Origin of the sequence: Kitasatospora sp. NPDC088548, assembly GCF_044753005.1 — a bacterium.
Classification (GTDB): Bacteria; Actinomycetota; Actinomycetes; order Streptomycetales; family Streptomycetaceae; genus Kitasatospora.
In genome coordinates this window covers 113112-170145 of record NZ_JBIVMI010000014.1, presented here as the reverse complement: position 1 = coordinate 170145, position 57034 = coordinate 113112, and the positions used below count along the sequence as shown (strand labels likewise).

Here is a 57034-nt window from a genome sequence, read left to right as displayed (position 1 = left end):
GGCGCTCAGCTGGCTGGGTGCGATCAGCTACTCGGTCTACCTGCTGCACAACCCGCTGGTCCACGGCATGAACTGGATGCTGGAGGGCCATGCGCCGATCGTCGGCTGGAAGGGCCGCACGGTGCAGTTCGTCGCCTTCATGGCCGTGCTGCTGATCCTCAGCTACCTCAGCTACCGCCTGATCGAGATCCCGTTCCAGAACCTCGGCCGCCGGGTGATGAAGGCCGTGAACCGCCGGTTCCCGCCGCCCGCGGCGCCGTCCCGGCCGGAGGCGGGGGCGGGCGGTCCGGCCGTGCCGACCGGGCGGGATCCGGAGCCCGCGCTGTCCGGCAGCGGCTGACCGCGACCGGCTGCCGCCGACCACCGAACGCGAAGGCCGTCCGCCCGGAGCTCCCAGGCTCCGGGCGGACGGCCTTCGCCGTCGGCGTCAGGTGTTCAGGACACCGCTGTTCAGGGCGCAGCTGTTCAGGACGCCGCGCCGGCGGGGGCGTTCTCCGGGAAGTGGCAGGCCACCTGGTGGCCGGTCTTCAGCGCGGCGAGCGGCGGTTCCTGGGCGGCGCAGATCTCCTGGGCCTTCCAGCAGCGGGTGCGGAAGCGGCAGCCGCTGGGCGGGTTGATCGGTGACGGCACGTCGCCCTGGAGCAGGATGCGCTCGCGCCCGCCCTGCTGCCTGCGGCGCGGGTCGGGCACCGGCACGGCGGACATCAGGGCGTTGGTGTACGGGTGCAGCGGGCTCGCGTAGAGCGAGTCCCGGTCGGCGATCTCGACGATCTTGCCGAGGTACATCACCGCGACCCGGTCGGAGACGTGCCGGACCACCGAGAGGTCGTGCGCGATGATCAGGTACGTCAGGCCCAGCTCGCGCTGGAGGTCGTCCAGCAGGTTGACCACCTGCGCCTGGATCGAGACGTCGAGGGCGGAGACCGGCTCGTCGGCGACGACCATCTTGGGCCGCAGGGCGAGCGCCCGGGCGATGCCGATGCGCTGGCGCTGGCCGCCGGAGAACTCGTGCGGGTAGCGGTTGTAGTGCTCGGGGCTGAGCCCGCACAGCTCCAGCAGGTCCTGGACGGCCCGCTTCACCCCGTGTTCGGTCTGCACCTTCTGCAGCCGGAACGGCGCGCCGACGATGGTGCCGACGGTGTGCCGGGGGTTCAGCGAGGAGTACGGGTCCTGGAAGATCATCTGGATGTCGCGGCGCAGCGGACGCATCGCACCGGCGCCCAGGTGGGTGATGTCGGTGCCCTCGAACTCGATCGTTCCGCCGGTCGGTTCGTCGAGCCGGGTGACCAGCCGGCCCATGGTCGACTTGCCGCAGCCGGACTCGCCGACGACGCCCAGGGTCTCGCCCGCGTTGACCGTGAAGTCGATGCCGTCGACGGCCCGCACCGCATCGGTCCGGCGCCGCAACAGCCCGCCGTGGATGGGGAAATGCCGGGTCAGACCGGCCACCCGGAGCAGCGGCTCGCGGTCGGGGGCGGGTGTCGGCGCAGGGATCCCCGCCGTCTGAGTGTCCGTCATCAGTGGTCTCCAGAAAGGTGGTACGAGGCCGGGCTCACAGCCGGGGTGCGATCTCTTCGGCGAAGATGCGGTGCCGGTCGGCGGCCCCGAGGTGGCAGGCCGCGTAGTGCCCGGGGGTGGCCTCGGCCAGCACCGGGATCTCCTCGGCCGAGCGCCCGCCGGTCAGTTCGGCGTACGGGCAGCGCGGGTGGAAGGCGCAGCCGGACGGCACGTTGATCAGGCTGGGCGGGGTGCCCTTGACCGGGACGAGCCGGTCCTGGAGCTCGCGGTCGAGTCGCGGCATCGAGCCCAGCAGGCCCCAGGTGTAGGGGTGTTCGGGCGCGTCGAAGAGGGTGTCGGCGGGTCCGCGCTCGACGCACTTGCCGCCGTACATGACCAGGATGTCGTCGGCGAGTTCGGCGACCACCCCGAGGTCGTGGGTGATGATGATGACGGCCGAGCCGAACTCCTGCTGGAGGTCGCGGATGAGGTCCAGGATCTGCGCCTGGACGGTGACGTCCAGGGCGGTGGTGGGCTCGTCGGCGATCAGCAGCGAGGGGTCGTTGACCAGCGCCATGGCGATCATGGCGCGCTGGCGCATGCCGCCGGAGAACTGGTGCGGGTAGTCGTCGACCCGGCGGTCGGGCTGCGGGATGCCGACCCGGTCGAGCATCTCGACGGCGCGGGCGCGGGCCTGCTTCTTGGTCGCCTGCGGGTGGTGCACCCGGTAGGCCTCGACGATCTGCGCCCCGACGGTGTAGTAGGGGTGCATCGCGGTGAGCGGGTCCTGGAAGATCATCGCCATCTGGCGGCCGCGCAGCTGGCGGACCCGGTCCGGTCCGGCCGCGATCAGCTCCTCGCCGTCCAGCCAGATCTCGCCGCCGATCCTGGCCCGCTTGGTGCGGTGCAGGCCCATGATGCCGAGCGAGGTGACGGACTTGCCGGAGCCGGACTCGCCGACGATGCCGAGGGTGCGGCCCTTCTGGAGGTCGAAGCTGACCCCGTCGACCGAGCGGACCAGGCCGTCGTCGGTGTCGAAGTGGATCCGCAGGTCGCGCACGGAGAGGAAGGCGTCCCGCGCCGCGCCCTCCCCCGCCGGGGCAGCGGTCTTCTGGAGGTCGGTCACGACAGCCTCACCCGGGGGTCGACAGCGGCGTACAGGAGGTCAACCACGAGGTTGCAGAGCACGATGAAGAAGGCGGCGAGCAGCGTGACGCCGAGGATCTTCGGCAGGTCGTTGTCGGTGATCGCGGAGACCGCGAACTGGCCGACGCCCTGGAGCGAGAAGACCTGTTCGGTGATCAGCGCACCGCCGAGCAGCAGGCCGAGGTCCATGCCGAAGATGGTGACGACGGGGGTGAGCGCGGAGCGCAGCCCGTGCCGGACGACCACCTTGCGCTCGGCCAGGCCCTTGGCCCGGGCGGTGCGGATGTAGTCCTCGCTCATCGTCTCCAGCATTCCGGCGCGGGTGAGCCGGGCGTAGAGCGCGGAGTAGAGGAAGGCCAGCGAGATCCACGGGAGGATCAGGTTGCGGGCCCACATCAGCGGGTCGTCGGTGAAGTTGACGTAGTGCGGGTTGTCCAGGATCGGCCACTCGTAGCTGAAGAGCGTGAGCAGCAGCGCGCCGGTGAAGAAGACCGGCAGCGAGACGCCGGCCAGCGCGACGCCCATGGAGAGCCGGTCGAAGATCGACTTCGGCTTGAGGGCGGAGACCACGCCGGTGGCGACACCGGAGACCAGCCAGACCACCGCGGCACCGCTGGCCAGCGAGAGGGTGATCGGGATGCGCTTGGTCAGCTCGGGCCAGACCTCCAGGTGGTTCTTGAACGAGTAGCCGAAGCACGGCACGTGGCAGGTGACCGGGTCCGGGCCGAACTTGTACTCGGCGCCGCTGACCAGTGCCTTCAGGAAGTGCCAGTACTGGGTGTAGAGCGGCTGGTCGAACCCGAGGTTCTTCTTGATCGCCGCGATCGCCTCGGGTGACGGGTTCTTCCCGATGTACTGCGCGGCCAGCTGGTCGGTCGTCTCGCCGGCCAGGCGCGGGAGCAGGAAGAAGATCGCGAAGGTGACCGCGCTGACCACCAGCAGCAGCACCAGGGCCGCGAACGTCCTGCGGATGATGTAGGCAAACACAGTTGGGCGGCTCCGGCGGCCCGCCGCCGTCCGGGATCCTCCGGACGGCGGCGGGCGCCGCTGCCTTCACCTGCCTTCAGGGATGTGGAGCCAGGCTCTTACTTGTTGGTGCCGATGTTCAGGTAGTCGTACTCACCCGAGAAGGCCGAGGTGGACACCACGTTGGTGGCGCTGTCCGGGCGGTACAGGAAGACCTTGAAGTAGGTCAGCGGCACGTAGACCGCGTCCTCCATGACCTTCTTGTCGATCGCCCCGTAGATCTTCTCGCGGGCCGCCTTGTCGGTGTTGACGGCGGCCTCGTCCAGCAGCTTGTTGACGTCGGCGTTGTTCTCCTGGGCCAGGTTGCTGTTGCCGGAGGCCTTGATCGAGCGGCCGTCGACGATCTGCTGCAGGAAGCCGTAGCCGGTCGGCCAGTCGGCACCCCACTGCATCATCATCAGGCCGATGTTCTTGTCCTGGGTGAACTGCGGGACACCGGCGTGGTCGGTGAAGTACTTGCCCTGCGGGTACTGCTGGATCTCGGCGTTGATGCCGACCTTCTTCAGCGCGGCCTGGATCGAGGTGGCCGCGGCGACCTCGGGGGCGCGCTCGGTGCGGGCGGTGAGCACGGTGCTGAAGCCGTCCGGCTTGCCGCAGGCCTTGAGGGCCGCCTTGGCCTTGCCCTCGTCGCCCTTGTTGTCCTTGGTCTCCCAGACGTTGAAGTCCTGGTGGCCCGGGATGTCCGGCGGGAGCACGGTGCTGGCGATCGAGCCGCGGATCGGGCCGCCCATGGCGGTCTGCACCGAGACCTTGTCGATCGCGTACTGGACGGCCTTGCGGCACTCGATGTTGTCGAACGGCGCGACCTTGGTGTTGATCGCGGTGTAGACCAGGCGGCCGCCGAAGGCGTTGTCGGTGCTGGCCTTGAGCTTCTGGTCGCGCAGGATCTGCGCCTGGGTCTGCGGGTCGACACCGGCGCCGACGAGGTCCACCTGGGCGTTGCCGGCCAGCAGGTCCTTGTCGATGGTGGACTGCTCGATGTTCATCCTGACCACGATCTTGTCCGCGAGCTGCTTGCGGATCGGGTCGGTGCTCGGGTCCCAGTTGGTGTTGGGCACCAGGGTGAGCTGCTTGCCGTCCTCGTAGGACTCGAACTTGTAGGTGCCCGAGGCCACCACGTGCTTCACGTAGTCCGCGCCGGTGTCCTTGGCCTGCGGGACCGGCACCGTCTGCGGGGCGCTGACCAGGTAGTCGAAGTCGGCGAAGGCGTGCTTCAGGTGGAAGACGATGGTGGTGTCGTCCGGCGTCTCGATCGAGTTCAGCCCGCCGGTCTTGTCCTTGTACGGGCCCTCGTACGGCGTCGGGTTGTCGACCAGCAGCTCCTTGAAGTACGTCGGGCCGTTGGAGTTCACCTCCGCCGCGAAGTTGGAGCGCTCCACCGCGTACTTGACGTCCTTGGAGCTGATCGGGGTGCCGTCCTCGTACTTCAGGCCGGCCCGCAGCTTGTACGTCCAGGTCAGGCCGTCCGCGCTGGGCGTGCCCATGGACTCGGCCAGGTCCGGGACCAGCTTGTTGCCCTCGTCGCCGGGGCCCGGCGCGAAGGTGGTCAGCGGACGCCCGTACAGGCGCGAGAAGTTGTAGATGTACGCGTAGTACGTGTTGCCCGGGTCGAAGGAGTCCGGCGTACCGCGCATCTCGTAGGTGACGGTGCCGCCCTTCTTGTCCGAGGCGTTGACGATGCCCTTGGTGGCCGCGCCGGAGGCACCGCCGTCGCCGACACCGGCGGAGGAGGGGGCGGAGGAGGAACTGTCGCTCTTGGACGAGCCGGACGAGCAGCCGGTGACGATCAGGACCGTGGCAGCGGCCGCGGCGGTGAGCGCGACGGTACGGGACCTACGCATGGGTGGGATCAACCCCTTGAGGAAGTGGTGGCGGATCGAAGGGTCCTGACGAGAAGTCAGTTGCTCTTGGGATCGAGGGCGTCACGCAGCCCGTCGCCGAGCAGGTTGAAGGCGAGCACGGTGAGGAAGATCGCCATACCGGGGACCACCATGTACTGCGGGTCCACCTGGTAGTACTTGATCGCGTCGTTGAGCATGCCGCCCCAGGAGGCCTGCGGGGCCTGGATGCCGACGCCGAGGAAGCTGAGGCCCGCCTCGAAGAGGATGTTGGTCGGGATCAGCAGCGTCGAGTAGACCAGGATCGGACCGACCAGGTTGGGCAGCAGCTCCCTGAACAGGATGAACGGGCCCCGGGCGCCCAGACTGCGGGCGGCGAACACGAACTCCCGTTCGCGCAGCGAGAGGGTCTGGCCGCGCACGATCCGGCCCATGTAGGGCCAGTTGAAGAAGCCGATCACGAAGATCAGCACGGCGATGTGCAGCGGGAGCCCGTGCAGGCCGAAGGCGCCGCCCTGGAGCGAGGCGGAGATCGCGATGGCGAAGAGCAGCAGCGGGAAGGCGAGGAAGACGTCCATCACCCGGCTGATCAGGGTGTCCACCCAGCCGCCGTAGTAGCCGGCCATCACGCCGAGCACCACGCCGATGGTGTTGGACAGCAGGGTCGCCCCGAAGGCGACGAGCAGGGAGACCCAGGAGCCCTCGATGACCCGGGTGAGCAGGTCACGGCCCTGCAGCGGGTCGACCCCGAGCGGGTGGTCCCAGCTCATCCCGCCCCAGTCGCCCAGCGGCAGGCCGCCGAGGTTGGCGTCCAGCAGGTCCTGGTTGAGGGCGTCGGGGTCCAGTCCGAAGACGGACTCGATCGGCTTGGCCAGCAGGGCGAGCAGGATCAGCAGGATCACCACGACACCGCCGGCGACGGCGGCCTTGTCCCGCTTGAAGCGGGTCCAGGCGATCCGGCCGAGCGAGCGGCCTTCGATCTTCTTGGCCGGGCTCGCGGCGGCGGCTGCCCCCGGTTCGCTCCCGGCGGTCTTGATGGGTGCGGTCATGGTCAGTTGGTCCCCTCGCCGACGGTGGCCGGCCCACGGGTGCCGGTCGCCGGTTCGGCGCTACGGCTGGTGCGGACGTGCGGAGGTGCAGGGTTCGGGTGGTGCACGGCGGTACGAGGTACTCGGTGCTGCTGCCACGCGGGATGGGCATCGCGCGGTTCGAGCGGTTCGCGGCGCGCGTTCACCTTTGTGGGGCTCCAAGTACACGCGGTGCGTTGCGCAGAACTCTCTGCCATCTGAACTGGCTTGCGCCAGCCCTGACCACCGACAGATGCCCAACTGTGATCTGTGCGCATGCACCTCCGGATTCTCGGCATATCCCTCTTCACACAGCTGTTACAGGCATGTCAAGATGTGTGACGGCACCGGCCGGAAAATCGTCCGGAAAAACCAGGAAGCCGACCTGACGTCACGTCAAGTCGGCTTCTCGTACTGGTTTTCGACGGTGCGGGGCTCCGGCGCGCCCGGTCAGCGCCCCGGATAGCCGGGCCACGGCTGCTGCTGCGGCGGCTGCCCCGGCCAGCCAGGGCCGGGCGGCTGGGTGCCGTAACCGCCGTACGCCGGCCCCGTCTGCGAGGTGTACGGCGGTGGCGGCACCGGCGGGTAGGGCGCGGTCGCCGGCCGCCCGCGGCCGGCCGCCTCACGGTCGAAGAACGGCCGCGCGTTGGCCCGCATCCAGAGCGCCACCGGGTCGTACTCGTCCCCCATCGCCACCGTGGAGACGGCCAGGCCCTCCGGGGCCACCGCGATCGCCCGCTGCATCAGGGCCCGGACGGCCTCCACGGTCGGTGGCGAACTCTCGTAAAGATCAAGGCCGATGGCCAGGTACGGCTCACCGACGGCGGGCTGCACCCAGGCCCGGCACAGCGCCCTGACCGCCCGCACCTCGCCCGCCTGCCGCTCCAGCAGCGCGAAGAACTGCTGGGCCGGCACCTGCGGTTCGCTCAGCTTCAGCGGCCCGGCCGGCAGCCGGTCCAGCCCCGCCGCGATCCGCCGGAGGTCCGCCCAGGGCACCCCGACACCGCCGCCGGGGGCGTGCGGATTCAGCCAGAGGCCCCAGCGGGTGCGGTACAGCGAGGCGGCGATCTCCCGGCCGGAGATCACCTCGTGCGCCCGGGCCCAGCCGGACGCCGCCAGCTGCTCGGGCGAGGTGACGGCCGGCGCGTAGCCGTGGCCGCTGATCTCCATGTTCCCGTACTGGGCGTCCGGGCTGCCGGGGGTGCCGTGCCAGAGCAGCATCCAGACCTGGCCCGCGGCAAGGGCGTGCAGCAGCGCCTCGTACGCCTCGTAGCGCTCCGGCGCGACCTCGCGCAGGGCTCGCTCCAGCGCACCCGGATCCGCGCCGGGGCGCCCGGCGGGCGCCTGGCCCCAGGGCCCCGGTGCACCGCCCGCTACCGCTCCCGCACTCATGCGCCCACCTCGCTGCGCCTCTTCTTCTCTCACCCGCCGACCCGGCGGCTGCCTGCACGCACCCTATGGCGCGCCACCGACCGCCGCCACGCCGACGTGTCTGCCTCGTCCCCTCCTCCGGCCCGACGCCGGGCGGGGAGGGAACGCGTCACATCCGTGTGTAGAACGGCCGGACCTGGTTGAGCAACCACTCGACCACGGGATCCTCCACGAGATCGAGTAGTACGAGGTGGACGCCGCCGGGCAGCGGCGCGGTTCCCAGTGCCCGGCCCAGTGCTTCGTTCACGGTGGCCGGCTCGGCCGGGGCCGCCGGGTCGAGCTGGACCCCGATGAACATCACGGTCGGCTCGCCCTCGACGCTGGCCAGCGCCCGCCGGGCGGTCAGCACCCCGGGCAGGCCGGCGAGTTCGGCCCGGGCGGCGGCCAGGAAGGCCTCCGGGTCCTCGCCCGGCACCGGCTCGCGCAGCGCCACCCGGCCGCCGGTCGGGCTGTCCGGGGCCTCCCAGCGGTCCTCGCGCGGCCCGCGCCGCAGCTCGGCCACGCCCTCCGGCGGCACCGGGATGCCGACCGCCGCCTCCGGGTTCACCGCTATGCCGATGCCCAGCGGCAGCCCGCGGGCGAACTCCCAGACCGGCGCGACCGCGAAGGCCATCCCCGGCGCCTGCCGCAGGAACACCTCCTGCGAGGAGAAGACCGGCACATAGGGGTCGCCGGCCAGCTCGACGGTCGGCAGGTTCAGCGACTGGCCCTGCGGATCGGCCCCGGCCGGCAGCGGGATCCACACCTGGCTGCGGGCCAGTACCTCGATCACCCGGGCGGTCGCGCCCGGGTCGCCGAGCGCGGCGGTGAGCACCTGCTCCAGCTCGTTGGCCGGCCATCCGCCGCCCTGCGGCGCCGTCTCCGGGCCGCCCCACCCCTGCTGCTGCTCCGCCGGGTACCCCATGCGCCCCTGTACCGCCCTGTGTCCGTGTGCCGTGCTCGTGCGCCGCGCCGTGCCCGCCGGCGTGCCCGCCGGCGCGCCCGCCGACGCCGAGCAGCCTAGCGGGCCGCCCGGGGCCCCTCTCCCGCCCGGGGCGCAGACGTGCCATGATGTGCGCGTCTCCGCGCTTTCCCGACGGAGGCCCCTAACTCCATACAGGCCGCTCGAACCCGCGCGGGAGAGCCCGGAGTGCCCCGTCAGGCGGCACAGCCGGCGCCGAAGGAGCAAGTCCTCCCCGGAAACTCTCAGGCACCCCTACCGCACGGGTTAGGCACATCTGGAAAGCGGCGCACGGCTCTGCCACGCGCCCACCCACGGTGCAAGCCGCCATGTTGTCCTGTTAGCTGTAAAGAGCTGCGGGCCTGCGTGCGGTGAAGCTCTCAGGTACGACGACAGATGGGGAGACCCAGCCGCCGCATGCCCGCGCGCAGGGTCGGCCCCGAGCGGGACCGGTCCGGCGTGCGCACACCTGAGTGCCCAGACCGAGGAGTCCCAGGCCATGTCGTCCCTCCGCCTCACCGCGCTCGACGCGCTGCACCGCGCCCTCGGCGCGACCATGACCGACTTCGCCGGCTGGGACATGCCGCTGCGCTACGGCAGCGAGCGCGAGGAGCACCTCGCCGTCCGCACCAGGGCCGGCCTCTTCGACCTCTCCCACATGGGCGAGATCACCGTCACCGGTCCGCAGGCCGGCGAGATGCTGGACCACGCGCTGGTCGGCTTCGTCTCCGCGCTGGGCGTGCTGCGCGCCCGCTACACCATGATCTGCGCCGAGGACGGCGGCATCCTGGACGACCTGATCGTCTACCGCCTGCGCGAGGACGCCTTCCTGGTCGTCGCCAACGCCTCCAACGCCCAGCTGGTGCTGGACGAGCTGATCGCCCGCGCCAAGGGCTTCGACGCCGTCGTCACCGACGACCGCGACACCTACTCCCTGATCGCCGTCCAGGGCCCGGAGTCCACCGCGATCCTCGCCGACACCACCGACGCCGACCTGCCCGGCCTGAAGTACTACGCGATCCTCCCGGCCCGGGTGGCCGGCCGCGAGGTGCTGCTCGCCCGCACCGGCTACACCGGCGAGGACGGCTTCGAGATCTTCTGCGCCCCGGCCGACGCCGAGCCCGTCTGGACGGCGCTGACCGAGGCCGGCGCCGACCGCGGCCTGGTGCCCTGCGGCCTGTCCTGCCGCGACACGCTGCGCCTGGAGGCGGGCATGCCGCTGTACGGGCACGAGCTGTCCACCGACCTGACCCCGTTCGACGCCGGCCTGGGCCGGGTTGTCCGGTTCGACAAGACCACCAACGAGGGCGCGTTCATCGGCCGCAAGGCGCTGGAGAAGGCCGCCGCCGAGGCCGAGGCCCACCCGCCGCGGGTGCTGGTCGGCCTGGTCTCCGAGGGCAAGCGCGTCCCGCGCGCCGACTACACCGTGGTCTCCGCCGACGGCACGCCGATCGGCCGGATCACCTCCGGCGCCCCCTCCCCCACGCTGGGCAAGCCGATCGCGATCGCCTACGTGGACGCGGCGCACGCCGCGCCCGGCACCACCGTCGCGGTGGACGTCCGCGGCCGGCCCGAGCCGGTGCAGGTCGTGGCGCTGCCGTTCTACAAGCGCGCCCGCTGAGGGCCCGCTCCGTCCCGCGCCGGGCAGCTCCCCGGCGCGGGGCGGAGCCCGCCTCCGGCCCGTCCGCCGAGGCCCGCTTTCCCCCCGTAGATCCACGTCGATGCCGTCCGCCCGCCGGACCGCTTCGTCGTACCCGCTTCCCATCCTGGAGAATGACGCCATGAGCAACCCCCAGCACCTGCAGTACACCAAGGAGCACGAGTGGCTGACGGCCGCCGCTGACGGTGTCTCCACGGTCGGTATCACCGCCCACGCGGCCGACGCCCTGGGCGACATCGTCTATGTGCAGCTGCCCGAGGTCGGCGAGACCGTGACCGCGGGTGAGACCTGTGGCGAGCTCGAGTCCACCAAGTCGGTCAGCGACCTGTACTCGCCGGTCACCGGCGAGATCGTCGAGGTCAACCAGGCCGTCCTGGACGACAACGCCCTCGTCAACAGCGAGCCCTTCGAAGGCGGCTGGCTGTTCAAGGTCCGCGTCGAGGCCACCGACGAGCTGCTGAGCGCCGACGAGTACGACGCGCTCACCAACCCCGAGGCCTGATCGTCCGCCGGGGCGGCCGCAGCGCGGCGGCCGCCCCGCGGCCGGCCGTCCCCGCCCTCCCGTCGCCCGCCGCCTCCCTCCCAAGGGCGCGCCAAGCGCGGCACGTCCTTCTCTCCTCCCCGGGAAGACCACACCATGACGGTTCTCAACCAGTCCCTGCACGCTCTCGACCCGGAGATCGCCGCCGCGGTCGACGCCGAGCTGCACCGCCAGCAGACCACCCTGGAAATGATCGCCTCCGAGAACTTCGCCCCGGTGGCGGTCATGGAGGCCCAGGGCTCGGTGCTCACCAACAAGTACGCCGAGGGCTACCCCGGCCGCCGCTACTACGGCGGCTGTGAGCACGTGGACGTCGTCGAGCAGATCGCGATCGACCGGATCAAGGCCCTGTTCGGCGCCGAGCACGCCAACGTCCAGCCGCACTCCGGCGCGCAGGCCAACGCCGCCGCGATGTTCGCGCTGATCCAGCCGGGCGACACCATCCTGGGCCTGAGCCTGGCCCACGGCGGTCACCTGACCCACGGCATGAAGATCAACTTCTCCGGCAAGCTCTACAACGTGGCCGCGTACCACGTCGACGAGAAGACCGGCCAGGTCGACATGGCCGAGGTCGAGCGCCTCGCCAAGGAGCACCAGCCCAAGCTGATCATCGCCGGCTGGTCCGCCTACCCGCGCCAGCTGGACTTCGCCGCCTTCCGCCGGATCGCCGACGAGGTCGGCGCGCTGCTGATGGTCGACATGGCGCACTTCGCCGGTCTGGTCGCCGCCGGCCTGCACCCCAACCCGGTGCCGTACGCGGACGTGGTCACCACCACCACCCACAAGACCCTGGGCGGCCCGCGCGGCGGCGTCATCCTCTCCAAGGCCGAGTTCGCCAAGAAGATCAACTCCGCGGTCTTCCCCGGCCAGCAGGGCGGTCCGCTGGAGCACGTGATCGCCGGCAAGGCCGTCGCGTTCAAGGTCGCCGCCTCGGAGGAGTTCAAGGAGCGCCAGCAGCGCACCCTGGACGGCGCCCGGATCCTGGCCGAGCGCCTGCTCCAGGCCGATGTCGCCGAGGCCGGCGCGTCCGTCCTGTCCGGCGGCACCGACGTGCACCTGGTCCTGGTCGACCTGCGCAACAGCGCGCTCGACGGCCAGCAGGCCGAGGACCGCCTCCACGAGGTCGGCATCACGGTCAACCGCAACGCCGTCCCGAACGACCCCCGCCCGCCGATGGTCACCTCCGGCCTGCGGATCGGCACCCCGGCGCTCGCCACCCGCGGCTTCCAGGCCGAGGACTTCCGCGAGGTCGCCGACATCATCGCCGAGGCGCTGAAGCCGGCCTTCGACGAGGCCGTCGCCACCGCTCTGAAGGCCCGCGTCTCCGCGCTGGCCGCGAAGTACCCGCTCTACCCGAACCTGTAGTCCGGCGCGGGTGACCGGCCTCACCCCGTCGGGCCACCTGCGATCAAGGGGCACCGCGCACACTGGACAGTGCGCGCGGTGCCCCGTTCCGTGCCGGCACCTGCCCGCCTGTCCTTCCACGAGACCAGACAAGGACGTCCCCCGTGGCCATCAGCGTCTTCGACCTCTTCTCCATCGGCATCGGCCCTTCGAGTTCCCACACCGTCGGCCCCATGCGCGCCGCCCGGATGTTCGCCCGCCGACTGAAGTCCGAGGGCCTGCTGGCCGGCACCACCGCCGTCCGCGCCGAGCTGTACGGCTCGCTCGGCGCCACCGGGCACGGCCACGGCACCCCGAAGGCCGTCCTGCTGGGCCTGGAGAACAACTCCCCGCGCACCGTGGACGTCGACCAGGCCGACCTGGACGTCGAGCGGATAAGGGCCGAGAAGCGCCTCAACCTGCTCGGCAGCCAGCCGATCGACTTCGACCCGGACACCCAGCTCGTCCTGCACCGCCGCCGCTCGCTGCCGTACCACGCCAACGGCATGACCCTCTGGGCGTACGCGGCCGACGGCTCCACGCTGCTGGAGAAGACGTACTACTCGGTCGGCGGCGGCTTCGTGGTCGACGAGGACGCGCTCGGCGCGGACCGGGTCAAGCCCGACGACACCGCCCTGCGCTACCCCTTCCGCACCGGCGAGGAACTGCTCCGGCTCACCCGCGAGACCGGCCTGTCCATCTCCGGCCTGATGCTGGAGAACGAGAAGGCCTGGCGGACGGAGGAGGAGATCCGGGCCGGGCTGCTGGAGATCTGGCGCGTCATGCAGGAGTGCGTCCGGGCCGGCATGTCCCGCGAGGGCATCCTCCCCGGCGGCCTCAAGGTCCGCCGCCGCGCCGCCTCCGGCGCCCGCGCGCTGCGCGCCGAGGGCATCGGCCCGGCCAACGCCATGGAGTGGGTGACCCTCTACGCGATGGCCGTCAACGAGGAGAACGCCTCCGGCCGGCGCGTCGTCACCGCCCCCACCAACGGCGCGGCCGGCATCATCCCCGCCGTCCTGCACTACTACCTGAACTTCATCCCCGGCGCCGACGACGAGGGCATCGTCCGCTTCCTCCTCGCCGCCGGCGCGATCGGCATGCTCTTCAAGGAGAACGCCTCCATCTCCGGCGCCGAGGTCGGCTGCCAGGGCGAGGTCGGCTCCGCCTGCTCGATGGCCGCCGGCGGCCTCGCCGAGGTCCTCGGCGGCTCCCCCGAACAGGTCGAGAACGCCGCCGAGATCGGCATCGAGCACAACCTCGGCCTCACCTGCGACCCGGTCGGCGGCCTGGTCCAGATCCCCTGCATCGAGCGCAACGGCATGGCGTCCGTCAAGGCCGTCACCGCCGCCCGGATGGCCCTGCGCGGCGACGGCCGCCACCACGTCTCCCTCGACAAGGCGATCAAGACCATGAAGGAGACCGGCGCCGACATGAAGATCAAGTACAAGGAGACCAGCCGCGGCGGCCTCGCCGTCAACGTCATCGAGTGCTGACCCCCGCACTCCCCCGCCGAGCCGGCCGGACGGCCCCGTCCGGCCGGCTCAGCGGCGCGACACCCGGCCCCGGCCACGGACGCGCCGTTCACCTCCAGGCTCGGCCGGGCGCCGGGCCCGTCCCCCGTGTCCTTCGGCACGTGAGGGGACGGGCCCGGCGCGGGCTCAGCGGTCTGCGGGCCGGCCGGTCGGGGCCGTGCGGGCTTCGAGCAGTACGGCCCGGCGGAACGCCGCGCTGCGTCCCGCGCAGTCGGCGCAGATCGCGGCGCCGTCCTCGGTGCTGGGGTCGCGGTCCATCTCCACGGCGATATAGGAGTGGTCGCAGGTGTGGCAGCGGACGCGGGTCTCCCAGATGTCCTCGACCTCGTCGCGCGGGTCGCCCGGCCGGTCGAGGGCGACGGGTCGGCCGAGCCGGTGGGCCACGGTGTACAGGACGATGCTGAGCACCAGGACCAGGGGGGTGGACCACGTGGTCCCGAAGGTGCCGGTGCCTTCGTACACCGCGATGCCGAGCACCGAGACGATCAGCCAGACGATCGCGCCGGGGCCGAACGAGGCCACCCGGCCGGGGCGGAACTCCGGCAGCCCGTCGCGGTCGCCGTGGCGGCTGAGCCACATGTGGGTCAGGGCGATGCCCACCCAGGCGACGACGAACGCGCCCTGCCAGGCCAGCGCGGTGAGCAGGTAGCTGAGGACATCGGTGAGCATGAACAGGTAGGTCAGCACGCCGGCGAGCATCAGGGCGGCGACCCGGGGGACGCGGATCCGCAGCAGCCGCGTGAACAGGGCCTCCAGATTGGTGGAGGCGACGTAGTAGTTCGCCGTGTTGATCCTGGACTGGGTCACCCAGACGACGACCAGGCCCGAGATCCCCATCAGGTTGATGACGGTGTCGCCGATCGCTGTCTCCGACAAGGCGCCGGAGGTGCCGGCCGCCATCACCAGGAAGATCCCGATGAGACCGTTGGCGAGGTACACGAAGAGGTAGAAGACCGGGCCGAAGGTGACGACGCTGTGGTAGCGGCTGTCCTCGGGCTTGCCGAAGCGGGCGAAGTCCACCGTGTACATCATGAAGACGAACACGCCGAGGTAGACGAACAGGGCGTAGAGCCAGCCCGGCGCGCTGAGGTCCGGGGCACTGTCCGGGACGTGGGTCAGCCAGCCCTTGGAGGGGTACTTCACCGCGGCCAGGACGACGGCGACGAGCAGGCCGCCCCAGTACAGCGGCAGCAGGAAGCCGTTGAACTTGTCCATCCAGCGGCGCACTCCGCCGATGACCATCGGCAAGTTGGTGACGACGGCGACGGCGTACCAGATCCGGATATCCAGCACCCCGGTGTAGGCGTGCAGGGCGTGGGCGATGACGGAGCTCTCGAACACGGCGTAGTACAGCGCTGTGGCCGCGAGGATGAGCGGGGCCAGCACGGAGCCGGCGAGGCCGAAGAGCCGTTGCGAGAGCAGGGCGACGGTGAGCCCGGTGTGCGCGGCGTAGCGCGACAGGGCGCCGCCGACGACGCCGAACACGATGACGGCCAGGACGATGCCGATGAGGGTGTTGACGGTGCCGACCGTGACAGCCAGCGTCGCCGCGGTGACGAGGTAGAACATGCCGCTGATCACGGCGTACCAGGTCATCGTCAGGGAGAGCCGGCTGCTGCGCCAGCTCAGTGGGACGACGTGGGTGGAGTAGTCCTCGTTGGCGGCCTCCTTGACCACACGGGGGTCGTCGTGGAAGGAGACGTCCAGGGGCCTGGGTCTGCGGGTGGTCTGCTTGCCGTTGGTCCGGGTGCTGTCTGTGGTCACGGGGGTGTCCTTCTCCGGGCGGTGGTGAGCCGCGGGGTGCTGCCGGGGCGTCCGGAAGGAGGGCAGGCGGCCCGGTGGGGGCGCGAGTTGGGACGCGTACCGCCGTGGGGGAGGCGGTCCGGCGGGGCATGACTTGGCCGGAAGGACCGGGAGGCGTTCCGGCAGGACTGCCTCCGGGGCCCAACGTCTACGCGTTCCCCGACACGGAGTCAAGGTCCGGCGGAAAGATTTCCGCTGTCCTGACGGAATCGTCCGCGCGGGCGGTGCGAATCGACGGAATCCGTTGGCGCCTGGTTCAGCCGCGCCTTCCGTGCAGGCGGCGGCGAGCCACAACGAGCGTGGCCAGCACCAGAGTTGGCGCGATCGCCGCGGCCAGGACAGGGGCGAAGCGCAGCGTGACCGCACCCGCGAGTGCGCCCGCGACCAGGGCCAGGAGGACTGCGCAGCGCCGCAGGACGTCCTTGGTCGAGCCGTGGGACAGGGACTCGGCGACGGAGGTGAGCGTGCCGGTGACGAAGGTCGTGGTGATGCCGGCCCTGGCGATGCGGCGGGCGGTGGCGGTCTGGAGGCCCATGGCCGCTCCGGACAGCGCGACCAGGGCGATGTCGACCGCGCGGCCCGGCTCCGCGCCGGACTGCGCCCAGATGGCCAGAAAGCCCGTCTGCAGGGCGAGGTTGACGCCGAGCGCGGCGCTGATCCGCGGGTGCCAGAGCCAGTCGGACAGGCCGGACCGATCGGTTATCCGGTAGGCGGCGACGAGGCCCGCCGTGAAGGCGATCACGGCGATGCCCGCGCGGGCGAGGTGCATGTCCGCACCGTGCGCCCCGGCGATGCCGAACAGCACGAGATTGCCGGTCATGTTGGCCGTGAAGACGCCGCCGAGCCCCAGGTAGGCCACGGCGTCGGTGGCCCCGGCCGCCGCGGTGAGCAGGACCAGGAGCAGGTCCACCAGGCGCCGGTCGGACCCGGCGGGCGCCGCGGCGGGCTGGTCGGCGGCGGTGTTGGAGCGGATGGATCTCATCTGGGGCGGTCCTTACGGCAGGGTGCGCGGGCGAGATGTCCGGGCCCTCAAGGCCGGAAGCCTTGACAGGCAGCCGGGTGGTGTGGAGAGAATCCCCCGACTTGGTCGGACCATCTGACTATCTTGGCTCACCGGCAGAGCCGTCAACCTCCCCCAAGGAGCAGCGCATGTCACGGACCGATTACGAAGCGCGGGTGGCGGAGCTCGGGCTGGAACTGCCCGACTACAGCAGCCGCCCGTACTACGGCGCCGACTACGGCTCCATGAAGCCCCACCACATCACCGGCAACCTCCTCTTCCTCGGCGGCCACACCGCCGACGACGACCAGGGCAACGTGCGGTTCGCCGGACGTCTGGGCCAGGACCTGACCGTCGAGGAGGGCTACCAGGCGGCCCGCCTCACCGCGCTGAACTGCCTGGGCGGCATCCGGTACGCCCTCGGCTCGCTCGACCGGGTCGCTTCGGTGGTGCGGTCGCTGTGCTTCGTGGTGACCACGCCCGAGTTCGAGGACGTCCACAAGGTCTCCTCCGGGGCCACGGACCTGTTCCGCGACGTGTTCGGCCCCGAGGTCGGACTGGGTGGGCGTGCCACCATCGGCGTCATGAGCCTGGCGCGGCGGAGCTCCTTCGAGGCGTGGGTCACCGTCGAGATCCGCGACTGAGCCCACTCCCGCCGTCCGGCCGGTGTCCTCGGCCGGGGAGCATGGACGCCGTAGGTCATGTTCCGCCCCACCGTTATGGAGGTCGTCAGTTGTCCGTCAACTGGTCGCTCATCACTCCCGAAGCACGTTCCGGCCCGCAGCGGCTGGCCGGACGCATCCACCGGCTGATCGAGGACGGACAACTGGCGGAGGGCGACCGCATTCCTCCCGAACGAGAACTGGCGGACACCTGGCGGGTCTCCCGGGCCACCGTCCGCGAAGCGCTCCGCGAGTTGGAACTGCGCGGACTGGTGGACCGCCGCCCCGGCCGGGGCACCATCGTGGCGGGCATCGCCCGCCCGGCCCTGCGAGACTGGCAGCTGGGCGACATGGACTCGGCGGCCAGGCTCATCCACGAGGTGATGGACCTGCGCTCCGCCGTCGAGCCGCCCGTCGCCGCCCGCGCGGCGGTACGTGCCACCGACACCGACCTGCAGCACCTGAGCGACCTGCTCGCCGAGGCGGACCGGGCGCTGAAGCACGGCCTGCTGCCGCGCCTGGTCCAACTCGACAGCGAGTTCCACGTGGCGCTCGCCAAGGCCGCCCACAACCCGCTGCTGACCCAGCTGCTGGAAACCACCAACCAATGGGTCGAGCTCTCCCGCAACCCCGCCTACCAGAGCACCGAACGGCTCGTCAGCTCGCTGAGGGCGCACGGACGCATCCTGGAGGCCGTCATGGGCCAGGACTCCGAGACGGCCGCGCAGGCCATGTCCGAGCACCTGCTCGAAGTCCACCAGGCGATCGTGGAGACCATCCAGTCCGCGAGCCCGAACGAGCACCAGAGCCCGAGCCAGAGCCCCGGACCCGCTCGCTGACCGGTCGCCCACCGGCCGGGTACCATCCGCACCCCCGACGAACGGCCCCTCCCATGAGCATCCACGCACCCGCTCCCGCCCCGACCGCCTTCGCGCTGGCCACCCCCCACGCCCTCGCCACCGCCGCCGGCGAGCAGGCCGTACGCGACGGCGGGAACGCCGTCGACGCGGCCATCGCCGCGGCCATCGCACTCACCGTGGTCTACCCCCACCAGTGCGCCGTCGGCGGGGACTTGATCGCCCTGGTCGCCCGGCCCGGCCGGCATCCCGTCGCGGTCAACGGCAGCGGAGCGGCACCCATGGCCGCCGACCCGGACGCCCTCGCCGGCGCCGGCGGGATGCCGATCACCGGCCCGCTCAGCGTCACCGTGCCCGGCGTCGTCGCGGGCTGGGCCACCCTCTCCCGGACCGCCGGACGGCTCCCCTTCGACCGGCTGTTCACCAGCGCCATCGCCTACGCCCAGGAAGGGGTGCCCACCGCGCCCGGCGTCGCGCACGCCCTCACCCTCGAACAGCCCCTGCTCGCACCGGACGAGGGCATGCGCGAGGTCTTCTTCGCCGCCGGCCGGCCGCTCGCCGCCGGCGAACCGCTCGTCCAGCCCGCCCTGGCCCGGACCCTCGCGGCCATCGCCGACCACGGGCCGGACGCTCTCTACCACGGGGAGATCGGGGCCTCGATCGTCGGCCACCTGCGGAGCCTCGGTTCGCCCATCACCCGCGACGACCTCGCCCGGCACCGCACCGAGACCACCGAGCCGATCGGCCGGACCTTCCGCGGCGAGGAGTACCTCACCGCGCCACCGAACTCCCAGGGCCAGCACTTGCTGCAGATCCTCGGCGCCGTGGAACGCCTCGATCCGGGCCTCGACCTGCTCGGAGCCGACGCGGCCGTGCTCGCCCGCGTCTTCCGACAGGCCGCGAACGACCGGGACACCTTCCTCGCCGACCCCCGGTACGCGCCCGTCCCCGTCGACGACCTGCTCGGCGCCGCCCGGATCGCCCGGATCGCCGAGGCCGCCACCGACCCGGACGCCCACCCCGGCGGGCCCTCCCCGACCGCAGCCGCGCAGGCCGCCCGCCCCAGCGGCGACACCGTCGCCGTGGTCGCCATGGACGCCGAAGGCAACGCGGTCTCCCTGATCCAGAGCCTCTTCCACAGTTTCGGATCCGGCATCCTCGACCCGGCCACCGGTGTCGTCCTGCACAACCGGGGGTCGTTCTTCAGCCTGCTCCCGGGCGCCCCCAACCGCCTGCGCGGCGGCAGCCGCCCCGCCCACACGCTGATGCCCGTCCTGACCCGGCGGGACGGCGCCGTCACCGGCGCGCACGGCACCATGGGTGGTAAGGCGCAACCGCAGATCCACGCCCACCTCGCGCTGCGCCTGCACGCCGGGGACTCCGTCACCACCGCCCTGCACAGCCCCCGGTGGGTGGTCGGCGGCATGGAGGTGGACGCGCCGACGGACGCCGTCTTCGTGGAACCGGACGTCCCCGCCGCCGCCATCGGCTCCCTGCGCGGCATGGGTGCGCAGGTCCAGGTCGGCGGGACTCTCGACGAGCAGGTCGGCCACGGGCAACTGGTCCGGGTGGGCCCCGGCGGCACGTTGCACGCCGCCGCCGACCCGCGCAGCGACGGGGCGGCGATCAGCCGCGCCTGAAACCGCGACAGGGTCGCCCGGGCCGCGCGCCCTGATAACCGGAGGAGCCCCTGCCGGGGCTTCCGCACGGCTGGAAGCCCCGCGCGCCCGGCGGAAGGGCACCTCGACCCGCCGTCCGGCCTGACGCAGCGAAGCGGGCGCGGCACGCGGCTGCGCCGCGATCGCGCTGCCGACCGCCCTCCACCTCTGGCGAGCGCACCGGGTTCAGCCGCTCGGCTCGGCGGATTCACTCCCCGGGGTATCTGACGCAGAGTGAGCAGGCCTCCCCCGGGTGCGCGGCTCCCGGGGGTGTAGGAAAATTGTAAATGCCCGAACCTCCGAGGCGTCTGCGCCTGGTGGGCATTGCCAGGTCGGCGCCGTGCACTGGATGGGTCGTCGGTCATCGTGGCTGGAAACGACGTGTGGAGTCCGTTCCGGGAGCTGGGTGACGCCGTCGCACGGGAGTGGCGGGCGCACGACTTCGGGGAGGACGCCTTCGTCGGCATCGCCGTGCGGCGCCTGTCGGAGGCCGCCTGCTTAGACGAGGTCGACGCGCTCGAACTGGCCGCGCGGGCCGCGAGTGAGCCGGTGCTTCCGGCGCAGACGGATCTCGACGCCCGTTTCGGCCAGCCGCCGCTCACGCTGTACAGCACCAGCCGCTTCCACATGACGCTGCTGTACTGGCTGGAGTCGACCACGTCCATCCACGAGCACGCGTTCCAGGGCGCCTTCCGCGTGCTCCACGGGTCGAGCCTGCACAGTTCCTGGCGCTTCGACGAGAGTGCGCGGATCTCGGGGCGGCTGCTCCTCGGCCGCACGACCCGGCTGCGGTCGGAGGTCCTGGCCGTGGGCGATGTGCGCCCGATCCTGCCGGGCGCCCGGGGCGCGCACGCGCTGTTCCACCTCGACCAGCCGTCGGCGACGCTGGTCGTCCGGACCCGGTCCGACCCCGGCGCGCAGCCCCAGTACGAGTACTGTCCGCCGTCGCTCTCGGTCAACCCGTTCGACGAGGACCCGTCGCTCACCCGCCGGCTCCAACTGCTGCACCTCTTACGGCAGGAGGACGAGAAGGGGCTGCGGGAGGCCGTCCGGCGCTCCCTCGCCACGGACGATCTCGTCTCCGCCGTCACCGTCCTGCTGGACGTGTGCGGGCTGGACCTCGACGGCGCCTTCACCGAGGAGGCGATCGGCCTCGTCGCCGACCGGCGGGCGGAGTTCGCCGACCCCTTGCGGGCAGCCGCCCGCGAGGTGGTGCGCGACCACCGGCTGACGGCCCTGCGCCGCCGGGTGAACTCCCCCGAGGCGCGGCTCGTGCTGGCGCTCGCGCTGAACGGCCTGGACCGCCGGGGCTCCCTGGACGCCTTCGCCGCACGGTACGGGGCCGATCCGGTCGGGCGGATGGCTGCGGGGATCGGCGATCTGCTCTCCCAGGCCGACGGGATCGATCCCGTCGAGCCGCTGCCGGAGATCCTCCGCCTCCTGCTGGGCGGGAGCCCGGCCGAACGCGTGGTCCACGAGCTGGGCGGGCGCCCGGAATACCATCCGCGTCTCATCGAGAAGATCACGGACATCCTGCTGCGGTCCCCCACTCTGCAGCGGCTGTTCCGCTAGCCGAACGGAAAGGAGGTGGGAGCGATGACCGAACGCCAGGTGGACCTGCAGAAGCTTGCCCAGGAGCTGTCCGACAGCGAGTTGATCAATTTGGCGGAGAAGCTCCGCGGGCATCTGACGCCCGAGGTGATCAACAGCGAGAAGCAGACCCAGTCGTTCGTGGCATGCAATCCCAACTACTGCGTCGTAGTCCGCCCGCTTGAGGAATGAGGAATGGCATCGTCGACAACCGGCACACGGTGACCGCAGGAGTCGGGGCGCCATCGCCACCGGCCCTGCGGCCACCCCCGAACAAGGCCACCCCGAACAAGGCCACCCCGAACAAGCGGACCCACGAACAAGGGGACCGGACGCCCGGCGGAGGTTCATCACCATGGCCGGCCCGCGCGACCGCCTGACCGCCCCGCCCGGTGCGGCCCCCCGGGCGGAGTATCTGCACCACCGGATCGACGAGGTACTGGAGTTCGCCGCCGGGCAGCTGCGACACCTGGACGACTACGCCGCCCACTGGCACGACGACCCCGGCGAGATGGTCCGCAAGGAGGACAAGGTCGCCATCGAGACGGCGATGCTCCTGCTCGTGACCGGCCGGATTCCGGGTCACCGGGACGGCGAGGCCTGGCGGCGGCTCGTCGACGAGTGCGTACGGAGGTGCCGCGGCGGCCGGGTGCGCTGCGTGATCGCCCGCCACCCCAGAACGGTGTCGAGTCTGGGCCTGGGCCACCTTTTCCTTTCCGCCCTGGGCTGCCCGGACGAGGACCTGGACCACCTGCTGGAAAACGCGGTCGGGACCGGCCAGGTGGGCATCGAGGAGCATGTGCCGTTCCGTCGCCTGGAATTCGAGTGGGCGCGGCGCGGGGCGGCGCGTCCGGCGTTCGCCGAATCCGGCCGGGCGGCGTCGAAGTGGCGTCCGGAGGTGTCGGCCATTGCCTCCGATCGGGACGGTCTTTACGCCACCCGGGAGGACTGCTACGCACTCACCCATACCCTCATGTACGCCACCGACTTCGGCGTGGCCGGGATTCCGGGAATCGACGCGGAAAGGCTCCGGTCCTCGATCGGATCCACCATCTGCTTCGCGCTGGCCATCGACGATTTCGACCTGCTGGGGGAATTGCTGCTGGCCGATGCGGTACTGCCGGGGCACGCCTCGGCGGCCGCACGCTGCGGCTGGGCGGTGCGCACCCGGGTGCTCGACGACCGGGGGGCGCTGCCCGGTCCCACGTTCCGGGACGCGGAGCTGGCGAAGCAGGAACCGGCCGGCCGCGCCGGCTACCGCTTCTACCACTCGTACCACACGACCTACGTCGACGCGCTGCTGTGCGCGGCCGTCCTCTCCCGGCGCCACCACTGGTTCGCCCCGGAACCGGCCGACGGGCCGCGGGCCGACGAACCGCAGGCCGACGAACCGCAGGCCGACGACCGGAGGATCCGGCGGATCGCCGGTCTCGCCTGGCCCGGCGGCCCCCGTTCCGGGGCGGCGGCCGCACTTCTCGACCTGTGCACCCGGTCGATCGTGCCGGGCGCCCGCCTCGGGCCGCTGGCCGAAACCGCGATCATCGAGGTCGTGCGGCGGTACGACCTGGTCGCCCTGCGCAGGATCCTCCAGGAAGTCCGCGGCAGTTCGATAGCGGAGTCACGGAGCATCGCGGTGGCGACGCGCTTCCTGGCGAATCAGACGGCGCTCGCCACCTGTCTGGAATCACCGGTCACCCCTCGCAGTAAACCTTGAATTCGGCTCCAGTGAATGCCGGGGCACTGTCCGGTCGTACCGAGAGGTCCATTCCAAGCCATTTCATCAGACCTTTCCGGACCACCATTGACTGGCCACCGCCAATGGCTACGATGGAGACACCCTGCGCCACAATGGAATGCACCCGTGAACAATCTCCTCAGGGGAGCTCTAATTTGAACGCGCCGATATCCACCGCACTGGTTTCCACCGGCCTCGACGCCACGGGAGTGCGCACGCATCCGCTGTGCGGGCCGGCCGACCGCATGCCGGCCGCCTATCGCGGGCCGCACCGGCTGAGTCACGGCGGCTGGCTGGACTTCACCAGCCGGCTGGAGCGCCGGGAGGAGATCTCGCTGATCTGCTCCACCACCGCCGCCAACAAGCGCGCGCTCGACGTCGGCGGCGGCACCGGTGACCTCACCCGCGCCGTGGCCGTCCAGCTGGGCCACTGCACCACCGTCGAGCCGCACAGCCAGCGGGTGGCGACGCTCACCGAGCGCGCGGAGGAGGGCGGCACCGGCACGATCGAGATCATCCCCGGGCACGCGGAGTCGCTGCCGTTCCCGGACGCCTCGTTCGACGTGGTGTTCGCCACCTGGATCCTGCCCTACGTGGACGATCTGGAGCGGTCCGTCGCCGAGTTGGCGCGGGTCTGCGACCGCACCGACCCGGAGGCGAAGGTCGTACTGATCGGCGGCGCCGACGACAACGAGCTGGTGAGCATCCTCAACGAGACCTGCGTCCCGCTGGCCGGCGAGCCCCATGACCACCAGGGCTATCTGCTGGCCACCGCGGCCGAGTTGCTGAGCACGCACGGGTTCCACGACTTCTCGCTGTACCGGACGGAGGCCGCGCTGCACTTCCCCGAGCCCGACCTGGACGACCGGGTCCGGGCGGCGACGACGACGCTGGTCAACTTCTGGTACGAGGACCACCCGGACGCCGGGGCGATGCGGCAGGCGATCGCGCCCGCGCTGCGCCGCCACTTCGCACGCCGCCCGCACGCGATCGGGGACCAGGGTGCCGTCCTGGTCGCCCGGCCCGGATCGGCCGCCAAGTCCTGACCCCCACAGGCCGGTTGAGGGCCCCCGGACACCCCGGGGGCCCTCAGCCGTGTGGCCGCTCAGACACATGGCCGCTCAGACGCGATGACCACTCCACCGCACCGGCCGCTCAACCACGTGGCCGCTCAAGCACGCAGCCGCTCAGACCGCGTCCGGCGCCGCCGCCCGCAGGAACGCCCGCGCGACCGCGACCGGCGTCTGGTCGGCGACCTGCCGCGGCGCCTGCCCGACGGCCGCGTGGTAGGCCTCCGGGTCGTCGACCAGCTCCCGCAGCGCCCGCCAGATCCCCTCCGGCCCCTGCTCCAGCTCCACCATCCGGCCCGCCCCGCCGGTGAGCACGGGCAGGTGCCCGAGCCCGTACCCGACCACCGGCGTGCCCACCGACAGCGACTCGGCGGCGACGTTGCCGAAGGTCTCCGGCGCGTTCGAGCCCATCACGGTGACGGCGGCGCCCGCGAGGAACGGCTGCACCTCCTGCCAGGGCAGGGCGGGCAGGATCTCGACGTCCGGCAGGCCGGCGGCCAGGGCGCGGCATTCGCTGATCACCTGCTCCTGCATGCCGGGCCAGAACTCGAACCCGGCCGCCGCCAGCACGATCTGGACGGGCCGGCCGAGCCCTTCGGCGGGGTAGGCGCGGAGCAGCTCGGCGACGCCCTTCTGCGGATCGGCCCGGGAGAGCGTCCGCACCGGGCCGGTGCGCCGCAGCCGCTCGCGCTCCTCGGCGGTGGGCGGCGCACTGTGGTGCAGCAGGGCGTTGGGCAGGGCCTGCCAGCCGGTGGTGTCGAGCCCGGCGCGGGCGGCCTCGCCGGTCAGGAAGTCGCTGACCGGCAGGACGACGCCCGGCTGGTGCTTGAGGCTCTCGTGCATCGCGTCGTCGGTGCGCAGGAAGTGCACCATCAGCGCGGTGCGCACGCCGGGCGGGGCGGGGTTGAGGAAGCCGAGGCCGGCGCCCGCGTCGACCCAGCAGACCAGGTCGACCCGGTGGGCGGTGAGCAGGTCCCGCACCTCCCGGTCGACGGCGGCGGGTTCGGCGAGCAGGCGCATCACCTCGTCGTACTGGACGGGGCGCGGCAGGGCGAGGCTGGTCAGGCGGAGCAGGTCGGGGTCGTCGGCCGGGTGGGCCGGGCCGGCCGCCACGATGAGGGCGCGGTGGCCCAGTTCGCGCAGGCCGTCGGCGAGCGAGGCGATGCTGCGCTCGATCCCGGCCGGTTCGTCGGGGTTGTGGGTCAGCAGCACGAAGGCGATGTTCACGCGCGTGGTCCGTTCAGGGTCGGAGCAGGTCGGAGCAAGTCGGAGCAGGTCGGAGCAGGTCGGATCGGGGGCGAAGGCGCCTGGCGGCGGCGCCGAAGGGGCGCCGCCGCCGGGTGGTCGTGCGGGGAGCGGTCAGCGCCCGGTGTGGGCGGGCGCCAGGGCGAGGACCTGCGCGCGCAGGCCCTGGTCCGTGGTGAACTCCCCGGACAGGTGGCTGGTCACCATGACCGCCCCGTGCGCCTCGGCCCCGCGCAGGGTGAGGCAGGCGTGTTCGGAGCGGATCAGGCAGGCCGCGCCGAGCGAGGTCAGGTGCTTGCTGAGCGCCTCGACCACCTGCTCGCCGAGCCGCTCCTGCACCTGCGGCCTGGCCGCGTACTCCTGGAGCACCCGGGCGAGCTTGGAGAGGCCGACGATGTGGGCGCCCGGCGCCGGGAGGTAGGCGACGGTCGCCCGGCCGAGAAACGGCAGGACGTGGTGCTCGCACACGGCGACGAAGGGGACGTCGACGGCGGCGATGATCCCCTGGTTGACGGACTCGGCCGGGAACTGCACCTTCAGGTGCCGGGTCGGGTCCTGGCGCAGCCCGTCGGTCATCTCGGCCAGGGCCTTCACGAACCGGTAGGGGGTGCGCCGGGTGGACGCGCTGTCGCAGTCGATGCCGAGCGACGTGAGCATGGCGCGCGCGTGGGCGGTGGCCTGGTCCAGGGCGGCCTCGCCGGAGAGCTCGGCCCCGGAGAGGGCGGCCCCGGTGAGAGCCGATCCGGTGAGAGCCGGGCTGTCGATACTGGTCATGTCGTGAACTCCTCGGTGGACAACGGGGACGGCCGGCCGAGCTCAGGCCGGCACATTGCGCCATCCCGCGGCATTGACGTGGGTCTCGTTCACCAGGACCTCCTGGACGAACGCGCCGGGCGCACTGTCCAACGAGCGCAGCGCCTCGTCGGCGACCCGGGCGAGCAGTTCGGCGACGGCCTCGACGGTCGGGTACGACAGTCCTTCGGCGAGTCGTTCGGCCGGGGTCGGGTCGGCGGCGCCGAAGCGGAAGAGCTTGCTCTTGTGCTCGGTCAGCACCGCGGCGAGCGGGTCGTCGGCGCCCAGCATGGCGCCGTGGTCGAGGTGGGTGTCGATCCACGAGCGGATCCGCGCCTTGAACGCGCCGAACTCCACCACCGTGCCGTCGGCGAGGGCCGGCGCCGAGATGCTGGCCTGCATCCACCAGGAGTGCCCGTGGAAGTGGACGCACTTGCCTTCCAGGTGCGGAAGCCGGTGCGCGGTCTCGAAGTTGTGCCGCACCGACACGGTGTGCCGGGCCGCCGCCCCACCGGGCAGAAGCAACGTACTCATCAGGAAATCCCCAGGTACTTGTGGGTTTGCAGGGAGAAGTTCCAGAGCGGGTGGTCCAGGCAGTACTGGACGGCTGCGCGGGTGTTGGCCTCGATGTCGGGGCCGTCCATGGGCTGGAGGCGGAAGGACTCGAACGCCAGGTGCTCGAACTGGGACGGTTCGCCGTTCTCCTGCGGGTAGACCAGCTTCAGCTCGTTGCCCCGCTCGACGATCATCTCGGAGCCGAGCTTCGGGCTGACGCAGAGCCAGTCGATGCCGGGCGGCGGCGTCCGGGTGCCGTTGGTCTCCACCGAGACCTCGAAGCCCCGGTCGTGCAGGGCGTCGACGGCGGGGGCGTCGAGCTGGAGCAGGGGTTCGCCGCCGGTGATGACGACGAACCGCTGCTCGCTGGCGTCCGGCGCCCACACTCGTTCGACGGCGGCGGCGAGGTCCTCCGGGGTGGCGAACCGGCCGCCGTTCTCGCCGTCGGTGCCCACGAAGTCGGTGTCGCAGAACTGGCAGATCGCCCGGTGGCGGTCCTTCTCCAGCCCGGTCCACAGGTTGCAGCGGGAGAAGCGGCAGAAGACCGCCGGGCGGCCGGCGTGCCGGCCCTCTCCCTGGAGCGTGTAGAAGATCTCCTTGACGAGGTAGGTCATGCCGACACGCCCTGGTAGCGGACCGGGTCGGCGATGCCGGCCTCGCTGAAGCCCTTGAGCCGCAGCCGGCAGGTGTCGCACTGGCCGCAGGCGCGGGCGTCCTCGTCCGGGTCGTAGCAGCTGGAGGTCAGGGCGTAGTCGACGCCGAGCCCGATGCCGGTGCGGATGATGTCCGCCTTGGACAGGTGCAGCAGCGGCGAGTGCAGGCGGATGCGGTGCTCGCCGTCGGCCGTCGACTTGGTGGCGAGGTTGGCCATCGCCTCGTACGCCGCCAGGTACTCCGGGCGGCAGTCGGGGTAGCCGCTGTAGTCGACGGCGGTGACGCCGGTGAAGATGTCCAGCGCCCCGACGACCTCGGCGTAGGAGAGCGCGAAGGAGAGGAAGATGGTGTTGCGCGCGGGGACGTAGGTGAGCGGGATGCCGCTCTCCATCTCCTTGTCGCTCCGGCCCTTGGGGACCTCGATGTCGTCGGTGAGGGCTGAGCCGCCGAACACCCGCAGGTCGATGTCGGCGATGACGTGCCGCTCCACCCCCTGCCGCTGGGCGACCCGCTGCGCGGCCGCCAGTTCCACGGAGTGGCGCTGGCCGTAGCGGAAGCTCAGCGCGTAGGGCGTGAAGCCCTGGTCCTTGGCGATCGCCAGACTCGTGGTCGAGTCGAGGCCGCCACTCAGCAGCACGATGGCAGGTTTCCCCATAGTGATTCCACTCTTCGGTCGATTACGGCATGACGGGGCCAGTCGAGGGTTGGTGGTGCATCAGAAATGGAAACGAAGTTGAATCCGGCGTAACGACGCATGACTCTGCGGCATTCGAAGTACGTGCGTTCACGGGGGCGCACAGGGACTCGAACACCGCGGAACCGGCCGGCCGGTAAAATTTTCAACAGCCGAAACCCAGGGAGATTCCGGCAGCTCATCCAGCTTTCAATGGGCAGCATGGCCCTGTCAAGGAGTTGGCCGGTTTGCGCGGTCCAGACCACGAGACGGCGGGTCGAGAACGGACATGCCAGGTCAGGCCGTACGCCGCCCACAAGTGGAGGTTTACCATTCCGCAGCATGGATCAGGGCAGATCGCAGTGGTCTTGACCAATCGGGGTACGCCGCCATCACCTTGCCATCCGCCCACCCCGCCCGTTACCGAAAGACTGTCCACGACTGGCATGGATTCGGCCAGGCCGGAGTTCCGGCCCGGCCGAATTGAGCGAGAGGCGCGGGGAATCGGCCACCGAAAGGGAATTCGGCCACGCATTGCCCGAAAGGGCAGGAGGAATGCCCGGATGACCTTGAAATGTTTATCAGAGCCTGCACCGGGAGACCGGCCCCCAGGCGCGCGGCCGCTACAGCGCGCCGCCCCAGAGCTTCAGTTGGAACCACACGGTCTTGCCGCGGTAGCCCTCACCGCGGAGGTGGGCGCCCCAGGAGTCGGCGAGGGCGTCGACGAGGTGCAGGCCGCGGCCGGCCTCGTCGTCGGGGGCGGCCTCGCGGGGCTGGGGAAGGTCCTCATTGGCGTCGGTGACCTCGACCCGGAGCAGGTCGTCGACGATCAGGCAGCGGACACCCACGAGACGGTCGCGCGGGCCACGGGCGTGCCGGCAGGCGTTGGTGACCAGCTCGCTGAGAAGGAGGACGGCGATCTCGGTGGTCTCGTCGGCGACCTGCCAGACGTAGGCCTGCCGGAGCAGTTGGACGCGGGCCCGGCCGGCGCTGCGGGGGTGGCGGGGGAACATCCACTCGATGTCGACAGCCTGAGTGATCATCAGTGTCCTTGGGGGCATGGGGAGGTCGGGCGTCACTCCGTGGGGCGAAGTTCGGCCATTGCACGTTCCAAGCGTCGGCAACCGGGCATAGCCTCGGGAGTTACGACGCCGGTACCTCAGCACTTGCACCGCAGGTTGACCGGCACGAGGAGGGGATCCGGAGATGGCCACGCCCAAGCAGAACCCGACGGCATGGAAGTACTGCGGCGACCAAATCAAGCGCTGGCGCGCCCAAGCCGGTGTCACTCGAGATGAGTTGAGCACAGCCTCGAACTACGACTGCGAGAGCGTGCGGTCGATGGAGGCCGGACGAAGGAAGCCTTCACTGAAGCTCCTCACCGTTGCCGACGAGTTGTGCAACGCACGAGGCATGCTGCTCGGGGCCTACCAGTACCTGGCCTCGGAGAGCCCGCCTACTCGCACCGACTCGTACCGCGACGCCGAAGACGAGGCCATCGCGATGTACTCGTATGAGCCTCTCTACATCCCCGGCCTGCTACAGACGGAGGAGTATGCGAGAGCGATCTTGAGCAACACCATGCCGCCCGTGGACGATGCGACGGTCGAGGATCGCGTCAAGGCTCGGATGCTCCGACAGGAGAAGCTGACCCTCCGCCCCACCGTGCTGTACAGCTTCGTGATCTACGAGGCGGCCCTCCACGCCGGCCTGGGCGGCCCAGGAACGATGCAGCGACAGCTGCACCGCCTGCTGGAGACCGAACAGTTGCGCAATGTGCGAGTCCAGATCCTGACCATCGACCGGGCCATCCCCTCGGCCCTCTCCGGATCGATGGTTGTCATAGAGACGGTCAATCACGAGCACTACGTATATGTGGAAACCCATGGAACGAACGCACTCCACTCCGACCCGAAGGTCGTGAGCGAGCTCAGCACGCGGCACGCGATAATCCGCGCGCAAGCCCTCAGCGTTGAGGATTCCATGCAGTTCATCAGAAAGGTAGCGGAGCAACTATGAGCGTCGCAGCACCGTGGATCCGGTCCAGCTACAGCGACTACGAGGGCGGCAACTGCGTCGAGGTGGCTGCCCACCCCAACCTCGTCCACGTCCGGGACTCCAAGGACAAGGCCGGCCCGCAGCTCGCCTTCTCGCCCTCCGCCTGGGCCGCCTTCCTCACCTTCGCGGCCGAAGCTCCGGTGTCGGCGGTCGAGTGACCTTCTAGTGGAATGGGTGGGTAGCCACCTCCCACCCACCCAAGTACCGCCACAGTCAGCACATATGACCAACGACGTGAGAGTCGACCTCACCGTGACGCCGGAAGAGGTCATCCACTGCCCCAACGCCCGTCGGTCCGCCCGGATCCTCCGGGACGTCCTGCCGACGGAGAAGGCAGCAGCTGTCCCGGCCCTCGCCCGGCGGCGCGCCGCCGGGCGAGGGCTTGACCACTGCGCCGTCACCACAGGAACGCCCACGTCGGCCGGCGCTGGGCGGGCAGCCAGGCTTGGCGGCGAGGCTCAGACGGATTCCTGCTTGGGCGCGTATCGCAGCACGACGACGTCACCGAGCTGCTGGACGCCGATCAGCCGCATCCGGTGGGTACTGCACCACGCATGATCCTGGACTGGGAGCGCCGGGGGCTCCTCCCGTTCGGCTATGACCCCGCCGATCTGTGAGCGAGCAGCCTCCCCGTACCCACCCGGCGTTGGCGAAGCGAACAAGAGTGCACATTGCCTTTGACCCGCTGGTTCGTGGTGAGTGACCAGCGTGCGCAACGGTAGGCGAAGCCCCGCCCGTGCGCCGCTGTGGCGTGCACGGGCGGGACCGGATCTGGGTGGCGCTGCCAGACCGCCGGTAGGGCCCGGGGCGAGGGCGGCCCGTCAGCTCTGCCGCGGAACCGGGTGGTCAGGAGAGTCGAGCCAGGCCGTCTGGCCCTCCGGGGTGACCGTCAGGCCGAACCGCTCGTGCCCGGGGCCGTCCTGGTCGGCCCACCACCGGTACGCGGCGGCCACCTCGTCCCACAGCCGGCGGGGGCCGGACTGCACCACCTCGTACTCCGTGCGGTCCAACCATCTGTTCGAACTCCACAAGCAGGAGTGGGCAGCCGGCGGCGAAGCTTCAACCGACCGCTCGAAGCCGTTCGAGCAGTTCGGCGACGGAAGCGGTCTGCGCGTATCGCGACAGCTCTGGTTCGAGGTCGCGGATCATCGTCACGCACCTGGGGGCGTCGATCCGGCTGGCCAGGTCGAGGGAGCGTGTGGCGGTCTCCGCGGCGATGTCGGGTTCGCCGTCGCGGAGGTAGGTCTCGGCCTGGTAGGTCAGGAACACGGACCTGGTCTTGGAGCGGGTGGCGGGCAGCAAAGCAATGCCCTCGTCCATGAGCTGGTGGGCCTGGCGGCGCTGACGGAGGTCCGCGAGGCAACGGCCGCTGTCCGCGGCCAGGTCGGCGTGCGACATCCACGAGCACCAGGCGGGTGCGGGATCATACGGCGGGGTATCCAGCGCCTTCTCTGCGGCGGCGAGGGCCCGGCGGCACAGGCCGCCCTCGTCGAGCACGGCGAGGGCGCGGGCCTGTCGCAGGTGAAGGAGGGACCGCGCGGTGGGGTGCTGAGTCCGAGGGATGGCGTGGTCGAGGATGTCGGCGGCGGCTCGTGCGTCCTTGAGCCACAGCAGTTGATACGCGAGATCGGACAGGATGCCCGCGCCGAGGTCGCGCTGGTGGGCGGTGTGGGCGTTGTGGAGAGCGGCGTGCCAGAAGCGGCCCGCGGACGCGTGGCGCCGTTCGTCGAAGTGCTGCCAGGCGATGGCCTGCGAGAGGGAGGCGGCCAGGGTGTGCAGCCGCCGCCCGGCGGCTGAGGTGTAGCGGGACTCGCTGATGAATTCGGTGACGGTGGTCAGGTGCGCGTCCAGCAGGTGGCGGGTGCGGTGTCTGCGTTCGGTGGCGAGACGGATCAGTTCCGCCCCGGTCGACTCCAGCCAGTCGAGCATCTCGGCGTCGGCTTCACCGGGCGCGGCGAAACGCGCGAACCGGCCGGGCTTGGTGACGGCCCACTGATGGGCGAGAACGGCCAGCGAGCCGCTGGTGTAGGCGATGAACGACCGGCGGTCCAGGGAGGTCATCAGAGCCTCTCGGAGTGAGGAGACGGCATTGTGCGGGCCGAGGGGCAGCGGGTTGCCCTGGCCTGGGAGCCAGTTGGGCCAGCCGAGATAGGCGACGGTCGCGTAGTCGATACCGAAGACCTCGGCGATGAGCGGCTGGGATTCGTCTTCGTCAGGGTCGGCGCGGCCGGTCTCCCACTTGGAGACCCGTGACCCCCTGGTGCCCGAGCGCAGGCCACGGCGCGCGGCGGCCTGCCGGATGCGGCGGGCCAGCTCCTCCTGTGACCATCCGCGCTCGTTCCTGACGTGCGCGAGGGGGTGGCGGATTTCGTCGTCCACCCGCCCATTGCACCACCCGCTCCGCGCCCGGGAGAGCCATTCGAGGAGACCGGGGATAGGGCGGGGATAGGGATTTCCTCTGTACCCCGAGGCCGGTAGCCGCTGTACTCGTCGTGTTCCGCCCGGCACCCCGTGTGACTGGGCGGGGCGCGGCGGCGAAGCCGTTCCCTACGGCCTTGTCCCGCTCGCCGGGCTGCGTCTCCCGCGCCTGTCGGGCGAGGGCCGACCGGAGCCACCGCCGGACGCCCACCGTCGCCAACGCACAGGGAGGGGTTGCCATGTCGTACGACCACTGAGCCCAAGGAATCCACTGAGCCCGAGGAACCTGGGGCGGGCCCGTAGCGACGGGCCCGCCCCTCCCGCTCTGGAAGGACACGCGATGCCGTCTGTGACTGACCTCTACGACCCGTTGACTGAGGAGATCCTGCATGACCCGTACCCGGTGCTGGCCCAATTGCGTGAGCGTGAGCCGGTGTTCTGGCACGAGGGCATGGGCTCTTGGGCGCTGACCCGGTACGCGGACAGCGTGCGGGTGCTGCGCGAGCACGAGACGTTCGCCCGCGACCCGCGGCGCACCGGGGGCACGGTGCCCGAGCCGAGCCTGAGTGTGCAGACGCTCGACCCGCCGCAGCAGAACGCGGTGCGCTCCCTGTTCATGACCGCGCTGCGCGCTCAGGACCTGACCGCGATCGAGGACCGTGCCCGCCTCCTGGTGGGTGAGCGCCTCGACCAACTGGCCGGAGCGGGCCCGTTCGATGTCGTGGCCGAGATCGCGGTGCCGCTGTCCGTGGCGGTCGTGGCCAATGTGCTGGGTGTCGAGCCCCCGCCGTACGGGGAGTTCGCCGCGGTGTCGGACGCGATCATGCGGAGCATGGACGGCGGCCTCAATCCGGCACTCGTCGAGCCGGGTCGCATCGCCCGCCAGCAGCTGAGCGACCTGGTCGACTCCTGGTTCGCGGCCTCGGCCCGGCCCGGCCTGCTGGCCCGGGTATGGCAGGCCGCGGCCCCCGACTCCGACGCGCCCACCTGGCTGTACGTGAAGAACACGGCGCGGGTGATGTTCCAGGGCGGCTACAGCACGATGGTGGCCGCCGCCGGCAACGCCGTGCACACCCTCCTCGCCCACCCGGGAGCCCTTGACCGGATGCGGGACGGGGCGCTGCTGGCCACGGGCGTGGATGAACTGGTGCGCTTCGACGGTCCGGTGCAGGGCACCACGCGCACGGCGGTGCGCTCCTGCCGGATCGGCCGCGTCGACATCGCCCCCGGGCAGAAGGTCGTCCCGCTGTTCGCGGCGGCCAACCGCGACCCGGCCGCCTTCACCCGGGCGGACGAGCTGGTGCTGGACCGCACCCCGAACCGCCACCTCGGCTACGGGTGGGGTTCGCACTCCTGCGTCGGAACGACCGTCGCCCAGGCGGGGCTGCGCGCCCTGGTCGCGGCCCTCAATGAACACCCGGCCCGGCTGGCCTCCGCCGGCGACGGCGTACGGCGCCGAACGGCGACCATGCGGGCCTTCGACACGCTGCCCGCTGCCCTCCTTCCCTGACCCCTTTTCTTCCCCGGCCCGGCCAGTCCGCGCCCATGTCTTCAGGAGTCCGCTGTGCGCATCCTCATCGGCACCCACATTGATCCCTCGATCCGCGAACGCGGCGACATGCGGGCCTGGACGCAGCGTCTGTTCTGGTTCGCCCGCCCCGGTGACCTGCTCATCCTGTGCTGCAAGCCGGACGCGGCGTTCGTCGACTACGCCCTGGCCCACACCGGCGTGAAGCGCGAGGAGCTGACCGTGCTGGCCGCCCCGGCCGGAGCATGGGGCGAGAGGCTGCTCGATCCCGCCTCCCTGACCGAGGCCGAGTTCGTGGAGCAGGTGCGGGCCGCACTCGGTCCGGCCGGGGCCGACGCGGTGAGCGAGGTGTTCGCGCTGTGGCCGTCGGCCGCCGTGGCATGGCTCGCCGATGCCCTGGGCGTGGCCGACCGCTTCCCGGGCGCGGCCTTCTTCGGGCAGGGCGGCGGGGAGATCGGCAACAATAAAGCGAACTTCCGGGCCCTGGCCGCGGCGGCCGGGGTGCCGATCCTGTCGGGCCGGGTCTGCCGCAGCCGCACCGAAGCGACTGAAGCAACCGGCGCACTGCTGGCGCGCTCCGCTTCCGGGGCCGTCGTGGTCAAGCAGGCCCACAACGGGGCCGGGGTCGGCAACCAATTGCTCGTGCGCGACGCGGCGATGGCCGTGGACCACGTCGGGGCCCGGCACCTGCACCACCTGGCCCCGGGCCCGGACGGCATCGCCGCGTACTGGGCCGAACGGTGGCCGTGGGCGAGCGGGGAAGGCTGCTGGCCCGTCGTTGTGGAAGAGTTCACGCCCAGCGCCGACGCGGTGTACTCCGAGCACTACGCCTCCGACGAAGGCACCCGGGCCACCGAGACGGGCCGACTGCTCTACGTCGGGCGGCGCCTGAGCCACCAGGTCGTTCCGCTGGACGGCGTCACCGAGCCGGTCCGGGCGGCACTGCTGGACGGCGGCGCCCGGCTGGCCGAGGCGTACCGGGCGATGGGCTACCGCGGGCACCTGAGCGCGGACGCCCTGCTCCTGCCCGACGGGGAGGTGGTGTTCACGGAGGTCAACGCCCAGGTCTCCGGCAGCCTGCACATCTACCAGTCGATCGCCCACGGCATCGTCGACGTCGCCGCCGAACCGGCCCGGCAGGTGGTCGAGTACCACGTCCCACCCACCTGGGCGGTGCCCTCCTTCGCCGCCTTCCTGGCCGCGCTCGACGAGCTGAGCCTGGCGTACGACCCGGCCACCCGGACCGGGGTGATCGTGTCGATGCCCGCCATCCCTCTCGCCCCAGGCGAGCCGGTGCAGTTCGTGTTCTGCCTCGCCTACGACCCCGTCGAGGGCCACGCCGCAGCATTCGACCGACTCGACACGCGGTTCGCGAGCGTGCCCGCCGGCACCTACGACGCCGGCCAGCACATCGGCACCGGCGCCGTGTCCTTCTCCTCCTGACCGGGAGCCTCACCCATGACCACCTCCCCCGCCACGGCCGCCGAGGCCGCCCAGCTCTCCCCCGTCTTCGACTCCGGCCGGCTCGCCGCCGAACTCGCGGCCGTCACCGCCCACACCTGGAACGTGCAGCGCACCCACACCTACGGCGGGCAGGTCGGCCAGTCCGCCGCGATCGACTGGCGGGTCCTGCCCCTGCGGAGCCTCGGCGGAGATCCGGAACGCTCCGACCCGGGGGGTCCCGGCCCGCAGCCGTTCGCGACGACGCGATGGCTCGACCGGCTGCCCTACCTCACAGAGATCCTGGACTCGGTCCCCGCCCCGCTGAACGCGGTGCGGTTGATGGCGCTGGGGCCCGGCGCCGTCTCGAACCCGCACTGCGACCCCAAGTACCGCCTGGACCGGGGCATCGTGCGCCTGCACATCCCCGTCGTCACCGACCCGGGCGCCGTGCTCGTCCTGGACGGCGTCGAACACTGCTGGCAGCCGGGCACCCTCTGGTACGGCGACTTCTCCCGCGAGCACCTGGTGCGCAACACCAGCCGGACGGTGACCCGGGTCCATGTCGTGATCGACGCCCTGCTCACCGCAGACCTCTCGGCCTGGTTCCCGGACTCCTGGCAGGAATTCCTCACCTGCGGCGAGGTCCTCCTCAACCACACCAGCCCGGCCACAGCTTTCCCGGCATGGCCCACCAGGCTGCCGTACGAGGCGTTGTTGCCGTCCGGGTTCGCGGACTTCGACGCCCCCGCCCCGCTGGACGGCTCCCTCATCCCCGCCCGCATCGACCACGGTGCCGACGATGTCCTCGCCCTCACGATCGCCGGGCGCACCTTCGCACTCGTCCCGGCCTGCGGCACCGAGTTCCGGTTCTCCGGCTGGAGCGAGCAGCGCACCCTCCAACCGGACAACGACGGCAGCGGCCTGACCCTGCGGGTCCGCCGCGGCCGAGCACTCGCCGACCGGCACGTGACCGCCGTCCCCCGCACCCCCTGACCCACCACTCGCACCCGAGAGGAACGCCCATGTCCCGCCTGAACAGTCACGACGACTTCACCCCGCTCAAGGAGGTCATCGTCGGGTCCGCCGCCAACTACGTGGGACACGACCGCGACATCTCCTTCGAGCTGTTCCACCACGAGAATCTGAAGGGCTTCCGGTCGGACTGGGCCTATCCGCGTCTGACCCGGGCGGCGGCCGGCCACCGGGAGAGCTGGGCCATCAAGGAGCGGTACGCCGAGGAGTTGCACGAGGACGTGGAGGCCCTGGCCGCCACGCTCGCCGGACTCGGGGTCACCGTGCACCGGCCGCTGCCCCTGCCCCCGGACGCGGCCCCGATCGCGGGCCTGGGTTGGGAGGCCGCCCCGACCCCGGCGCTGAACATCCGCGACAACACGCTGATCCTCGGCAACGAGATTATCGAGACGCCGCCCGCGATCCGCTCCCGCTATCTGGAGACCCGCCTGCTCGGCCCCGTCTTCACCGGCTACTGGGAGGACGGCGCGCGGTGGACGACGATGCCCCGCCCCACCCTCACCGACATGTCGTTCGACCTGTCGTACGCGCGGAACACCGCGACCACCCTGGGCGGGCCGACCGAGGCTATCGACGACCCGCAGCCGAACCCGTACGACGTCGGCGTGGAGATGATGCTGGACGGCGCGCAGGTCCTGCGGCTGGGCCGCGACCTGGTCGTTAACGTCGCCCAGGAGAATCACGCCCGGGGCGCCGAGTGGCTTCAGCGGCACCTCGGCCACCAGTACCGCGTCCACCGGGTGTGGCGGATGGCGGACAACCACATCGACAGCATGGTCCTCGCCCTGAAGCCGGGGGTGTTCCTGGCCCGGCACGACGGCATCCGGGACCTGATGCCCGAGCCACTGCGCTCGTGGCGCTACATCGTGCCGCCGGAGCCGGATACCGGGGCGTTCCCCGTCTACGACGACTACGAGGACCTGGTCCTCACCAGCCCCTACATCGACCTCAACGTGCTCTCGGTCGACGAGCACACAGTGCTGGTCAACGAGGAGTGCACTGGCCTGACCAAGACTCTGGAGACCGAGGGCTTCGACGTGGTGCCCGTACGACACCGGCACCGGCGCCTGTTCGGGGGCGGCTTCCACTGCTTCACCCTGGACATGCACCGCACCGGCGGCTTCGAGGACTACCTGTCGTGACCCTCCCGGGCGTGCTGCTGCTCGACGCGGCCGGCCCCGAGTCGGGAGCCCTCGCCACGGCGGCGGCCGCCCGCGGGCACCAGGTCCACGCCGCGACCACCACCACGGCGTACGCGGGCTACGGGCCGGAGCTGAAGGGCCTGCTGGCCGGGCGGATTGTCACCGACTTCGCCCGGCCCGACCGGGCCCTGGCTGAGATCGCCGCGTACGCCCGCCGCCGCGGTATCGGCGCCGTGCTGACCGTCAACGAGTACCTGACCGAGCTTGCCGCGCACCTGTGCGCCGAGCTCGGGGTGCCTGGCAACGACCCGGGCCGGGCGCGGGCCGCCCGGGACAAGGCCGCCATGGCCGAGGCGTTCACGGCGGCCGGAGTACGCACCCCCTACACGGTCCTCGCCCGGGACGGCGCCGAGCTGCGAGCCGCGCTGACGGACCCGCGGGTCGGCTTCCCGTGCGTCGTCAAGCCGCTGTCCGGGGCTGGCTCCGCCGGCGTCACGGTGGTGGCCGGCCCGGCCGGTGCAGCCGCAGCCGCCGACGCCGCCCGCGAGGTGGCCGACATGTACCAAAGCGGCGGCGACCCGCGCGTCCTGGTCCAGGCGTACGCCGCGGGGACGGAGTACAGCGTCGAGTCCCTCACGCAGGACGGCACCACGGCGCACCTCGCCGTGACCCGGAAGCAGGTGACCGGCGGCCCGAATAGAGTCGAGACGGGGCACAGCCTCCCCGTTCACCTGCCCCCGGCTGTCGAGGCAGCCGTGTACCGGGAGGTCGAAGCGGCGGTCCGGGCGGTCGGTATCCGGCACGGCGCCTCGCACACCGAGGTCATCGTCGCGGCGGACGGGCGGTGCGAGGTCATCGAGATCGGCGCCCGCCTCGCCGCCGGGCACATCGGGGTCCTGATCCAGCACGCCCTGGGCATCGACGTGTGGGCGGCCCTGCTCGATGTCGCACTCGCCTGCCAGCCCGCGCTCGCCCCCACCGCCCGCGGATACGCGACCGTGCGGTTCCTGACCAGCCCGCGCGCCGGACGGCTGACGTCCCTCTCCGGATTCCCGAAGACGGGACCGGGCGTGCCGTTCGTCCGCTGGCGGGCTGCGATCGGCGGCGCGGTCCACGAGCCGGGCGCCAACAGCCACCGGCTGGGGTCGTTCGTGGTCACCGGCCCGGATGCCGCCGAGGTCGAGGAGCGGGCCGACGCGCTCCTGCGGCAAGTCCGCATCCGGGTCGAACCGGTCCCGGAGAACGGGCCCGGTCAGGTCAGACCGGTGAGCACCTCGGCCATCGCGCCGTAGCTCTCGCGGACCGCGTCCGTCTTGGCCAGCCGGTGGCGCTCCAGGCGGATCGCGCCCAGGTGCCGGGCCTCGTAGACCCTCGCCCGCCACACCGCTGCGGGCGAGCGGTCCAGGGCCCCGTAGGACTCCCAGAACGTGGTCCGTTCGTCGTCCTTGGCCGTCGCCATGCAGATGGTCCAGTCAGCGGCGGGGTCCCCGAACCAGGTGCGGTCGAAGTCCAGCACGCCGGTGATCACCGGCTCGGGAGCTGCCGGGTCCATGAGGGCGTTGACGGTCCACAGGTCCCCGGTCAGCAGCCTCGGCTCGGTGACCTCGTCGAGCACGGCGCTCTCGTGCGCGGCCGCTGCGGCGACCTTCCGTACGTCGGCCGCGTCCAGGCCGGCACCGTCCAGGTCGGAGGCGATCTCCTCCAGCGACGCGATCACCGTCTCGCTCCACGTCCCGTACCCCGGACCGCCGACGGGCCCGAAGTGCGGGCCCCGCACGTCGTGCACGGAGCGGGCAATGGCGCCCATCTGCCGGAAGAACACCGGCCAGGCGGTACGCGGGTACGTCCCCAGGTGCTCCGGGGCCGGGATGCCGTCCAGGTGGGTCTGGATCATCCAGTCCCGGCCGATCACCTCGTGCGACCAGTCCGCGGCGAGGACTTGGGGCATCAGTGGTGCGATCACGGCCAGCCACGGCTGGCTCGCGTACTCGTTTCGCATCAGGTGGCGCTCGCTGAGGAACTGGCGGGCCTCCGGCGGCGCGACCCGCAGGATCACCGGCCGGTCCCGCCCGGCCAGGATGACACGGTAGACGTTGTTGTACATCCCCGTGCCCAGCTCGATGGCGGACACCGGCGCGGCGGCGTCCCCGAAGGCCCGTCGGCAGACCTTCCCGATCTCCTCCGCGGACAGTGACTGCTGGAACGCCTCCGAGGCGCGCTCAACCGGCTGGAAGTCCATGCCGCTCAGGATGCCCTGCTCGCCGGCTGTTCGTCACGTCCATCGCGTACGGCGCTACGGCCGGAACGCATCCGTCCTGGCGATGCGGCCCGGATCAGGACAAGGCCGGCCCGCAGCTCGCCTTCTCGCCCTCTGCCTAGGCCGACTTCCTCGCCTTCGCGGCCGAAGCTCAGGTGTCGGCGGTCGAGTGACCTTCTAGTGGAATGGGTGGGCACCCACCTCCCGCCCACCCAAGTACCACCACAGTCAGCACATATGACCAACGGTCACCAGATCGTCACCATGCACATCCGCCATGTAGCGTGCGCACCACGTCGAGGCCGGTCAGCTCTTGAGTGTGGCGTCCAGGAACTCCTGCACCGGTTCGCAACCCCGACAGAGCCTGGGCCGCCGCCGAGCACCTGTCCGGGGTCGAATGGCTGGCCGGGATACCCGGCACGGTCGGCGCCGCTTGTTCCTGCGCGCGCCGGCCGGAGCCGGCTCGACCGCGTAGCCGACTGACGGCACCGGTGACCCGCCGAGTCCCGCCCTGCGGGTCCAGCCGCCGAGCACGCGGCACGGCCACGGGGCGGGGCCCGGTCGGGCACCACCCGGAAACGGTCGCGCACCGGGCTCCCCGGGCTCGTGAACGGGTGCTAGATGTGCGACTTCCGCACTGAGTGCCATGCCGCTCCGGCCAGAGCCCGCGTCGACCGGAACACCGAGAGCTGTTCGTGCCGGCGGTAGAGGTTCCAGTTGTACGGGACGAGCGACAGCTTGTTCGACGAGAGCGACCCGGCCCGCTGCGCCCGGTACACCGCCAGGGGTTCCCGCAGCGCCCGCGAGGGAGTCCCATCCCGCATGATCGACAACCAGAGCGCGTAGTCCTGCCTCTTCGGCATGTCCGGCATCAGCCTCGTCCCGACCACCCTGCGGTCGTACATGGCGGTCAGGGCGCCGATGTGGTCCTGGACCAGCATCGCGCTGTAGTCCACGCGCTCCGGCGCCCACACCACACGCCCGTTCGGGACGAAGTCGGCGGCCTCGCCCGAGTGCAGGGCGTCCATCTTGTAGTAGGAGGTGAACGTGAGGGGCGTCCCGGCCGTCGCGGCGAAGGCGAGCTGCTTCTCCAGTTTCGTCGGGAGCCACATGTCATCGCTGTCGAGGAAGGCGATGTAGTCACCCCGGGCCCGCGCGATGGCCAGGTTGCGGGCCCGGGCCGCGCCCCCCTGCCGGGCCGCTGCCTCCGGCAGGACCCGCTCGTCCTGCCGAGCCAGCTCTCTCAGCAGATCCACCGAACCGTCCGAGGACGCGTCGTCCGTGATCAGCAGTTCGAGATCGGTGTGGGTCTGCGCCAGCACCGACCGAACTGCGGGCCCGAGCGTGGCCACCGAATTGTGCACAGGCATCACCACGGAAACCAGGGCCACAGCGGTGCTCCTTACCCGGATCGGAGTCGTCATGGATGTTGTTGTCGCCGGCCAAGGCTACGTGGGACTGCCGCTCGCCGTGCGCGCCGCCGAGGTGGGCCATCGCGTCGTCGGCCACGACGTGGACCCACACCGCATCAAGCAGCTCACCGCCGGCGATGCCTACGTGGAGGACGTGGCCTCCTCGCGGCTCCGCGCGGTGCTGGACACCGGGGCCCAACTCCGCGACCGCCGACGCCGCCGCGCTGGCCGGCTTCGACATCGCGGGGTCGTTCTCGTACACCGGCGGCCGGTGAGCTCGCTCATCAGCCCGGTGTTGCCCGTGTCCGCCGACGGTCCCGGCCCGGCCGCGAAGGCCAGGCCGACCCGGGAATCTCCACGTGCAGCGCGTCCGGTCCAGCTTGACGGGCGGCCGAAGCTCAGGCGTCGGCAGTCGAGTGACCTTTCAGTGGAATGGGTGGGTAACCATCTCCCTCCCACCCACCCAAGTACCGCCACAGCCAGCAGATATGACTAATGGTCACCAGGTCGCCACCATGCGCATGCGCCGTGTAGCGTGCGCACAAAAGAATCAACCCCCGCCGGTGCTAGGCACACCGAACGGGGGTTTGACCAGCACGATCGAATGAGAGTCGATCTAGTGGCTACCCACGACCTTACCGCCGCCACCCCCTCCGACGCGCCCAGCATGGCCGCGTCGGGCTACGGAAAGAAGTCCGCTCCGGGCCAACGCCCGCGCCGCGCCGACGACTTCGCACACCTGCCCGGCCGCGAGGCGTACCTGGCAAGCCTGATCGACCGCCTCCCCGAGGGCGCCGCGATGGACACCAAGACCCTCGCCCGCGATCAGCCCCACTACGGGCAGCAGGCCGTCCGCACCGCCCTCAACAACCTCTCCGTCGCCGGGCATCTGCGCCGCATCCGCGAACGGGTCGGCGCCGACCGCACCCAGTGGGTGTTCCGCACCTACTTCTCCCGCACGGCCCGGGACGACGCCTGGTGGGCGCACTTCCTGGCCACCGGCGACCCCGCCGAGGTTCACCCGGACGAGCGCCCCGGCCCGCGCGCACCACGTCTCCCCCCGCACCGACCCCCGCACCGGCCCCCGCGCTCGCCCGCCTACGACGCCCTGGCCGCCCTCGGCCTGGCGGACGCCCGGCTCGCGCTGTCCGCCACCGAGTGCGCGGACCTCGAACCGCTCGCCGCCCAGTGGCTGGCGCGCGGGATGCCGCCCGACCTCTTCGCGGCCACCCTCACCGCGGGCCTGCCGCCCTCCGTGCACAGCCCGGCCGCGTTCACCCGCCGCCGCCTGCTCGACAAGATGCCGCCCGAACGCCCCTGGGCACCCGCGCCGCCCCCGTCCACGCGGATCATCGATTGCACCGACTGCCGCACGCCGAGCCGCCCGCAGGCCCTCCTCGGCGGCCTCTGCCGGGCCTGCCGCACCGGCGCGGCCACCTCGCCGCCGCCCCCGGCCCGGCTCTCCCCCGCCGCCGTCCACACCCACGCCACCCACGTGCGCAACGCCGTCCTCGCACGCAGAGCCGCCCGTCAGACCGGCCGGGACTCCTCACCCCGAACCCGCCAGGCCACCCCCAACGCACCCGCACCACAAGCACGGTGACCGCAGCCCCGGCGCCTTCCCCCAGAAGCGCCCCTTCGATCAGCTGCCAGGTGCGGTGGCGCTCATGCCGTGGGCGGCATGTGGACGTTGTCGTACTTCGGGTTCGGTTCCTCCAGCACCGCCTCGGCCGGCACGGGCGCACCGATCTCTCCGGGGCATCCCTGCGGCGGGTAGCCGGGTACGTTGCGGACCTTGTAGTAATCACAGACCAACCGGTACTCGCCCGGACCCCAGGACCCGCCACCGTGCGCCAGCATCCCCCTGTCCCCGCAGGCCGGACACCGGACCTGCGGGTGCACCAGCACCCTGGGCTCGGTGAAGACGTGTGGCAGGCGCCGGCTGACGATCGCCTGCCGCGGCAGGGTCAGGCCGAGGTGCTCGCCCACGATCCGGTACACGTCGGACATCCCCACGCCGGACGCGTCGCCCCTGTGGACACGGTCGGGGGCCTCGACGAATCCGCCCCCGGCGACCAGGCGGCGGGTGAGCGGGTGATCCATCTCCTTCGTCGTGTACTCCCAGAACATCCAAGGGGGTTCCCCGTCCACGCCGACGTTGATGATCGGCGGGTCCATGGTGCTGTCCACGACCTTCACGACGGTGTGCTTCGACCAGAGGTCCCTGCCCGACGCGTATCGGTCGGCGCGGCCGCTGGTCTCGGGTGACTCGATCGCGAACGCCCAGCCGTTACCGGTATCACCCACCATCGCGTAGTCCGGCCCCCGCCACGGCGCGGGCGAGAGTTCCAGCATCTCCTGGGCGGTGTCCGCGTCCATGACGGAGCCCGGCCGCGCGCCCAGGAGGACGGCCAGTTCCTCATGGCTGACGCCCCTCACCATCGTGAGGGAGAAGCCCTCACTGCCCAGTTCGGCATCCATCCATTCGATTCCGTCGCTCATGGCCGAGAACCTAACGGACAGGTGCGACAGGGACCGGGATCTCCTTGACCGCCGAGCAGATACGGCAATGCCGGCGTCGCCGTGTGCACCGGGCACACCCCTAGACTTACCTGACGATCGCATCAGTCGGGGGGCATGGGCGGGGTGGGCGGTGGAGGAGCGAGGGTGGGCCTTCTACGAGGGCGCGGACGGCTCCGCGCCGGTGAACAAGGAGCTTGAGAAGGCCGGGCTCGCCCGGTACGAACTCACCAAGCTCGCCGTCCTGATGGACCGGGTCAAGGCCCGGCAGACCCTGCCGGGCGATGTGAAGAACGTCGGGCACGACCTGCTGGAGGTGCGGCTCACCGGCAACCGCCGCATCTTCCGCCTCCTCTACGCGGAGGAGACGGACGGGCTGGTCCTGCTCGCGCTGTCGTTCTTCCAGAAGACCTCCCGGAAGGCCCCGCCGAACGAGCTGGACACCGCCGAACGACGGCTCAAGGAGTGGCGCAACCGTCGCCCGAAGGAGTGAGCGTCCCGTTCTCGGTATCGGCTTTGGGCGATAATGTTGAAGCACTCGGAGGGGAGGGCGACCATGGCACCCACATTGCATGATCTTCTCGGCATCGATCCGGACGATCCCCGCACCGCAGCCGGCCTGGAGGACGCACAGGCCTACGCCGAGCTGGTGGAGACGCTGGTCGTGGCCCGGACCAAGCGCGGCCTCACCCAACGCGAGGTGGCGCAGCGCATGGGGACGTCCCAGTCCACGGTCTCGGAGTTCGAACGCGTCGGCGGCGACGCCCGCTACTCGACCCTGCAGCGCTACGCCCGGGCCGTCGGCGCCCGGCTGCACAGCATGGTCGACCACACCGGTGCGGACCTCACGCCCGCCTGGAAGCCCGCGCCGGTCGAGGTGCACGTCCAGGTGGCCGTCCGGGGGCGCGGCCACCGGGCCAGGCCGGCGGCCTGGGGCGACGACAGCCAGCGGCCGGTGACGGTCTGATGGCGGGCCTGTCCACCCGGCGGCAGGTGCGGCGCTTCCGGACGTTCGACGAGATCGCGGACGCCACCGAGCTGGAGGAGGTCACCTTCCTGGAGGTGTCGGGCCGCCGCCTGTTCGATCAGCAGGAGCCGCGCGACGAGGCCGACAACCGCACCACGTTCCTGGTGTGGCTGCGGCAGGGCGACGACGGCACCACCCTGGAGGTGCGCTGCCGTCTGGAGCTGGGCAGCGCCCAGGCGGACTTCGCCGTGGACGCGGTGGCCGCGTTCTCCGTCGGCGAGCCGTTCGAGCTGCCGGCCGACCTCCAGCAGCAGTTCGTCGACAAGGTCGGTGTGACGGTGCTCTACCCGTACCTGCGGGAGTCACTGCACAGCACCGCGGCCAAGCTGGGCGTGGACACGCCGATGCTCTCGCTGCGGAACCCGTGGCGCACGATCCAGTAGGCCATTGCCTCGGCACTGTGAATAATCACAGGCGGTGGCGTTAACTCATGCAAATTCCAAAGGTGAACTAGGTTACAAGCCTTTCAATCGAAGCCATCTGGTTTGCCCGCATGCTGAGATCCATGCGATAGTCGGAGCAGTCCAACGGCGGACGACAGTGACCCCGCCCTGGGCGCGAACTACGGCTGGCCCGACCTGGCGCAGCCGTCGCCCATCGCGCGGCACGCACCCCCTTGGCCGGCGCGATGACTTGCAGGGGCCCCCACGCACCGAACCACGGTGACCTCGGGGGCCCCACATGTTTTCCCGGGCGGATCAGTGACGCTCGCGGACCTTCAGTTCGAACCAGACGCTCTTGCCACGCGGCATCAGGTCGGCGCCCCAGCGGTCGGCCAGGTCGTCGACGATTCTGAGGCCGCGCCCGCGCTCGTTGACCGGGCTCGTGTCGGCCAGGATCATGCAGGGCAGCGCTCGCGAGGAGTCCCGTACCTCCACCCGCAGCCAGCCCGGCTTCCGCGCCAGCTGGAGGCCGATCGTCCGGCCCGCCGCGTGCCGCACCGCGTTGGCCACCAGCTCGCTGGTCAGCAGCTCGCCGACCTCCAGCTGCTGGTGGAGCTCCCAGGTCTGCAGCACCGAGAGCACCAGCCGACGGGCCAGCGGACCGGACTCGGGCCTGGACGGGAGCCGCACCTCGCCCGGCCCCGACTCGTCGCTCAGCCGGTCGAAGTACATATGCTCCAGCTCCTTGGAGCTGAGCCTCTCCAGGGCCGCCAGCGCCTCCTGGAAGCACATCCACGATGCCTCGGTGACCAAGCTGGACACCTGAAGTGATGACTGATCTGTTTCGCCCCAACCCGCCATGCGGTCCATCATTGCGGAACGCAAGCGGCCGCGTACGGACAATGAGCAAACGATCACCGCCGCGTCGGCATATGCCGGATGCAACCCGGGCCGGGCCCGCGTCAAGCCCAGGTTGCCGCGAACCCGCTCCTACCAGGCACTCCAGGGCAGGTTCCAACCGCTCAGACCGTTGTCCGGAGCCACCTGGCCGCGCGAGGAATTCTGCAGGTCACGATGTCGCCGACGAGCGAGCCGTCGTAGAACTCGCCCGCCGAGGTCGAACTCCCGCCGCCCTTGACGTCCTTGAGGCCCACGCAGCCGTGGCTGACGTTGTCCTCGCCGAAGGCGTCGCTCCAGTAGTTGCCGTGGACGTACGTACCCGAATCGGTCAGCCGCATCGAGTGCGGCGCCATCAGGTCGTACGGCGCACCGGTCATCCCGGGCAGGGTGCTGGACTGCATCCGCACCACGCCCTCCTTGGACATGACGACCATGGTGCCGTTCCAGGTGGGGTGCTCGGTCGAACCGGAGGTGATGTCCACGACGGAGCTCCGGCCGTCGTGGACCACCGTCATCCGGTGGGTCCTGGCGTCAACCGTCGAAACCTGGGATCGCCCGATCGTGAAGGGCTCGTCCCGGTCCACACCGCCGTACACGCCCGGGGCGATCTCCACGCTCTTCAGCCGGTAGTGGACGGTGACCCTGGTCCCCGGCTTCCAGTACGCCTCGGGGCGGAAGTCCAGCCGGCGGGCGCCGAACCAGTGGCCCTTCACCACGGTGCCGTCGCTGGTCTCGAAGGTGATGCCCTCGGCGACGGCCTCCTTGTTCTTGACGTCCTTGTCGAAGGCCACCGAGACGATCATCCCGACGCCGTAGGTGGCGTCGTTGTCGACGTTGTCGCGCGCCTTGGCCTCCCGCTCCGGCGTCAGCGTGGTGAAGGCGCTGTCCGCCGTGGCGACCACGCCGTCGGCGTCCGCCGCCATCGCGCTCACCTGGTAGCCGGTGCCGACCGCGAGGCCCGCGGCCGGGGTCCAGCTGCCGCCGTCGGCCGCGATGGAGCCGGGTATCTCCTGGCCGCCCCGGTCGCTCACCTTGACGGTGGTGAGCCTGCCGCCCGCCACCGAGACCTTCAGCGCGCCGTTCGGCGCCACGTCCACCGCGCCGTTCCTCGGCTGGATGTCCAGCACCGCCCGCGACACCTTCGGCGTCGCGCCCGCACCCGTCGGGGCGGCGGCCGAGGCGGTCGGCGCGGCCCCCGCGGCCGCGCCGGCCCCCAGCTCGGCCCTGGCCGCGCCGCCGTCCCCACTGCTACCGCTGCCCCCGCCGCCACAGGCGCTGGTCAGCACCATCACCCCGCCGAGCACCCCGGCGGCCACCACCGTGCGTATCGATCTCACTGTCGACTCCTCCCGTGAACCCGCGAACCCGCGGATCCTTGAACCGCGCTGGCCTCCGAACCACGCGGACCCCGACTGATAGATGCCCCGGCACCCGGGAAAGGTTTCGTCGTCCGGGCGGCGATCCGCCCGGAAACGGCGGCCGGCCCGGTCCCCGTAGCGGGGACCGGGCCGGTCGTCGTTCCAGGCCGTGGCTTTACCGGAGCCACCGCCGGGGCAGGGCCTACCAGTTGGCCCAGGTGAGGTTCCAGCCGCTGAGCCCGTTGTCGGGCGCGACCGTCTTCTCCTTGGAGTTCTTGATGGTGACCACGTCGCCGATCATCGAGTCGTTGAAGAACTTGCCCGCCACCGTGTTGTCACCACCGCCCTTGGTGTCCTGCATCGAGACGCAGCCGTGGCTGGCGTTGGTCTTGCCGAACGGGTTCGCCCAGTAGTTGCCGTGGACGAAGGTGCCGGAGGTGGTCAGCCGCATCGCGTGCGGCACGTCCTTGATGTCGTACTCGCCGCCGAGGCCGACGGTCTCCGAGCTCATCCGCGTGACCTTCTCCTTGGACATGACGACCATCGTGCCGTTCCACGACGGGTTCTTCTCGTCCCCGAGGGTCACCGGCACCGTGCTGCTCACGCCGTCCCGGACCACCGTCATCTGGTGGGTGGCGGAGTCCGCGGTGGAGACCTGCGAGCGGCCGATGGTGAACGGCTCGTCCTTGTCCACGTCACCGTAGACGCCCGGCGAGACCTCGACGTTCTTCAGCCGGTACTTGATGGTGACCTTGGTACCCGGCTTCCAGTACTCGGCCGGACGGAAGTCCACCCGGCGGGCGCCGAACCAGTGGCCCTTCACCTCGGTGCCGTCGCTGGTCGCGAAGGTGATGCCCTTGGCGACGGCCTCCTTGTTCTTGACGTCCTTGTTGAAGACCACCGAGACGATCATCCCGACGCCGTAGGTGGCGTTGTCGGTGATGTTGTCGTTGGTGGAGATCTTCTTGTCCGGCGTCAGCGTGGTGAACGAGGTGGTCGACGCGGCCACCAGGCCGTCGGCGTCCTTCGCCTGCGCGTTCACCTTGTACGCCATGCCGACGGCGAGCGCGGCGCTGGGCTTCCAGCCGGTGCCGTCCGCGGTGATCGCCCCCTCGACCGGCTTGCCCTCCTTGTCGGTCACCTCGACCGCGGTGAGCTTGCCGTTCGCCACCGCCACCTGAAGAGCGTTGGTCGGCGCCACGTCCTGGGCACCGTCCTTGGGCTCGACCGTCAGCACCGCGGCGGAGGTCTTCGGCTCGGCCGAGGTCTGCCCCGGCGCCGCCGTCCCACCCGCCGTCGCGGTGTCGTTGCTGCTCCCCTTGTCGCTGCCCTTGTCGTCCGAACAGGCCGCGGTGAGCAACAACACCCCACCCATCATCAGCGCCACCGCACCACGGCGCATTCGACGGCTGGTGATCCCTATCGCGGCATCGGCCGCCCTAACCGGCTTCACGGTCTCTCCCCTCCCGGTGTCCACTCCTGATGGACGCGCGACTACCCGGACGGGTTGCACCTGACCGGCGATCTTTCGCGCCGGTCTTCGGCGCGGCAAGCAGGATAGCCGGGCCATATGAGTGAATCCCGGGCGGAGGCCGGTGAATCACCGGGTTGCCTCTGAGTGAAGATCACCCCGGTGCCAGGGCGCTCCCGGCGAGCCACTGGTCCCAGGGCAGATTCCAGCCGTTGAGGCCGTTCTGCGGCGGGACGACCTCCCCGACGGAGGCCTTCACCTCGATCACGTCCCCGGGAATGGTGTGCTCGAACAGCCAGCCCGCCGGGGTCTCCCTGCTCCCCCCGCCCTTGGCGTCGGCCAGGCCGATGCAGCCGTGGCTGGTGTTGGCGGTGCCGAACACCCTCGGATCGGCCCAGTAGTTGCCGTGCACGAAGGTGCCGGAGGCGGTCAGCCGCATCGCGTGCGGCACGTCCTTGATGTCGTACTCGTCGCCCATCCCGACGCTCTGCGAGTTCATCCTGGTCACCTTGTACTTCTCCGACACCACCAGCGCGCCCCGGTAGGTGGAGTGGTCCGGGCTGCCGCCGGACACCTTCAGCGTCCGCACCACCGTGCCGCCCTGGCCCGCGCGGACGGTGAGGGTGTGCGCGTCCAGGTCCACCGTGCTCACCTGTGCCCGGCCGACGGTGAACACGATGTCCTTGGACTGGGTGCCGAACTCGCCCGGCGCGCCCTGGACGTCCTTCAGCCGCAGCGCCACCGAGACCTTCGTCCCGGCCTCCCAGTACCGCTGCGGACGGAAGTCCAGCCGCCGGTTGCCGAACCAGTGCGCGGCCACCGGCACCGCAGGCTCCGCCGTCACGGCCACCGCCCGCTCCACCGCCGCGCGGTCGGTGATCGGCCGGCTGAAGCTCAGCGAGACCGGCATGCCGACGCCGACCGTGCTGCCGTCCTCCGGGGTGAAGAAGGCCACGAAGGTGTGCGCCCGCGCCACCGTCGAGAACGCCGCGTGCCGGGCCGCCTGCCGGCCCCGCCCGTCCTCGGCCACCGCGTCCAGGGTGAAGGCGGTGGCCAGCGGCAGCGGCCCGTCCGGCAGCCAGGAGGCACCGTCCCCGGAGACCGTCCCGGGCAGCTCCGTGCCCTTGGCGTCGGCCAGCCGGACCGAGACCAGCCGCCCCTGCTCCGCCGTCACCCGGACCGGGCCCTCCGGCGGAACGTCCTGGGCGCCGTCGGCGGGCAGCACGGTGACCACCGCCCTGGAGACGGCCGCCGGCGGCGCATGGCCCGCGGCCACCGCGTCACCGCCGCCCGGTCCCCCGGCCGGGCCGCCCCCGCCGGTGCACCCGGTCAGCACCGCCAGGCAGCAGCCCAGCGCCGCCGCACGCCGTGCCCAAACCCGTACTCCCGGCCGCATTCCAGGGCCTCCCGCCACGTCCGTCCGATACCCCGCACAACGAGGACAATCCCGACAGGACACGCGGAGGCCGCGAAAACCCCACACCCGTGGCCGACGCCGAACGGCCATCCGCCGGTAGGCCACCGTTCAGCGGCTTCCGATCAGCAGGATCAGGGAACAAGGAAGTGAACGGGGTCCGGGACACCCCGCTCAGGGAGGGTACGGCCATGGCGTCAGGGCAGGAGCTGGAAGCCGCAGCACGGCCGCACGGCGGGCCCGCCGCCGAGCCACCGTGGCCGGGCAGCTGGCAACCGCTCGGCGCCCGCTTCCGCACCGACGCCCACGGCCGGCGGGGCACCAACTTCGCGCTCTGGGCGGCCGGCGCCGAGGCCGTCGAGCTCTGCCTCTTCGACGAGGACGGCCAGGAGAGCAGGCACCCGCTCACCGAGCAGAACTTCCAGACCTGGCACGGCTTCCTGCCCGGCGTCCGGCCCGGCACCCGCTACGGCTTCCGCGTCCACGGCCGGTGGGACCCGTGGACCGGCGCCCGGTGGAACCCGGCGAAACTGCTGCTCGACCCGTACGCCCGGGCCATCGACGGCTGTTACACCTCCCACGACTCCGTCTGCGGCGCCGTCCGCAACTGGCCCGAGGCCGACGTGGCGGACACCGTCCGGGACAACCGCGACTCGGCCCGGTACGTGCCCAGGTCCGTGGTCGTCCACGACGACGACGACTGGTACGACGACCACCGGCCCAAGACCCCGTGGGCCGAGACCGTGCTCTACGAACTGCACGTCCGCGGCTTCACCATGCGGCACCCCGGGGTGCCGCCCGAGCTGCGCGGCACCTACGCGGGCCTCGCCCACCCGGCCGCGATCGAGCACCTGACCGGCCTCGGCGTCACCGCCGTCGAGCTGCTGCCCGTCCACCAGCACGCCTCCGAGGACCACCTCCAGGCGCGCGGACTGGTCAACTACTGGGGCTACAACACCATCGGCTACTTCGCCCCGCACGCCGGCTACTCCGCCGCCGGCGGGCGCGGCGGCCAGGTCGGCGAGTTCAAGCGGATGGTGCGCGCGCTGCACGCCGCCGGGATCGAGGTGATCCTCGACGTGGTCTACAACCACACCGCCGAGGGCGCCGAACTCGGCCCCACCCTCTCGCTGCGCGGGATCGACAACTCCGGCTACTACCGCCTCCCGCCGCACCGCGCCCGCGGCTACGCCGACTACACCGGCTGCGGCAACACCCTGGACACCCGGCGGCCCCAGGTGGTCCGGCTGATCACCGACTCGCTGCGCTACTGGGTCACCGAGATGGGCGTGGACGGCTTCCGCTTCGACCTCGCCGCCGCACTCGCCCGGGGCGCCGACGGCGTGGACATGGACCACCCCTTCCTCGCCGCCGTCTCCCAGGACCCGGTCCTCAGCCGGGTCAAGCTGATCGCCGAACCCTGGGACGTCGGAGCGGGCGGCTACCAGGTCGGCAACTTCCCGCCGCTCTGGGCCGAGTGGAACGACAAGTACCGCGACACCGTCCGGGACTTCTGGCGCGGCGCCCGGCCGGACGTCCGCGAACTCGGCTACCGGCTCTCCGGCTCCTCCGACCTCTACCAGCGCGGCGGGCGGCGCCCGTACGCCTCGGTCAACTACATCACCGCCCACGACGGCTTCACCCTGCGCGACCTGGTCTCCTACGACCGCAAGCACAACGAGGCCAACGGCGAGGCCAACCGGGACGGCACCGACGACAACCGCTCCTGGAACCACGGCGCCGAGGGCGAGAGCACCGACCCCGCCGTCACCGCCCTGCGGCAGCGCCAGCTGCGCAATCTGATGGCCACCCTGCTGCTCTCCACCGGTGTCCCGATGATCACCGCCGGGGACGAGTTCGGCCGCACCCAGGGCGGCAACAACAACGCCTACTGCCAGGACAACGAGGTGAGCTGGCTGGACTGGTCGCTGCTGGACGACCCGGCCCCGCGCGAGCTGCGCGAGCTCACCGCCCGGCTCGTCCGGCTGCGCCGGGCCCACCCGGTGCTGCGCCGGCGGGCGTTCTTCTCCGGCCGGGCCCCCGCCCCCGGCGGCCGGCCCGACCTGGCCTGGTTCACTCCGCTGGGCAAGGAGATGACGGAGGCCGACTGGTTCGCCCCGACGGCCTGCCTCGGCATGCTGCTCTCCGGCGCCGCGACGGCCGAACGCGACCCGTCCGGCCGCCCGTTGCAGGACGACAGCTTCCTGCTGCTGCTCAACGCCGGCCCGGAGCCGCTGCCCTTCACCCTGCCCGGCGAGCCCTGGACCGCGCCGCAGACGGCGTACGAGACGGTGCTCGACACCACCGCGGACGCGCCCGCACCCACGTGCCGCCCGCAGGACACCGTGCTGCTGGGCGGGCACTCGCTCCAGCTGCTGCGCACGCCCGCGGCCGGCGACTGATCAGACCTTGTCGGCGACGATCATCAGGTAGTGGAAACTCCCCTCCTTGCAGGTAGTGCCCGTCGATCCGGCTGACCGCCCTGGGCCGCAGACCCATCACGTCGTCGGAACAGCCGGTGACGCAGACGTAGCGGCCGCCGGGCCCCGGGGCAGCATCCGCAGCAGCCGGCGCGAGCCGATCTCCTGCATCTGCGGTACGGACCTGGTCGTGGTGGCGAGATTCTTCGCCGCCTCGGCACTGAGGCTCTGCTGGGTCCGGGCCCGGGGGCCCGCCGCTCCTGGAGCCCGCTCGGTCGTGACCGTCATCGGCCTTCCTTCGTCAGCATAGTGACTTTCCGTCAGAAGTTGTCATCGGGTGGCTGCGGAGTGCACACGAGAGGCGCACGAAGCATGGCGATATGCACCATTCGCCACACGCGCCCCTCAAGGCAGCACGCGCCCCGCCCGTCCGGGTGATTCCGTCCGCCGAGACCGCGCGGGGCCGGTCGGGGCCGGTCGGGGCCCGTCCGGGCCGGGCGGAACCGGGCGGAGCCGGGCAGGCACGCACCCGGATCCGTACGGGTCCGCACAGGTGGCCGGTTCTCGTCGATAGGTCCGAAACCCGGATGAGAAATGACCGGATATCTGCTTACCCTCACCGCGATGGCCGAGAACCTAAACACCCTGCTGCCCGAAGCACCACCACCGCCGGGCCAGCGGCAGGAGGGCCCACCTGGCCTCCAGCCCCAGCAGATCGCACCGACCACACCGACCACACCGACCACCGAGACCGCCGCGCCCGCCGCGCCCGCTCACCGGTCGACGACCCGCTCCCTGCTACGCCTCTGGCCCTACGCCCGGGCGGTCCGCTGGCGGCTGGCCGCCTCGATCACCGCCGCCCTGCTCGCCATGTTCAGCTTGCTTGGCGTCCCGCTGGTGCTCGGCCGGATCGTGGACGGCCCGATCGCCGACCACGACCTCGACGCGCTCTGGCCGCTGGTCGGCCTGCTGCTCGCGCTCGGCCTGGCCGAGGCCGCGCTGTTCTACACCCGCCGGGTGCTCCTGGCCCGCCCGCTGGCCGAGCTGGAGACGGCGATGCGCGGCGACCTCTTCGCCAGGCTCCAGCGGCTGCCGATCTCCTTCCACGACCGTTGGGGCTCCGGTCAGTTGCTCTCCCGGGCCACCTCCGACATGTACACCATGCGGCTGTTCCTGACCTTTCCGCTGGTCTTCCTCATCGTCAACTCGGTGATGTTCCTGGCCGGCACCGCGCTGATGTTCGCCCAGGACTGGCGGCTCGCGCTGATCGTGCTGCTGCCCGCGCTGCCGCTGATCGTGCTGACCCGGCGCTTCGAAGCCGGCTACTCCGGCGCCGCCCGCCTCGCCCAGGACCAGAGCGGCGACCTCGCCACCGTCGTCGAGGAGTCCATCCTCGGCATCCGCATCCTCAAGGCCTTCGGCCGCCACCGCTCGATGACCGAGCGCTTCCACGCGCAGGCCCACGACCTGCGCCGCACCGAGCTGAAGAAGGCCGGTCTGCTGGCCACCCTCTGGGCGGTCGTCGTCGGCCTGCCCGAGCTGGCCCTCGGCTGCGCGCTCGCCGCCGGCGCCTACCTGGTCGCCCACGACGAGCTGAGCGCCGGCGCCCTGGTCGCCTTCCTCTCCACCGCGCTCGCGCAGCGCTGGCCGGTCGAGTCGCTCGGCTGGCTGCTCGCCAGCGCCAACGAGGCCGCCACCGCCACCGACCGCTTCTTCGAGGTGCTGGACGAGCCCGAACCGGCCGACCGGCCCGACCGGCCCGAGCAGGCCGACGCCCCCGGCCGGGAGCCGGGCACCACCGGCGACGGCATCCGGCTCAGCGGCGTCCGCTTCCGCTACCCGGACGCCCCGCCCGACACCCCCGACCTGCTCCAGGGCATCGACCTGCACATCCGCAGCGGCGAGACGATGGCCCTGGTCGGCGCCACCGGCAGCGGCAAGACCACGCTCACCGCGCTGCTCCCCCGTCTGTACGAGGCCACCGCCGGCACCATCACCCTGGACGGCCGCGACATCCGCGAACTGTCCCGGGAGCGGCTGCGCGAACTGGTCTCGGTGGCCTTCGAGGAGCCCACCCTGTTCTCCGCCACCGTCCGGGAGAACGTCCTGATGGGCGCGCCCGGCGCCGACGACGGCCGGCTGGCCGCCGCACTGGCCACCGCCCAGGCCGGCTTCGTCGACAAACTGCCCGACGGAGTGGCGACGGAGGTCGGCGAACAGGGCCTCAGCCTCTCCGGCGGCCAGCGCCAGCGGCTCGCGCTCGCCCGCGCGGTGGTCGGCGACCCGGCCTTCCTGGTGCTGGACGACCCGCTCTCCGCGCTGGACGTGCACACCGAGGCACTGGTCGAACGGGCACTGCGCCAGGTGCTCGGCTCCACCACCGCCCTGGTGGTGGCCCACCGGCCGAGCACCGTCCTGCTCGCCGACCGGGTCGCCGTCCTCGCGGACGGCCGGATCGAGGCCGTCGGCACCCACCACGAGCTGCTGCGCTCCTCGGCGCGCTACCGCGAACTGATGTCGGGCGAGGCCGCCCTCGTACCGAAGGGGAGTCCCGCCCGATGACCACCACGATCGAGCCCACCGAACGGGCCCAGAAGAGCCGGCCGGCCGAGGACGAGCTGCCGCCCCCGGTCGACGAGGAGGACATCCCCGTCCCGCCGGGCGCGCCCCGGGCGCTGCTGCGCTCACTGCTCGGCCCGCACCGGGCCCGGGTCACCATCGCGATGGTGGTGATCCTGGTCCAGCAGGCCGCTCTGCAGTCCGGCCCGCTGCTGGTCGCCATCGCGATGGACCGGGGCGTCCCGGCCCTGCGCGAGCACGACGCCGGCCCGCTGGTCGCGGTGGTCACCGCCTATCTCTCCTGCGCCGTGCTGAGCACCGTGCTGCAGTGGGCGTTCATCAGGATCAGCGCCCGGGTCAACCAGGACATCCTGCTGGACCTGCGCGGCCGGATCTTCCGCCACGCCCAGCGGCTCAGCCTCGACTTCCACGAGCGCTACACCTCGGGCCGGATCATCTCCCGCGCCACCAGCGACGTGGACGCCCTGCGCGAGCTGCTCTCCGAGGGCCTCCAGGAACTGCTGACGGTCTCCCTCTCGGTCTTCTACATCTCGGTGCTGCTGCTGGTGATGGACTGGCAGCTCGGCCTGGTCTCGCTGCTCTCGTTCCTGCCGCTCTGTCTGATCGCCCGCTCGTTCCGGGTCCGCTCGCGCCGGGTCTACCGCCGCTCGCGCACCTCGGCCGCCTCGGTGATCGTGCGCTTCACCGAGACCATGAACGGCATCCGCCCGGTGCAGGCGTTCCGCCGCGAGCGGGCCAACGACGCCGCCTTCGCCGAGGTGAACCGGCAGTCGGCCACCGCCACCGCGGACGGCCTGCTGGAGATCGCCCGCTACGTCGGCCTCTCCCGCACCGTCGCCAACGTCTGGACCGCCGGCGTGGTCCTGCTCGGCGCCTTCCTGGTCACCGACGGCGCGGTGGAGCTGGGCGTGCTCACCGGCTTCGTCCTCTACCTGCACCGGCTCTACGAACCGATCGACCAGCTGGCGATGTTCCTGAACAACTACCAGTCGGCCGCCGCCGCCCTGGAGAAGATCTCCGGCCTGCTCGCCCACGAGCCGACCGTCGCCGAGCCGGCCCAGCCCGTCGAGCTGCCCGCCCTGACGGGCGCGCGAGGCACCCCGCGCCGAGCCGAAGGGCGCGCCGGCGCCGAAAGCGACGAGCGACAAGCGACCGACGGAGGAGGGAGTGCCGGAGCGAGGAACGTCGGCGCCGGATCCGAGCGCCCGGAGGCGAGCACGCGAGGCACCCCGCGCCGAGCCGAAGGGCGCGCCGGCGCCGAAAGCGACGAGCGACAAGCGACCGACGGAGGAGGGAGTGCCGGAGCGAGGAACGTC

The 57034-nt window shown here is 71.5% G+C and carries 51 protein-coding genes, 1 pseudogene and 1 riboswitch (1 of these 53 running past the window's edge); of the genes and pseudogenes, 27 read left to right on the top strand and 25 right to left on the bottom strand.

Annotation, left to right across the window (positions count from 1 at the left end; all coding sequences use genetic code 11):
* Positions 1-340: the final stretch of an acyltransferase gene (locus ACIP82_RS19840; RefSeq protein ID WP_363610745.1), read on the top strand. The gene continues 1028 nt to the left of window position 1, outside the view; only the last 340 of its 1368 coding nucleotides appear in the window; its start codon lies off the left edge, out of view; the stop codon is at positions 338-340.
* 125 nt (positions 341-465) lie between these two features.
* On the opposite strand, the gene ACIP82_RS19835 is transcribed toward ACIP82_RS19840, so the two are convergent.
* From ACIP82_RS19835 to ACIP82_RS19805, 7 genes are all read right to left on the bottom strand, one after another.
* Positions 466-1518 carry an ABC transporter ATP-binding protein gene (locus ACIP82_RS19835; RefSeq protein ID WP_400654737.1) on the bottom strand — a complete coding sequence of 351 codons (1053 nt, stop codon included), beginning with the start codon at positions 1516-1518 and terminating at the stop codon, positions 466-468.
* A 34-nt stretch (positions 1519-1552) separates the two neighbouring features.
* The gene (locus ACIP82_RS19830; protein WP_363610741.1) at positions 1553-2623 is read right to left on the bottom strand and encodes an ABC transporter ATP-binding protein; all 1071 of its coding nucleotides are present in this window, start codon (positions 2621-2623) and stop codon (positions 1553-1555) included.
* Positions 2620-3630, bottom strand: coding sequence for an ABC transporter permease (locus ACIP82_RS19825; RefSeq protein ID WP_363610739.1), 1011 nt, complete (start codon positions 3628-3630; stop codon positions 2620-2622). The genes ACIP82_RS19830 and ACIP82_RS19825 overlap by 4 nt, the downstream gene beginning before the upstream one ends.
* A 98-nt stretch (positions 3631-3728) precedes the next feature.
* A complete protein-coding gene (locus ACIP82_RS19820) occupies positions 3729-5510 on the bottom strand; it encodes an ABC transporter substrate-binding protein (RefSeq protein WP_363610737.1) in 1782 nt (593 codons plus the stop codon).
* 56 nt (positions 5511-5566) lie between these two features.
* Positions 5567-6556, bottom strand: coding sequence for an ABC transporter permease (locus ACIP82_RS19815; RefSeq protein WP_363610735.1), 990 nt, complete (start codon positions 6554-6556; stop codon positions 5567-5569).
* A gap of 468 nt (positions 6557-7024) precedes the next feature.
* On the bottom strand, positions 7025-7966 hold the full coding sequence (locus tag ACIP82_RS19810; protein ID WP_400654733.1) for an enhanced serine sensitivity protein SseB C-terminal domain-containing protein: 942 nt from the start codon (positions 7964-7966) through the stop codon (positions 7025-7027).
* A 148-nt stretch (positions 7967-8114) separates the two neighbouring features.
* On the bottom strand, positions 8115-8909 hold the full coding sequence (locus tag ACIP82_RS19805; RefSeq protein WP_363610731.1) for an enhanced serine sensitivity protein SseB: 795 nt from the start codon (positions 8907-8909) through the stop codon (positions 8115-8117).
* Positions 8910-9110: 201 nt separating this feature from the next.
* Positions 9111-9216: riboswitch (glycine riboswitch) on the top strand.
* A gap of 228 nt (positions 9217-9444) precedes the next feature.
* Here ACIP82_RS19805 and gcvT point away from each other — a divergent pair.
* From gcvT to ACIP82_RS19785, 4 genes are all read left to right on the top strand, one after another.
* On the top strand, positions 9445-10566 hold the full coding sequence (gene gcvT / locus ACIP82_RS19800; protein ID WP_363610729.1) for a glycine cleavage system aminomethyltransferase GcvT: 1122 nt from the start codon (positions 9445-9447) through the stop codon (positions 10564-10566).
* Between the two features lie 160 nt (positions 10567-10726).
* Positions 10727-11107: a glycine cleavage system protein GcvH gene (gene gcvH / locus ACIP82_RS19795; RefSeq protein WP_363610727.1), complete on the top strand. Its 381-nt coding sequence runs from the start codon at positions 10727-10729 to the stop codon at positions 11105-11107.
* 135 nt (positions 11108-11242) lie between these two features.
* Entirely contained in the window at positions 11243-12511 is a 1269-nt protein-coding gene (glyA, locus tag ACIP82_RS19790; RefSeq protein WP_363610725.1) for a serine hydroxymethyltransferase, read from the top strand.
* A gap of 143 nt (positions 12512-12654) precedes the next feature.
* Positions 12655-14022: an L-serine ammonia-lyase gene (locus ACIP82_RS19785; protein WP_363610723.1), complete on the top strand. Its 1368-nt coding sequence runs from the start codon at positions 12655-12657 to the stop codon at positions 14020-14022.
* 165 nt (positions 14023-14187) lie between these two features.
* Here the strand turns inward: ACIP82_RS19785 and ACIP82_RS19780 are convergent, their stop codons facing one another.
* Positions 14188-15825 carry a cytosine permease gene (locus ACIP82_RS19780; protein WP_363610721.1) on the bottom strand — a complete coding sequence of 546 codons (1638 nt, stop codon included), beginning with the start codon at positions 15823-15825 and terminating at the stop codon, positions 14188-14190.
* 295 nt (positions 15826-16120) lie between these two features.
* The gene (locus ACIP82_RS19775) at positions 16121-16846 is read right to left on the bottom strand and encodes a YoaK family protein (protein ID WP_363610719.1); all 726 of its coding nucleotides are present in this window, start codon (positions 16844-16846) and stop codon (positions 16121-16123) included.
* 167 nt (positions 16847-17013) lie between these two features.
* Between ACIP82_RS19775 and ACIP82_RS19770 the strand changes: the two genes are divergently transcribed.
* From ACIP82_RS19770 to ACIP82_RS19740, 7 genes are all read left to right on the top strand, one after another.
* Positions 17014-17508 carry a RidA family protein gene (locus ACIP82_RS19770; RefSeq protein ID WP_363610717.1) on the top strand — a complete coding sequence of 165 codons (495 nt, stop codon included), beginning with the start codon at positions 17014-17016 and terminating at the stop codon, positions 17506-17508.
* Positions 17509-17597: 89 nt separating this feature from the next.
* A complete protein-coding gene (locus tag ACIP82_RS19765) occupies positions 17598-18365 on the top strand; it encodes an FCD domain-containing protein (RefSeq protein WP_363610715.1) in 768 nt (255 codons plus the stop codon).
* A 53-nt stretch (positions 18366-18418) separates the two neighbouring features.
* Positions 18419-20023: a gamma-glutamyltransferase family protein gene (locus tag ACIP82_RS19760; protein ID WP_400654727.1), complete on the top strand. Its 1605-nt coding sequence runs from the start codon at positions 18419-18421 to the stop codon at positions 20021-20023.
* Positions 20024-20422: 399 nt separating this feature from the next.
* The gene (locus ACIP82_RS19755) at positions 20423-21613 is read left to right on the top strand and encodes a hypothetical protein (RefSeq protein ID WP_363610711.1); all 1191 of its coding nucleotides are present in this window, start codon (positions 20423-20425) and stop codon (positions 21611-21613) included.
* A gap of 24 nt (positions 21614-21637) precedes the next feature.
* Positions 21638-21823 carry a hypothetical protein gene (locus ACIP82_RS19750; protein WP_363610709.1) on the top strand — a complete coding sequence of 62 codons (186 nt, stop codon included), beginning with the start codon at positions 21638-21640 and terminating at the stop codon, positions 21821-21823.
* Positions 21824-21986: 163 nt separating this feature from the next.
* A complete protein-coding gene (locus ACIP82_RS19745; RefSeq protein WP_400654724.1) occupies positions 21987-23345 on the top strand; it encodes a DUF6895 family protein in 1359 nt (452 codons plus the stop codon).
* A 176-nt stretch (positions 23346-23521) separates the two neighbouring features.
* A complete protein-coding gene (locus tag ACIP82_RS19740; protein ID WP_363610705.1) occupies positions 23522-24412 on the top strand; it encodes a methyltransferase domain-containing protein in 891 nt (296 codons plus the stop codon).
* A gap of 141 nt (positions 24413-24553) precedes the next feature.
* On the opposite strand, the gene ACIP82_RS19735 is transcribed toward ACIP82_RS19740, so the two are convergent.
* From ACIP82_RS19735 to ACIP82_RS19710, 6 genes are all read right to left on the bottom strand, one after another.
* Positions 24554-25663 carry a glycosyltransferase family 4 protein gene (locus ACIP82_RS19735; protein ID WP_400654721.1) on the bottom strand — a complete coding sequence of 370 codons (1110 nt, stop codon included), beginning with the start codon at positions 25661-25663 and terminating at the stop codon, positions 24554-24556.
* 132 nt (positions 25664-25795) lie between these two features.
* The gene (gene folE, locus ACIP82_RS19730) at positions 25796-26455 is read right to left on the bottom strand and encodes a GTP cyclohydrolase I (protein ID WP_363610701.1); all 660 of its coding nucleotides are present in this window, start codon (positions 26453-26455) and stop codon (positions 25796-25798) included.
* Between the two features lie 42 nt (positions 26456-26497).
* On the bottom strand, positions 26498-27007 hold the full coding sequence (locus ACIP82_RS19725; protein WP_363610699.1) for a 6-carboxytetrahydropterin synthase: 510 nt from the start codon (positions 27005-27007) through the stop codon (positions 26498-26500).
* On the bottom strand, positions 27007-27642 hold the full coding sequence (queE, locus tag ACIP82_RS19720) for a 7-carboxy-7-deazaguanine synthase (protein ID WP_363610697.1): 636 nt from the start codon (positions 27640-27642) through the stop codon (positions 27007-27009). The genes ACIP82_RS19725 and queE overlap by 1 nt, the downstream gene beginning before the upstream one ends.
* On the bottom strand, positions 27639-28337 hold the full coding sequence (queC, locus tag ACIP82_RS19715; protein WP_400654717.1) for a 7-cyano-7-deazaguanine synthase QueC: 699 nt from the start codon (positions 28335-28337) through the stop codon (positions 27639-27641). The genes queE and queC overlap by 4 nt, the downstream gene beginning before the upstream one ends.
* A 641-nt stretch (positions 28338-28978) precedes the next feature.
* On the bottom strand, positions 28979-29398 hold the full coding sequence (locus ACIP82_RS19710; RefSeq protein WP_400654714.1) for an ATP-binding protein: 420 nt from the start codon (positions 29396-29398) through the stop codon (positions 28979-28981).
* A gap of 163 nt (positions 29399-29561) precedes the next feature.
* On the opposite strand from ACIP82_RS19710, the gene ACIP82_RS19705 reads away from it, so the two are divergent.
* A complete protein-coding gene (locus ACIP82_RS19705; RefSeq protein WP_363610691.1) occupies positions 29562-30374 on the top strand; it encodes a helix-turn-helix transcriptional regulator in 813 nt (270 codons plus the stop codon).
* Positions 30371-30571, top strand: coding sequence for a DUF397 domain-containing protein (locus ACIP82_RS19700; protein ID WP_363610689.1), 201 nt, complete (start codon positions 30371-30373; stop codon positions 30569-30571). The genes ACIP82_RS19705 and ACIP82_RS19700 overlap by 4 nt, the downstream gene beginning before the upstream one ends.
* 663 nt (positions 30572-31234) lie before the next feature.
* Here ACIP82_RS19700 and ACIP82_RS19695 read toward each other — a convergent pair.
* Together ACIP82_RS19695 and ACIP82_RS19690 are read right to left on the bottom strand one after the other, a co-directional pair.
* A complete protein-coding gene (locus tag ACIP82_RS19695; protein WP_400654710.1) occupies positions 31235-31423 on the bottom strand; it encodes a hypothetical protein in 189 nt (62 codons plus the stop codon).
* 49 nt (positions 31424-31472) lie between these two features.
* Positions 31473-32792: a helix-turn-helix transcriptional regulator gene (locus tag ACIP82_RS19690; protein WP_400654708.1), complete on the bottom strand. Its 1320-nt coding sequence runs from the start codon at positions 32790-32792 to the stop codon at positions 31473-31475.
* A gap of 379 nt (positions 32793-33171) precedes the next feature.
* Between ACIP82_RS19690 and ACIP82_RS19685 the strand changes: the two genes are divergently transcribed.
* The 5 genes from ACIP82_RS19685 to ACIP82_RS19665 are packed head-to-tail and all read left to right on the top strand — an operon-like array spanning position 33172 to position 39268.
* On the top strand, positions 33172-34341 hold the full coding sequence (locus tag ACIP82_RS19685) for a cytochrome P450 (protein ID WP_400654705.1): 1170 nt from the start codon (positions 33172-33174) through the stop codon (positions 34339-34341).
* A gap of 54 nt (positions 34342-34395) precedes the next feature.
* Positions 34396-35802 carry a hypothetical protein gene (locus ACIP82_RS19680; protein WP_400654703.1) on the top strand — a complete coding sequence of 469 codons (1407 nt, stop codon included), beginning with the start codon at positions 34396-34398 and terminating at the stop codon, positions 35800-35802.
* 15 nt (positions 35803-35817) lie between these two features.
* On the top strand, positions 35818-36795 hold the full coding sequence (locus tag ACIP82_RS19675) for an aspartyl/asparaginyl beta-hydroxylase domain-containing protein (protein WP_400654700.1): 978 nt from the start codon (positions 35818-35820) through the stop codon (positions 36793-36795).
* A 29-nt stretch (positions 36796-36824) separates the two neighbouring features.
* Complete coding sequence (locus ACIP82_RS19670; protein WP_400654698.1) at positions 36825-37976, top strand: glycine amidinotransferase; 1152 nt, start codon at positions 36825-36827, stop codon at positions 37974-37976.
* On the top strand, positions 37973-39268 hold the full coding sequence (locus ACIP82_RS19665; protein ID WP_400654696.1) for an ATP-grasp domain-containing protein: 1296 nt from the start codon (positions 37973-37975) through the stop codon (positions 39266-39268). The genes ACIP82_RS19670 and ACIP82_RS19665 overlap by 4 nt, the downstream gene beginning before the upstream one ends.
* On the opposite strand, the gene ACIP82_RS19660 is transcribed toward ACIP82_RS19665, so the two are convergent.
* Together ACIP82_RS19660 and ACIP82_RS19655 are read right to left on the bottom strand one after the other, a co-directional pair.
* Positions 39229-40215, bottom strand: a complete 987-nt coding sequence (locus ACIP82_RS19660) for a phosphotransferase family protein (RefSeq protein WP_400654694.1) — start codon at positions 40213-40215, stop codon at positions 39229-39231. The two genes, ACIP82_RS19665 and ACIP82_RS19660, sit on opposite strands and share 40 nt — an antisense overlap.
* Positions 40216-40850: 635 nt before the next feature.
* Positions 40851-41624: a glycosyltransferase family 2 protein gene (locus ACIP82_RS19655; RefSeq protein ID WP_400654692.1), complete on the bottom strand. Its 774-nt coding sequence runs from the start codon at positions 41622-41624 to the stop codon at positions 40851-40853.
* Between the two features lie 31 nt (positions 41625-41655).
* Here ACIP82_RS19655 and ACIP82_RS19650 point away from each other — a divergent pair, with 31 nt between their 5' ends.
* Positions 41656-42141, top strand: coding sequence for a hypothetical protein (locus ACIP82_RS19650; protein WP_400654690.1), 486 nt, complete (start codon positions 41656-41658; stop codon positions 42139-42141).
* A 123-nt stretch (positions 42142-42264) separates the two neighbouring features.
* Positions 42265-43248 carry a hypothetical protein gene (locus ACIP82_RS19645; protein WP_400654688.1) on the top strand — a complete coding sequence of 328 codons (984 nt, stop codon included), beginning with the start codon at positions 42265-42267 and terminating at the stop codon, positions 43246-43248.
* Between the two features lie 62 nt (positions 43249-43310).
* Here ACIP82_RS19645 and ACIP82_RS19640 read toward each other — a convergent pair whose 3' ends face one another.
* Positions 43311-44147: a hypothetical protein gene (locus ACIP82_RS19640; RefSeq protein WP_400654685.1), complete on the bottom strand. Its 837-nt coding sequence runs from the start codon at positions 44145-44147 to the stop codon at positions 43311-43313.
* Positions 44148-44298: 151 nt separating this feature from the next.
* Between ACIP82_RS19640 and ACIP82_RS19635 the strand changes: the two genes are divergently transcribed.
* The 3 genes from ACIP82_RS19635 to ACIP82_RS19625 all read left to right on the top strand — a co-directional run bounded on the left by ACIP82_RS19635 (position 44299) and on the right by ACIP82_RS19625 (position 45575).
* Positions 44299-44658 (top strand): type II toxin-antitoxin system RelE/ParE family toxin, encoded by a 360-nt coding sequence (locus ACIP82_RS19635; RefSeq protein WP_363604885.1) that lies wholly within the window; start codon positions 44299-44301, stop codon positions 44656-44658.
* Between the two features lie 63 nt (positions 44659-44721).
* Positions 44722-45132, top strand: coding sequence for a helix-turn-helix transcriptional regulator (locus tag ACIP82_RS19630; protein ID WP_363604884.1), 411 nt, complete (start codon positions 44722-44724; stop codon positions 45130-45132).
* Positions 45132-45575 carry a hypothetical protein gene (locus ACIP82_RS19625; RefSeq protein WP_400654681.1) on the top strand — a complete coding sequence of 148 codons (444 nt, stop codon included), beginning with the start codon at positions 45132-45134 and terminating at the stop codon, positions 45573-45575. Before ACIP82_RS19630 ends, ACIP82_RS19625 begins: the two co-directional genes overlap by 1 nt.
* A gap of 315 nt (positions 45576-45890) precedes the next feature.
* On the opposite strand, the gene ACIP82_RS19620 is transcribed toward ACIP82_RS19625, so the two are convergent.
* From ACIP82_RS19620 to ACIP82_RS19605, 4 genes are all read right to left on the bottom strand, one after another.
* A complete protein-coding gene (locus tag ACIP82_RS19620) occupies positions 45891-46448 on the bottom strand; it encodes an ATP-binding protein (protein WP_400654678.1) in 558 nt (185 codons plus the stop codon).
* 149 nt (positions 46449-46597) lie between these two features.
* Positions 46598-47812, bottom strand: coding sequence for an Ig-like domain-containing protein (locus ACIP82_RS19615; protein ID WP_400654675.1), 1215 nt, complete (start codon positions 47810-47812; stop codon positions 46598-46600).
* Between the two features lie 223 nt (positions 47813-48035).
* The gene (locus tag ACIP82_RS19610; RefSeq protein ID WP_400654785.1) at positions 48036-49208 is read right to left on the bottom strand and encodes an Ig-like domain-containing protein; all 1173 of its coding nucleotides are present in this window, start codon (positions 49206-49208) and stop codon (positions 48036-48038) included.
* Between the two features lie 250 nt (positions 49209-49458).
* Positions 49459-50700: an Ig-like domain-containing protein gene (locus ACIP82_RS19605; protein WP_363604878.1), complete on the bottom strand. Its 1242-nt coding sequence runs from the start codon at positions 50698-50700 to the stop codon at positions 49459-49461.
* Positions 50701-50909: 209 nt separating this feature from the next.
* Between ACIP82_RS19605 and glgX the strand changes: the two genes are divergently transcribed.
* Entirely contained in the window at positions 50910-53120 is a 2211-nt protein-coding gene (gene glgX, locus ACIP82_RS19600; protein WP_363604876.1) for a glycogen debranching protein GlgX, read from the top strand.
* Between the two features lie 147 nt (positions 53121-53267).
* Here glgX and ACIP82_RS19595 read toward each other — a convergent pair.
* Positions 53268-53426, bottom strand: a pseudogene (locus tag ACIP82_RS19595) (Crp/Fnr family transcriptional regulator); the annotation flags it as partial.
* A 336-nt stretch (positions 53427-53762) separates the two neighbouring features.
* On the opposite strand from ACIP82_RS19595, the gene ACIP82_RS19590 reads away from it, so the two are divergent.
* On the top strand, positions 53763-55700 hold the full coding sequence (locus ACIP82_RS19590; protein ID WP_363604875.1) for an ABC transporter ATP-binding protein: 1938 nt from the start codon (positions 53763-53765) through the stop codon (positions 55698-55700).
* The coding region (locus tag ACIP82_RS19585; protein WP_400654671.1) for an ABC transporter ATP-binding protein at positions 55697-57034 on the top strand (1338 nt) is incomplete at its 3' end. The genes ACIP82_RS19590 and ACIP82_RS19585, both read left to right, overlap by 4 nt.

Excerpts from the sequence above, each read along its gene's own strand:
- ACIP82_RS19630 (WP_363604884.1), top strand. The coding sequence starts at position 44,722 with ATGGCACCCACATTGCATGATCTTCTCGGCATCGATCCGGACGATCCC.
- ACIP82_RS19835 (WP_400654737.1), bottom strand. The coding sequence starts at position 1,518 with ATGACGGACACTCAGACGGCGGGGATCCCTGCGCCGACACCCGCCCCC.
- ACIP82_RS19650 (WP_400654690.1), top strand. The coding sequence starts at position 41,656 with ATGGATGTTGTTGTCGCCGGCCAAGGCTACGTGGGACTGCCGCTCGCC.
- gcvH (WP_363610727.1), top strand. The coding sequence starts at position 10,727 with ATGAGCAACCCCCAGCACCTGCAGTACACCAAGGAGCACGAGTGGCTG.
- ACIP82_RS19775 (WP_363610719.1), bottom strand. The coding sequence starts at position 16,846 with ATGAGATCCATCCGCTCCAACACCGCCGCCGACCAGCCCGCCGCGGCG.
- ACIP82_RS19710 (WP_400654714.1), bottom strand. The coding sequence starts at position 29,398 with ATGATCACTCAGGCTGTCGACATCGAGTGGATGTTCCCCCGCCACCCC.
- ACIP82_RS19620 (WP_400654678.1), bottom strand. The coding sequence starts at position 46,448 with ATGATGGACCGCATGGCGGGTTGGGGCGAAACAGATCAGTCATCACTT.
- ACIP82_RS19810 (WP_400654733.1), bottom strand. The coding sequence starts at position 7,966 with ATGAGTGCGGGAGCGGTAGCGGGCGGTGCACCGGGGCCCTGGGGCCAG.
- ACIP82_RS19660 (WP_400654694.1), bottom strand. The coding sequence starts at position 40,215 with ATGGACTTCCAGCCGGTTGAGCGCGCCTCGGAGGCGTTCCAGCAGTCA.
- glyA (WP_363610725.1), top strand. The coding sequence starts at position 11,243 with ATGACGGTTCTCAACCAGTCCCTGCACGCTCTCGACCCGGAGATCGCC.
- ACIP82_RS19670 (WP_400654698.1), top strand. The coding sequence starts at position 36,825 with ATGTCCCGCCTGAACAGTCACGACGACTTCACCCCGCTCAAGGAGGTC.
- ACIP82_RS19705 (WP_363610691.1), top strand. The coding sequence starts at position 29,562 with ATGGCCACGCCCAAGCAGAACCCGACGGCATGGAAGTACTGCGGCGAC.
- ACIP82_RS19605 (WP_363604878.1), bottom strand. The coding sequence starts at position 50,700 with ATGCGGCCGGGAGTACGGGTTTGGGCACGGCGTGCGGCGGCGCTGGGC.
- ACIP82_RS19610 (WP_400654785.1), bottom strand. The coding sequence starts at position 49,208 with ATGGGTGGGGTGTTGTTGCTCACCGCGGCCTGTTCGGACGACAAGGGC.
- ACIP82_RS19685 (WP_400654705.1), top strand. The coding sequence starts at position 33,172 with ATGCCGTCTGTGACTGACCTCTACGACCCGTTGACTGAGGAGATCCTG.
- queE (WP_363610697.1), bottom strand. The coding sequence starts at position 27,642 with ATGACCTACCTCGTCAAGGAGATCTTCTACACGCTCCAGGGAGAGGGC.
- ACIP82_RS19700 (WP_363610689.1), top strand. The coding sequence starts at position 30,371 with ATGAGCGTCGCAGCACCGTGGATCCGGTCCAGCTACAGCGACTACGAG.
- folE (WP_363610701.1), bottom strand. The coding sequence starts at position 26,455 with ATGACCAGTATCGACAGCCCGGCTCTCACCGGATCGGCTCTCACCGGG.
- glgX (WP_363604876.1), top strand. The coding sequence starts at position 50,910 with ATGGCGTCAGGGCAGGAGCTGGAAGCCGCAGCACGGCCGCACGGCGGG.
- ACIP82_RS19760 (WP_400654727.1), top strand. The coding sequence starts at position 18,419 with ATGAGCATCCACGCACCCGCTCCCGCCCCGACCGCCTTCGCGCTGGCC.
- queC (WP_400654717.1), bottom strand. The coding sequence starts at position 28,337 with ATGGGGAAACCTGCCATCGTGCTGCTGAGTGGCGGCCTCGACTCGACC.
- ACIP82_RS19815 (WP_363610735.1), bottom strand. The coding sequence starts at position 6,556 with ATGACCGCACCCATCAAGACCGCCGGGAGCGAACCGGGGGCAGCCGCC.
- ACIP82_RS19750 (WP_363610709.1), top strand. The coding sequence starts at position 21,638 with ATGACCGAACGCCAGGTGGACCTGCAGAAGCTTGCCCAGGAGCTGTCC.
- ACIP82_RS19770 (WP_363610717.1), top strand. The coding sequence starts at position 17,014 with ATGTCACGGACCGATTACGAAGCGCGGGTGGCGGAGCTCGGGCTGGAA.
- ACIP82_RS19640 (WP_400654685.1), bottom strand. The coding sequence starts at position 44,147 with ATGAGCGACGGAATCGAATGGATGGATGCCGAACTGGGCAGTGAGGGC.
- ACIP82_RS19625 (WP_400654681.1), top strand. The coding sequence starts at position 45,132 with ATGGCGGGCCTGTCCACCCGGCGGCAGGTGCGGCGCTTCCGGACGTTC.
- ACIP82_RS19725 (WP_363610699.1), bottom strand. The coding sequence starts at position 27,007 with ATGAGTACGTTGCTTCTGCCCGGTGGGGCGGCGGCCCGGCACACCGTG.
- ACIP82_RS19805 (WP_363610731.1), bottom strand. The coding sequence starts at position 8,909 with ATGGGGTACCCGGCGGAGCAGCAGCAGGGGTGGGGCGGCCCGGAGACG.
- gcvT (WP_363610729.1), top strand. The coding sequence starts at position 9,445 with ATGTCGTCCCTCCGCCTCACCGCGCTCGACGCGCTGCACCGCGCCCTC.
- ACIP82_RS19590 (WP_363604875.1), top strand. The coding sequence starts at position 53,763 with ATGGCCGAGAACCTAAACACCCTGCTGCCCGAAGCACCACCACCGCCG.
- ACIP82_RS19675 (WP_400654700.1), top strand. The coding sequence starts at position 35,818 with ATGACCACCTCCCCCGCCACGGCCGCCGAGGCCGCCCAGCTCTCCCCC.
- ACIP82_RS19820 (WP_363610737.1), bottom strand. The coding sequence starts at position 5,510 with ATGCGTAGGTCCCGTACCGTCGCGCTCACCGCCGCGGCCGCTGCCACG.
- ACIP82_RS19745 (WP_400654724.1), top strand. The coding sequence starts at position 21,987 with ATGGCCGGCCCGCGCGACCGCCTGACCGCCCCGCCCGGTGCGGCCCCC.